The sequence below is a fragment of the Microbacterium sp. HM-570 genome (genome assembly GCF_054165885.1).
Genome location: NZ_CM135111.1, coordinates 2,965,069 through 3,022,170, shown reverse-complemented (window position 1 = coordinate 3,022,170; position 57,102 = coordinate 2,965,069). Strand labels below are relative to the sequence as shown.

Annotated in this window: 53 protein-coding genes (2 of these 53 cut by a window edge); 18 read left to right on the top strand and 35 right to left on the bottom strand. The window is 67.7% G+C overall.

Annotation, left to right across the window (positions count from 1 at the left end):
- Window positions 1–616 carry the 3' portion of an ABC transporter ATP-binding protein gene (locus tag ACT9TC_RS14440; protein WP_458041150.1) on the top strand. Its footprint begins 179 nt before the window's first position, so only the last 616 of its 795 coding nucleotides appear in the window; the start codon falls outside the window, past its left edge; its stop codon occupies window positions 614–616.
- Window positions 617–635: 19 nt separating this feature from the next.
- Here the strand turns inward: ACT9TC_RS14440 and ACT9TC_RS14435 are convergent, their stop codons facing one another.
- A complete protein-coding gene (locus ACT9TC_RS14435; RefSeq protein ID WP_458040813.1) occupies window positions 636–1,538 on the bottom strand; it encodes an IS982 family transposase in 903 nt (300 codons plus the stop codon).
- A gap of 94 nt (window positions 1,539–1,632) precedes the next feature.
- Entirely contained in the window at window positions 1,633–1,839 is a 207-nt protein-coding gene (locus ACT9TC_RS14430) for a response regulator transcription factor (RefSeq protein ID WP_458041149.1), read from the bottom strand.
- A 25-nt stretch (window positions 1,840–1,864) separates the two neighbouring features.
- Here ACT9TC_RS14430 and ACT9TC_RS14425 point away from each other — a divergent pair, with 25 nt between their 5' ends.
- Entirely contained in the window at window positions 1,865–2,731 is an 867-nt protein-coding gene (locus ACT9TC_RS14425; protein ID WP_458041148.1) for a potassium channel family protein, read from the top strand.
- 287 nt (window positions 2,732–3,018) lie between these two features.
- On the opposite strand, the gene ACT9TC_RS14420 is transcribed toward ACT9TC_RS14425, so the two are convergent.
- The 4 genes from ACT9TC_RS14420 to ACT9TC_RS14405 form a co-directional block, all read right to left on the bottom strand.
- A complete protein-coding gene (locus ACT9TC_RS14420; protein WP_458041147.1) occupies window positions 3,019–3,636 on the bottom strand; it encodes an N-acetyltransferase family protein in 618 nt (205 codons plus the stop codon).
- A gap of 9 nt (window positions 3,637–3,645) precedes the next feature.
- On the bottom strand, window positions 3,646–4,353 hold the full coding sequence (locus ACT9TC_RS14415; RefSeq protein WP_458041146.1) for a uracil-DNA glycosylase: 708 nt from the start codon (window positions 4,351–4,353) through the stop codon (window positions 3,646–3,648).
- Entirely contained in the window at window positions 4,343–4,837 is a 495-nt protein-coding gene (locus ACT9TC_RS14410; RefSeq protein WP_458041145.1) for a phosphoribosyltransferase, read from the bottom strand. The genes ACT9TC_RS14415 and ACT9TC_RS14410 overlap by 11 nt, the downstream gene beginning before the upstream one ends.
- Before the next feature lie 68 nt (window positions 4,838–4,905).
- On the bottom strand, window positions 4,906–5,691 hold the full coding sequence (locus ACT9TC_RS14405; RefSeq protein ID WP_458041144.1) for an SDR family oxidoreductase: 786 nt from the start codon (window positions 5,689–5,691) through the stop codon (window positions 4,906–4,908).
- Window positions 5,692–5,895: 204 nt separating this feature from the next.
- Here ACT9TC_RS14405 and ACT9TC_RS14400 point away from each other — a divergent pair, with 204 nt between their 5' ends.
- Entirely contained in the window at window positions 5,896–7,218 is a 1,323-nt protein-coding gene (locus ACT9TC_RS14400) for a bifunctional o-acetylhomoserine/o-acetylserine sulfhydrylase (protein ID WP_458041143.1), read from the top strand.
- Between the two features lie 185 nt (window positions 7,219–7,403).
- Here the strand turns inward: ACT9TC_RS14400 and ACT9TC_RS14395 are convergent, their stop codons facing one another.
- A complete protein-coding gene (locus ACT9TC_RS14395; RefSeq protein WP_458041142.1) occupies window positions 7,404–7,970 on the bottom strand; it encodes a TetR/AcrR family transcriptional regulator in 567 nt (188 codons plus the stop codon).
- Window positions 7,967–8,350 (bottom strand): hypothetical protein, encoded by a 384-nt coding sequence (locus tag ACT9TC_RS14390; RefSeq protein ID WP_458041141.1) that lies wholly within the window; start codon window positions 8,348–8,350, stop codon window positions 7,967–7,969. The genes ACT9TC_RS14395 and ACT9TC_RS14390 overlap by 4 nt, the downstream gene beginning before the upstream one ends.
- Window positions 8,351–8,576: 226 nt before the next feature.
- Here ACT9TC_RS14390 and metX point away from each other — a divergent pair, with 226 nt between their 5' ends.
- Window positions 8,577–9,782 carry a homoserine O-acetyltransferase MetX gene (gene metX / locus ACT9TC_RS14385; RefSeq protein ID WP_458041140.1) on the top strand — a complete coding sequence of 402 codons (1,206 nt, stop codon included), beginning with the start codon at window positions 8,577–8,579 and terminating at the stop codon, window positions 9,780–9,782.
- A 20-nt stretch (window positions 9,783–9,802) separates the two neighbouring features.
- Here the strand turns inward: metX and ACT9TC_RS14380 are convergent, their stop codons facing one another.
- From ACT9TC_RS14380 to ACT9TC_RS14355, 6 genes are all read right to left on the bottom strand, one after another.
- The gene (locus ACT9TC_RS14380; RefSeq protein ID WP_458041139.1) at window positions 9,803–10,501 is read right to left on the bottom strand and encodes a potassium channel family protein; all 699 of its coding nucleotides are present in this window, start codon (window positions 10,499–10,501) and stop codon (window positions 9,803–9,805) included.
- Complete coding sequence (locus tag ACT9TC_RS14375) at window positions 10,494–11,894, bottom strand: TrkH family potassium uptake protein (protein WP_458041138.1); 1,401 nt, start codon at window positions 11,892–11,894, stop codon at window positions 10,494–10,496. Before ACT9TC_RS14375 ends, ACT9TC_RS14380 begins: the two co-directional genes overlap by 8 nt.
- Window positions 11,891–13,072, bottom strand: coding sequence for an MFS transporter (locus ACT9TC_RS14370; protein WP_458042944.1), 1,182 nt, complete (start codon window positions 13,070–13,072; stop codon window positions 11,891–11,893). The genes ACT9TC_RS14375 and ACT9TC_RS14370 overlap by 4 nt, the downstream gene beginning before the upstream one ends.
- Window positions 13,073–13,255: 183 nt before the next feature.
- Window positions 13,256–13,594, bottom strand: a complete 339-nt coding sequence (locus ACT9TC_RS14365) for a thiamine-binding protein (RefSeq protein ID WP_458041137.1) — start codon at window positions 13,592–13,594, stop codon at window positions 13,256–13,258.
- A gap of 14 nt (window positions 13,595–13,608) precedes the next feature.
- On the bottom strand, window positions 13,609–14,877 hold the full coding sequence (locus ACT9TC_RS14360; protein ID WP_458041136.1) for a hypothetical protein: 1,269 nt from the start codon (window positions 14,875–14,877) through the stop codon (window positions 13,609–13,611).
- Between the two features lie 62 nt (window positions 14,878–14,939).
- Entirely contained in the window at window positions 14,940–15,866 is a 927-nt protein-coding gene (locus ACT9TC_RS14355; RefSeq protein ID WP_458041135.1) for an ADP-dependent NAD(P)H-hydrate dehydratase, read from the bottom strand.
- Between the two features lie 41 nt (window positions 15,867–15,907).
- Here ACT9TC_RS14355 and ACT9TC_RS14350 point away from each other — a divergent pair, with 41 nt between their 5' ends.
- On the top strand, window positions 15,908–16,996 hold the full coding sequence (locus ACT9TC_RS14350; RefSeq protein WP_458041134.1) for an NADH:flavin oxidoreductase/NADH oxidase: 1,089 nt from the start codon (window positions 15,908–15,910) through the stop codon (window positions 16,994–16,996).
- 36 nt (window positions 16,997–17,032) lie between these two features.
- Here ACT9TC_RS14350 and ACT9TC_RS14345 read toward each other — a convergent pair whose 3' ends face one another.
- The 3 genes from ACT9TC_RS14345 to ACT9TC_RS14335 form a co-directional block, all read right to left on the bottom strand.
- Window positions 17,033–18,124, bottom strand: coding sequence for an epoxide hydrolase family protein (locus ACT9TC_RS14345; protein WP_458041133.1), 1,092 nt, complete (start codon window positions 18,122–18,124; stop codon window positions 17,033–17,035).
- 69 nt (window positions 18,125–18,193) lie between these two features.
- On the bottom strand, window positions 18,194–19,240 hold the full coding sequence (locus ACT9TC_RS14340; RefSeq protein WP_458041132.1) for a hemolysin family protein: 1,047 nt from the start codon (window positions 19,238–19,240) through the stop codon (window positions 18,194–18,196).
- The gene (locus ACT9TC_RS14335; protein WP_458042943.1) at window positions 19,237–20,634 is read right to left on the bottom strand and encodes a hemolysin family protein; all 1,398 of its coding nucleotides are present in this window, start codon (window positions 20,632–20,634) and stop codon (window positions 19,237–19,239) included. The genes ACT9TC_RS14340 and ACT9TC_RS14335 overlap by 4 nt, the downstream gene beginning before the upstream one ends.
- Window positions 20,635–21,105: 471 nt before the next feature.
- Between ACT9TC_RS14335 and ACT9TC_RS14330 the strand changes: the two genes are divergently transcribed.
- Window positions 21,106–22,068, top strand: a complete 963-nt coding sequence (locus ACT9TC_RS14330) for a hypothetical protein (protein WP_458041131.1) — start codon at window positions 21,106–21,108, stop codon at window positions 22,066–22,068.
- A 159-nt stretch (window positions 22,069–22,227) separates the two neighbouring features.
- Here the strand turns inward: ACT9TC_RS14330 and guaB1 are convergent, their stop codons facing one another.
- Entirely contained in the window at window positions 22,228–23,682 is a 1,455-nt protein-coding gene (gene guaB1, locus ACT9TC_RS14325; RefSeq protein WP_458041130.1) for a GMP reductase, read from the bottom strand.
- Between the two features lie 156 nt (window positions 23,683–23,838).
- Here guaB1 and ACT9TC_RS14320 point away from each other — a divergent pair, with 156 nt between their 5' ends.
- A complete protein-coding gene (locus ACT9TC_RS14320; RefSeq protein WP_458041129.1) occupies window positions 23,839–27,615 on the top strand; it encodes a multifunctional oxoglutarate decarboxylase/oxoglutarate dehydrogenase thiamine pyrophosphate-binding subunit/dihydrolipoyllysine-residue succinyltransferase subunit in 3,777 nt (1,258 codons plus the stop codon).
- A gap of 69 nt (window positions 27,616–27,684) precedes the next feature.
- On the opposite strand, the gene ACT9TC_RS14315 is transcribed toward ACT9TC_RS14320, so the two are convergent.
- The 3 genes from ACT9TC_RS14315 to ACT9TC_RS14305 form a co-directional block, all read right to left on the bottom strand.
- Window positions 27,685–28,989, bottom strand: a complete 1,305-nt coding sequence (locus tag ACT9TC_RS14315; protein ID WP_458041128.1) for a GNAT family N-acetyltransferase — start codon at window positions 28,987–28,989, stop codon at window positions 27,685–27,687.
- A gap of 119 nt (window positions 28,990–29,108) precedes the next feature.
- Complete coding sequence (locus tag ACT9TC_RS14310; protein ID WP_396642957.1) at window positions 29,109–29,354, bottom strand: zf-HC2 domain-containing protein; 246 nt, start codon at window positions 29,352–29,354, stop codon at window positions 29,109–29,111.
- The gene (locus ACT9TC_RS14305) at window positions 29,351–30,031 is read right to left on the bottom strand and encodes a sigma-70 family RNA polymerase sigma factor (protein WP_458041127.1); all 681 of its coding nucleotides are present in this window, start codon (window positions 30,029–30,031) and stop codon (window positions 29,351–29,353) included. The genes ACT9TC_RS14310 and ACT9TC_RS14305 overlap by 4 nt, the downstream gene beginning before the upstream one ends.
- A 34-nt stretch (window positions 30,032–30,065) precedes the next feature.
- On the opposite strand from ACT9TC_RS14305, the gene aroA reads away from it, so the two are divergent.
- Genes aroA through bcp form a run of 3 tightly spaced genes read left to right on the top strand, consistent with a single transcriptional unit; the run spans window position 30,066 to window position 33,021 of the window.
- On the top strand, window positions 30,066–31,436 hold the full coding sequence (gene aroA, locus ACT9TC_RS14300) for a 3-phosphoshikimate 1-carboxyvinyltransferase (RefSeq protein ID WP_458041126.1): 1,371 nt from the start codon (window positions 30,066–30,068) through the stop codon (window positions 31,434–31,436).
- 14 nt (window positions 31,437–31,450) lie between these two features.
- Complete coding sequence (rsgA, locus tag ACT9TC_RS14295) at window positions 31,451–32,548, top strand: ribosome small subunit-dependent GTPase A (protein ID WP_458041125.1); 1,098 nt, start codon at window positions 31,451–31,453, stop codon at window positions 32,546–32,548.
- Window positions 32,545–33,021, top strand: a complete 477-nt coding sequence (gene bcp / locus ACT9TC_RS14290) for a thioredoxin-dependent thiol peroxidase (RefSeq protein ID WP_458041124.1) — start codon at window positions 32,545–32,547, stop codon at window positions 33,019–33,021. Before rsgA ends, bcp begins: the two co-directional genes overlap by 4 nt.
- 59 nt (window positions 33,022–33,080) lie before the next feature.
- Here bcp and ACT9TC_RS14285 read toward each other — a convergent pair whose 3' ends face one another.
- On the bottom strand, window positions 33,081–33,506 hold the full coding sequence (locus tag ACT9TC_RS14285; RefSeq protein ID WP_458041123.1) for a histidine kinase: 426 nt from the start codon (window positions 33,504–33,506) through the stop codon (window positions 33,081–33,083).
- 257 nt (window positions 33,507–33,763) lie between these two features.
- Between ACT9TC_RS14285 and ACT9TC_RS14280 the strand changes: the two genes are divergently transcribed.
- Window positions 33,764–34,012 carry a WhiB family transcriptional regulator gene (locus tag ACT9TC_RS14280; RefSeq protein WP_036295594.1) on the top strand — a complete coding sequence of 83 codons (249 nt, stop codon included), beginning with the start codon at window positions 33,764–33,766 and terminating at the stop codon, window positions 34,010–34,012.
- Between the two features lie 6 nt (window positions 34,013–34,018).
- On the opposite strand, the gene ACT9TC_RS14275 is transcribed toward ACT9TC_RS14280, so the two are convergent.
- The 3 genes from ACT9TC_RS14275 to ACT9TC_RS14265 are packed head-to-tail and all read right to left on the bottom strand — an operon-like array spanning window position 34,019 to window position 37,473.
- Window positions 34,019–35,512: a sensor histidine kinase gene (locus ACT9TC_RS14275; protein WP_458041122.1), complete on the bottom strand. Its 1,494-nt coding sequence runs from the start codon at window positions 35,510–35,512 to the stop codon at window positions 34,019–34,021.
- Window positions 35,513–35,521: 9 nt separating this feature from the next.
- A complete protein-coding gene (locus ACT9TC_RS14270) occupies window positions 35,522–36,850 on the bottom strand; it encodes an AAA family ATPase (RefSeq protein ID WP_458041121.1) in 1,329 nt (442 codons plus the stop codon).
- Window positions 36,847–37,473 (bottom strand): SAF domain-containing protein, encoded by a 627-nt coding sequence (locus ACT9TC_RS14265; protein ID WP_458041120.1) that lies wholly within the window; start codon window positions 37,471–37,473, stop codon window positions 36,847–36,849. Before ACT9TC_RS14265 ends, ACT9TC_RS14270 begins: the two co-directional genes overlap by 4 nt.
- Before the next feature lie 189 nt (window positions 37,474–37,662).
- Between ACT9TC_RS14265 and ACT9TC_RS14260 the strand changes: the two genes are divergently transcribed.
- Window positions 37,663–37,941: a helix-turn-helix domain-containing protein gene (locus ACT9TC_RS14260; protein WP_458041119.1), complete on the top strand. Its 279-nt coding sequence runs from the start codon at window positions 37,663–37,665 to the stop codon at window positions 37,939–37,941.
- An 83-nt stretch (window positions 37,942–38,024) separates the two neighbouring features.
- Here the strand turns inward: ACT9TC_RS14260 and ACT9TC_RS14255 are convergent, their stop codons facing one another.
- Window positions 38,025–38,639 (bottom strand): hypothetical protein, encoded by a 615-nt coding sequence (locus ACT9TC_RS14255; RefSeq protein WP_458041118.1) that lies wholly within the window; start codon window positions 38,637–38,639, stop codon window positions 38,025–38,027.
- A gap of 129 nt (window positions 38,640–38,768) precedes the next feature.
- Here ACT9TC_RS14255 and ACT9TC_RS14250 point away from each other — a divergent pair, with 129 nt between their 5' ends.
- Complete coding sequence (locus ACT9TC_RS14250; protein WP_458041117.1) at window positions 38,769–39,242, top strand: Rv3235 family protein; 474 nt, start codon at window positions 38,769–38,771, stop codon at window positions 39,240–39,242.
- Window positions 39,243–39,259: 17 nt separating this feature from the next.
- Here ACT9TC_RS14250 and ACT9TC_RS14245 read toward each other — a convergent pair whose 3' ends face one another.
- The 3 genes from ACT9TC_RS14245 to secA form a co-directional block, all read right to left on the bottom strand.
- The gene (locus ACT9TC_RS14245) at window positions 39,260–39,613 is read right to left on the bottom strand and encodes a hypothetical protein (protein WP_458041116.1); all 354 of its coding nucleotides are present in this window, start codon (window positions 39,611–39,613) and stop codon (window positions 39,260–39,262) included.
- Between the two features lie 68 nt (window positions 39,614–39,681).
- Entirely contained in the window at window positions 39,682–40,908 is a 1,227-nt protein-coding gene (locus ACT9TC_RS14240) for a pyridoxal phosphate-dependent aminotransferase (protein ID WP_458041115.1), read from the bottom strand.
- Window positions 40,909–41,075: 167 nt separating this feature from the next.
- Complete coding sequence (secA, locus tag ACT9TC_RS14235; RefSeq protein WP_458041114.1) at window positions 41,076–43,898, bottom strand: preprotein translocase subunit SecA; 2,823 nt, start codon at window positions 43,896–43,898, stop codon at window positions 41,076–41,078.
- Window positions 43,899–44,370: 472 nt separating this feature from the next.
- Between secA and ACT9TC_RS14230 the strand changes: the two genes are divergently transcribed.
- Entirely contained in the window at window positions 44,371–45,897 is a 1,527-nt protein-coding gene (locus tag ACT9TC_RS14230; RefSeq protein WP_458041113.1) for a stealth family protein, read from the top strand.
- On the opposite strand, the gene ACT9TC_RS14225 is transcribed toward ACT9TC_RS14230, so the two are convergent.
- Together ACT9TC_RS14225 and ACT9TC_RS14220 are read right to left on the bottom strand one after the other, a co-directional pair.
- Window positions 45,854–46,843 carry a phosphodiesterase gene (locus ACT9TC_RS14225; RefSeq protein ID WP_458041112.1) on the bottom strand — a complete coding sequence of 330 codons (990 nt, stop codon included), beginning with the start codon at window positions 46,841–46,843 and terminating at the stop codon, window positions 45,854–45,856. The two genes, ACT9TC_RS14230 and ACT9TC_RS14225, sit on opposite strands and share 44 nt — an antisense overlap.
- Before the next feature lie 103 nt (window positions 46,844–46,946).
- Window positions 46,947–47,645: a YqjF family protein gene (locus ACT9TC_RS14220; RefSeq protein WP_458041111.1), complete on the bottom strand. Its 699-nt coding sequence runs from the start codon at window positions 47,643–47,645 to the stop codon at window positions 46,947–46,949.
- A 181-nt stretch (window positions 47,646–47,826) separates the two neighbouring features.
- Between ACT9TC_RS14220 and ACT9TC_RS14215 the strand changes: the two genes are divergently transcribed.
- Genes ACT9TC_RS14215 through ACT9TC_RS14200 form a run of 4 tightly spaced genes read left to right on the top strand, consistent with a single transcriptional unit; the run spans window position 47,827 to window position 53,415 of the window.
- Window positions 47,827–48,468 carry a PadR family transcriptional regulator gene (locus tag ACT9TC_RS14215; RefSeq protein ID WP_458041110.1) on the top strand — a complete coding sequence of 214 codons (642 nt, stop codon included), beginning with the start codon at window positions 47,827–47,829 and terminating at the stop codon, window positions 48,466–48,468.
- A gap of 38 nt (window positions 48,469–48,506) precedes the next feature.
- Window positions 48,507–49,265: an ABC transporter ATP-binding protein gene (locus tag ACT9TC_RS14210; RefSeq protein WP_458042942.1), complete on the top strand. Its 759-nt coding sequence runs from the start codon at window positions 48,507–48,509 to the stop codon at window positions 49,263–49,265.
- Window positions 49,262–52,063 carry an FtsX-like permease family protein gene (locus ACT9TC_RS14205; RefSeq protein ID WP_458041109.1) on the top strand — a complete coding sequence of 934 codons (2,802 nt, stop codon included), beginning with the start codon at window positions 49,262–49,264 and terminating at the stop codon, window positions 52,061–52,063. The genes ACT9TC_RS14210 and ACT9TC_RS14205 overlap by 4 nt, the downstream gene beginning before the upstream one ends.
- Before the next feature lie 41 nt (window positions 52,064–52,104).
- Window positions 52,105–53,415 (top strand): hypothetical protein, encoded by a 1,311-nt coding sequence (locus ACT9TC_RS14200; protein ID WP_458041108.1) that lies wholly within the window; start codon window positions 52,105–52,107, stop codon window positions 53,413–53,415.
- A gap of 133 nt (window positions 53,416–53,548) precedes the next feature.
- Here the strand turns inward: ACT9TC_RS14200 and hpf are convergent, their stop codons facing one another.
- The 4 genes from hpf to mtrB all read right to left on the bottom strand — a co-directional run.
- Complete coding sequence (hpf, locus tag ACT9TC_RS14195; RefSeq protein ID WP_458041107.1) at window positions 53,549–54,214, bottom strand: ribosome hibernation-promoting factor, HPF/YfiA family; 666 nt, start codon at window positions 54,212–54,214, stop codon at window positions 53,549–53,551.
- Window positions 54,215–54,286: 72 nt separating this feature from the next.
- On the bottom strand, window positions 54,287–55,039 hold the full coding sequence (locus ACT9TC_RS14190; RefSeq protein ID WP_458041106.1) for a ComF family protein: 753 nt from the start codon (window positions 55,037–55,039) through the stop codon (window positions 54,287–54,289).
- An 87-nt stretch (window positions 55,040–55,126) separates the two neighbouring features.
- Window positions 55,127–56,794 carry an LpqB family beta-propeller domain-containing protein gene (locus ACT9TC_RS14185; RefSeq protein WP_458041105.1) on the bottom strand — a complete coding sequence of 556 codons (1,668 nt, stop codon included), beginning with the start codon at window positions 56,792–56,794 and terminating at the stop codon, window positions 55,127–55,129.
- Window positions 56,791–57,102, bottom strand: partial view of an MtrAB system histidine kinase MtrB gene (gene mtrB, locus ACT9TC_RS14180; protein ID WP_458042941.1) — the final stretch only. The gene runs 1,413 nt beyond the window's last position; only the last 312 of its 1,725 coding nucleotides appear in the window; its start codon lies off the right edge, out of view — the gene reads right to left on this strand; it ends in the stop codon at window positions 56,791–56,793. The genes ACT9TC_RS14185 and mtrB overlap by 4 nt, the downstream gene beginning before the upstream one ends.

Sequence of the window (57,102 nt, the reverse complement as noted above, 5' to 3'; positions counted from 1 at the left end):
GCGGCTGCTGCTCGCGCTCGATGCCCCGACATCCGGAACCGTGTCGTTCGAGGACAGGGACGTGGATGCCTCGGCCTCCGCCCGCGACCTGCACTGGCTGCGGCGGGGCACCGGCATCGTGTTCCAGGATCCGTACTCTTCGCTCGACCCGCGGATGAGCGTCGGCCGGATCGTCGGCGAGCCGCTCTGGGCGCTCGGTATCGAGGGCGACCGTCGCGCGCGAGTTCGCGAGGTGCTCGATCTCGTCGGACTCGATCCCGCGATGGCCGAGCGCTTCCCGCACGAGTTCTCGGGTGGCCAGCGGCAGCGCATCGCGCTCGCCCGCGCCATCGCGCACCGACCGCGCCTGCTCGTCGGCGACGAACCGCTCTCGGCCCTCGACGTCACGGTGCGCGCGCAGATCCTTGCTCTGCTGAAGAAGCTCCGCGTCGAGCAGGGTATGGCGCTCCTGTTGGTCTCGCACGACATCGGGGTCGTCCAGAACGTGTGCGACACGGTCATCGTCATGAAGGATGGCCGCATCGTGGAAGAGGGCCCGACCGAACGGGTTCTGCTCGAGCCGCAGGTCGCCTACACCCGGCGCCTGCTCGACTCCATCCCGACCATCACCCCCTAGATGAGTGAGTCCGTTTGGTTCAGTGGTCGTAGGCGATGAGGGAGCGTTTGGCGGGGGCGTTGGTGAGCCAGTTGTGCCAGATGCCGGCGGCGAGGGCGAGGAGTCTTGCGGCGACGCGGGAGTAGACGCCTGCGGGGGTTCTGCCGCCGTGGTCTTCGAGGGTGAGTTGGCCTTTGAGGGTGTCGAACACGGACTCGACCCATTGTCGGATGCTGCCGAGTTTCCCGAACCTGGGGGTCTCGTCTTTGCGGTCGGGGCGGATCAGGTGCGCGCCGAGTTCGTTGGTGACGAAGTCCTCGAACTGCTTCCCAGCGAAGCCTTTGTCGCCAACGATGACCTGTCCAGGCTGGATGAGGTGTCTGTCGTGGTCGAGCATCGCTTGGGTGGCTTCGCGTTCACCGATCTTCGGGCTCGCGAGTCCCCAGATCACGGGCATTCCGTCGGGAGTGCAGATCAGATAGAGCCGGAAGCCCCAGAAGTATCGGGAGTGGGATGCGCAGTATCCGTAGTCGGCGTGCCCGGCAAGGTCTGAGCGTTTCACGGTCTCCCGCGATTTCCCGCACGGTAACGGGGTCGAGTCCACCAGCCGGGTGATCTCACCCCAGGACGGGGTGTCACGGGCCAGCTCGGTGATCACCGCAGAGAGAAGCCCGGTGGATTGGCGGACGCGTTTGCCCCACCCGGACTGGCCGGGCAGGTTCGGGAACATGCCCTTCAGGTGAGCGTGCGCGTATCGGATCCATTTCCGATCCGACGCGATCCCGAGCAGGTGTTGCGCGACCAGCAGGCAGAGCAATTCCGCGTCGTTGAGGGCGGGTTTGCGGCCCGGGTGGTGATCGCGGGTGAAGCCGATCGCGGGCAGGATCCGGTCATCGAGGTGGACGTAGAGTGTGATCAGGAGGGTGTTGAGTTCAGTTTTCACACACCGGGGTTAACACCCTCCGCCTGCGATTAACAGCATCCACGCCGACCCAGCCAAACGGACTCACTCATCTAGCGCTCCGTTTGGCCAGGCCTCACGACGCGTTCAGATAGCGGATGACCGCCTGAACGCGCCGATGGCTGTCGCTCGCCGAGGGCAGCCCGAGCGCGACGTAGATATGCGAGACGTGCTGCACGACGGCCTTCTCCGTGAGAAAGAGCGTCGCCGCGAAGTTGGCATTGCTGCGCCCCTCGGCCACAAGTGCGAGCACCTCGCGCTGCCGAGGGGTGAGTTCTCCCACGGCACGCTCGGGGTAGCGTGGGCACGTGATCTGGAGCGTCGGCAGTACCGTGCTGGGTGCGGCCATCATCGCGTACGGGCTGACCGACATCTTCCTCACCTTGTTGCACCCGCACGCGCGCGGACGGATGACCCGCGGCATCGTCTCCGGGGTCTGGCATCTGACTTCGGGGCTCGGCCCACGGGCACGGGCGGCATCCGGACCGATCGCAACACTCGCCGTCGTGCTCGCGTGGGCGACCGCCCAAGCGGTCGGATGGGCACTCGTCTATCTGCCCCATGTGCCGGAGGGCTTCCTGTACAACGAGGGTATAGACCCCGATCGCTACGTCGACTTCTTCGAAGCCCTGTACGTCTCGCTGGTGTCGCTGTCGACCGTCGGGTTCGGCGAGGTCGTGCCGATCGAACCGATCATCCGAATCCTCGCCCCTGTCCAGGCAGTGATCGGATTCGCGCTCCTGACCGCATCGGCGACCTGGCTGCTGCAGCTCTTCCCCACGCTCGGGCGCCGTCGGTCGACCGCACTGTCGCTGACGATGCTCGGCAGAGCGGGATACGCGGACCGACTGCACGAGATGGATGCAGCGTCCGCCGCGACGGTCGTGCGCGGTGTCGCGCAACAGATCGCCGCGGTCCGCGTCGACCTCAGCCAGAGCCCGGAGTCGTACTACTTTCGCGAAGGCCAAGCCCCGACCTCCCTGGGCCGCGCGCTCCCCGTCGCCGTCGCACTTGCCGCCGCGGCACGCACCTCACCGAATACGGACCTCTCCATGGCAGGCACGGTGCTCGAGGACGCGCTCGAAGACCTCGGCGCGTGCCTGCGCGACAACTTCGGCGCTCGCGGGGAGTCCCGCGCGGACTTCATCGACTCCTTCGCGCGTGACCACGCGTGAGTCGGGCGGGCCACCGTCGACGCACCCGGCACAGCGCACGACGGCTACAGTTCGCGACATTCGCTACGTCGATCGATGGCGCGGATGACGAATGCTGTAGCCCTCGTGTGATCACGCACCAGCGTTTCGACTCGTCGCTACGCTCCTCGCTCAACGAACGCACCCGGGCCACCGGTTTGAGCAAGCAAAGCGAGTCGAAACGCGCATGCCGAGCGAGCAAGGCCCACCGGTCGTTGAGCGAGCGCAGCGAGACGAAACGCCCCTCGCTTAACGAGCGGGTCGAGGAGTCAGCGGCTGAACAGACCGCGCTTCTTCTTTTTCTTCGGCGACAGCGATTTCTGCAGGTAGACCGTGCCGAGCCAGCGGCCGAATTTGAAGCCCACGCGCCCCATCCGCCCGACCTCGGCGAAACCGAGCTTCTCGTGCAGGGCGATCGAGGCATCCGCTCCCTTGTCGCTGATCACGGCGACGATCTCGCGGATGCCCTTCTCTTCGCAGGCCTCGATCAGCGCCTCGAGGAGGGCCCGACCGAGGCCCTTGCCCGCAGCCGCGTGACCGAGATAGATCGAGTTCTCGACCGTGTAGCGGAAGGCGGACTTGCCCGCCCAGGGCTGCACGAGCGCGTAGCCGAGGATCTGGCCACTCGGAGATTCCGCGACGAGGAACGGAAGCTCCAGCTTGGCGAGATGCTCGAACTTCTCACGCCACTGTCGGAGCGTCCAGCGCTTCTCATCGAATGTCACAACGGAGTTGGTGACGTAGTAGTTGTAGATCTCACGGATGTCCGGGATGTCCGCCGGAGTGGCCGGGCGGATCTCGTACGAAAACGGCCGCTCGGGCTCGGGCAACTTGCGCAGGTGACGAGGAGGGCGCCGCTTCTGCTTGTCGTATTCCTCCTCCAGCATCAGTCCAGCCTACGCGGGCAGACCCCAGTCGACGGCGGTCGATCCGGCCTTTTCGAGCATCTCGTTGGCCCGTGAGAACGGCTTCGATCCGAAGAATCCACGCGAAGCGGACAAGGGTGACGGATGCGCGGATTCGATGATCGGCGTTGCGCCGAGCAGCGGTCGCAGGTTCGCGGCATCCCTCCCCCACAGGATCGCGACGAGCGGACGATCACGCGCGGCGAGCGTGCGGATCGCGAGTTCCGTGACCTTCTCCCATCCCCAGCCGCGATGTGACCCGGATACGCCGGGCGTGACTGTCAGCACACGGTTCAGCAGCATGATGCCCTGGTCGGCCCACGCGGACAGATCACCGTGTGGTGCCGGCGCGATGCCGAGATCGCTGCCCAGCTCTTTGTAGATGTTCGCGAGGCTCCGCGGAAGGGGGCGGACATCCCGCTCCACGGCGAAGGAGAGCCCGATCGGATGTCCCGGCGTCGGGTACGGGTCCTGCCCGACGATCAACACCTTGACCTCGTCGAGGGGACGCTGGAATGCGCGCAACACGCGATCACCCGCGGGCAAATAGCCCCGCCCTGCCGCGGCCTCCGCACGCAGGCGCTCGCCGAGCGCAGCGATGTCGGGAGCGACGGGCTCGAGAGCGCGGGCCCAGCCCGCATCGATCAGGCCGTCGTCGGCGAGTTGCGCGAGCGAGCGAGCCACGGGATCAGGAGGCATCCTCTTCGATGACCGAACCCTTCCACGACCAGGGGAAGTCGATCCACAATGCCGTCTCGCGCCAGGAGTAGTCCGGCATCGCGATCGAACCGGGCTTGGTGTAGATCGTGGCCGAGCGGACGTCCGCGCCGCGTTCGCTCAGCAGGCGCACGGCGAGCGCGAGAGTCCGACCGCTGTCGGCCACGTCATCCACGAGCAACACGCGACGCCCGTCGAGGTACTCCATGTCGAGTTCGGGGCGGAGGAGTTCGGGAGCATCCAGGACCGTGCCGATGCCGGTGTAGAACTCCACGTTCAGGGCACCGCAGTTCTTCGCGCCGAGGGCGTAAGCCATCGCGCCGCCGGGCAACAGACCCCCGCGCGCGATCGCAACGACGACCTCGGGAACGAAACCGTCGGCGACGATCGTCCGGGCAAGATCGCGACATGCCTCCCCGAAACCGTCCCAGGTCAGGTGCTCGCGCTCCCCCGTGTATTCACCCATGCGGGGCGACTCCTTCCCGGCTCACGCCGTCGTCGTGCATCTCAGTTGAGCCCTGCGCTGCCGCAGAATCACTCGTGCTCCGGGCGAACTCGCAGCGGTCCACGAGCCAGGAGGTGTTGCGCGGACTGCGCCACGGGGCGCATCGTCACGAGATCCAGGTTGACGTGAGCCGGAGCGTTCATCGCGTAGACGATGACGTCCGCGACATCCGACGCGACGAGGGGTGCTTCGACACCGTCATACACGCGATCCGCCGCCGCCGTATCTCCACCCAGCCGGTTGAGGGTGAACTCGGGCGTATAGACCATGCCCGGCGCGACCTCGACCACGCGGATCGGTTCGCCATTGAGCTCGAGGCGCAGGGCGTGCACGAGCATCGCCTCAGCCGCCTTGGCCGCGTTGTAGCCGGCGCCGCCGGGGTAGGCGACCTGCGCGGCCGTCGACGTCACGAAAACAGCATCGGCATGGCCGCCATCTGCCGCCGCCGCGCGCATGAGGGGCAGCAAAGCGACGACGAGACGCTGCGTGGAGAGCACATTGACCTCGTACATCCACGTCCAGTCGGACGGGTCGCCGTCCTCGACGCGCTGCGTACCGCGAGCGCCGCCCGCGATCTGCACGAACGCGTTCACGGGCCCCGTGCTCTCGAGCCAGTCGGCGAGGGCATCGACGTCTGCCTGGTTGGTCAGGTCGGCGGCGAACACCTCGGCGCCGGTCTCGTGTGCAAGCTCTGCGAGACGTTCGGCCCGGCGGGCCACACCGACCACATCCCAGCCTGCTTTGCGGAGGGCCACCACGGTCGCCCAACCGATTCCCGAACTCGCACCGGTCACAACCGCACGCCTATTTGCCACGGACCCACGCTAGTCCGCCCCGACGGGGTGAACGAACTCGGCGACCCCGCCCGGGCCTGCGAACGGAGACACCAACGGAGACACCAACGGAGCCACGACAAGTGTTACGTAACATTTCCGGACCATTGTCGGGACATCCGTCGATCCGTAGCCTCGCTACAGACGCGACAGCCGCCGCGCCCACAAACCACAGGAGTACCCACCATGTCCGCACCGGAAAACTGGCGCTTCGAAACCAAGCAGGTCCACTCGGGCGCTCAGCCCGACCCGACCACCAAGGCACGCGCGACGCCGATCTATCAGACGACGTCGTACGTCTTCGACAACACCGAGCACGCCGCGAACCTCTTCTCGCTGGCCGAGTTCGGCAACATTTACACGCGCATCATGAACCCGACGCAGGATGTCGTCGAGCAGCGCCTCGCCGCGCTCGAGGGCGGCACCGGTGCCCTCCTCGTCGCAAGCGGCCAGGCAGCCGAGACGTACGCGGTGCTCAACATCGCGCAGGCCGGCGACCACATCGTCTCGTCGTCATCGATTTACGGCGGAACCTACAACCTGTTCAAGTACACGCTCGCCAAGCTCGGTATCGAGACGACGTTCGTTGAAAACCAGGACGATGCGGACGAGTGGCGCGCTGCTGTCCGCCCGAACACGAAGCTGTTCTTCGGTGAGACGATCGGCAACCCGAAGATCAACATCCTCGACATCGCGAAGGTTGCGGGCGTCGCGCACGAGCTCGGTGTTCCGCTGATCGTCGACAACACGATCGCGACCCCGTACCTCATCCGTCCGCTCGAGCACGGCGCCGACATCGTCGTGCACTCGGCCACGAAGTTCCTCGGCGGTCACGGCACGGTCATCGGTGGAGTCATCGTCGACGGCGGCAAGTTCGCCTGGTCGCAGAACGTCGAGAAGTTCCCCGGCCTCACCGAGCCCGACCCGTCGTACCACGGCGCCAGCTACACCACGGCCGTCGGCGACGCGCTCGCCTATGTCATCAAGGCCCGCGTCACGCTCCTGCGTGACCTCGGTGCCTCGATCGCGCCGCAGAGCGCCTGGCTGCTCATCCAGGGCATCGAGACCCTGTCACTGCGCATCGAGCGTCACGTGCAGAACGCGCAGGAGATCGCCGAGTGGTTGGAAGACCACGAAGATGTCGCGTCGGTCAACTACTCGGGCCTGCCGTCGTCGCCCTGGTACGCCGCCGCGAACACGTATGCCCCGAAGGGCGTCGGTGCGGTGCTGTCGTTCGAGCTCAAGGGCGGTGTCGAAGCGGGTCGCGAGTTCGTGAACTCGCTCGAGCTGTTCAGCCACCTCGCCAACATCGGCGACGTCCGCTCGCTCGTCATCCACCCGGCGTCGACGACGCACTCGCAACTGACGCCCGAGCAGCAGCTCACGTCCGGCGTGACGCCGGGCCTCGTGCGCCTGTCGGTCGGTATCGAGAACATCGCGGACCTCAAGGCCGACCTCGAGCAGGCGCTCGCCGCCGCCCGCAAGGTCTCGGAGGCCGCGCGCGCGTAGTTTCGCGTCACCGGATGCCCCGCGCTCATCCCCCTCGAGGAGATGTGCGCGGGGCATCCGTGTTCTCCGCTGCGGCGCGTTCTCTCGCGGCGGCGGCGGACCATGCATCGAACGGTCGCGACTCGCCGTGCGCGCTCACACCTGCACGGCGAGTCGCGACCGTTCGATGACGCGCGAGGCCGCGGCTAGGCGGGCCCCTCGGCCAGGACAGCCGCGGCGAGAACCTCGGCGATGGGTGTGACGTTGAACCCGGGATCGAGCGATCGCTGCAGCACCGCGCCGTCCACAGAGGCAGTGATCGTCGCGGCGAGCGCCGATGCTGCGGCCGGAGCGACGCCCGCGGACTCGAGCGTCGACGCGATTCGCCCACGGTATACGTCGAGCAAGGTGGCGATCTCGACGCGCAGCGCCTCGTCCCGACCAGCCGCCGGAAGCGACTCGTGCAGCAGGCGCAACTCGCGGCTCGCGGACGCTCCGCCCGGCCCGGGACTGACGAGTTCTGTCACCCACGCGACCACACCGGCGGGCGTCGGGTCGAACGCAGCCATCGGCTGATCGAAAAATCGCCGGATCGCCCGTATGGTCGCTTCGCGTCGCAAGTTATCTATGCTGCCCGCGTGATAGTGCACCAGTCCCTGCGCGAGACCCGCACGATCCGCGACGCGGCGTGTCGTCGCGGCCGACCATCCCTCGTCGGCGATGACGGCTTCGGTCGCATCCAGCAGGCGCACCATCGGCGCATCCGGACTCACGACACGAGGCCCTTGATCGCGAGGGTCATGACGACGCCCGCGAGTGCGAGGCTTGCGACCTCGAGCACGAGCAGCTGCGACGGCAGAGCATCCTTCACGACCGGAAACACGCGCCCGAGGTCGAGCGCGAAAACCGCGGTGTACAGGAAGCCGATGACGAGTGCGACGACCAGGCTGCCGCCGACCTCGGCGATCGCAAATCCTGCGGTTGCGAGGCTCGCGACCCCGAGGCTGATCAAGAACACGTTGAACAGGTTGAATTGCCAGCGCGGCAGTTCCGAGAAATCGCGGGTGTCGACCTGCCCACCTGGCGCCATCGGCGTCAGTGTGAAGGCAAGCGCGACGAGCAAACACGCGATGGCGGTAAAGATGACGGACATCCGGGCTCCTTGATGAAATGTTGAGCAAACGCCTTGGGCGCTTGCTCAACTCCTACTCCTTCATCGCGATCCGCCACGGCTTGGGGCGTCGGGTTCGCGTTGGGGCGCGGGTGCCCGCGCCCCAACGGATTTCCGGCGCCCCAAGTCGACCGCGGGAGTGGGCGGGACGGGGCTTTCGGGCGTAACGTGACGGCCCACCCATAGCCGGGCACGCAAGAATGGCCTGATGGACTGGCAGAGCTCTGAGGACACCTATCCGGCGATGCCGGTGACGGAGGCCGACGCGCGGATGCTGCTAGGCCGACCGCCCGCCACCGGCGCTTGGCGCGACGGCGACCCCGTCGGCGACCGTCGTTTCGCCGCGTTCGGGCCCTTCCGCACCGAGGGCGGAGCAGAGCTGCCCAGCTTCCGCCTCGCCTTCGAGAGTTGGGGTGAGCTGAACGCAGCGCGCGACAATGCCGTGCTGATCCTGCACGCCCTGACCGGCGACAGCCACGTCCGAGGACCCGCGGGGCCCGGCCATCCGACCGACGGCTGGTGGTCCGACATCGTCGGCCCCGGTGCCGCGATCGACACCGACCGCTGGTTCGTCGTCGCACCCAACATGCTGGGCGGATGCCAGGGCTCGACCGGACCCGCGAGCATCGCACCCGACGGGTACGAGTGGGCGGAGCGATTCCCCTACGTCACGATCCGCGACCAGGTCGCCGCGCAGGCGCAGCTCGCCGACGAGCTCGGCATCGAAGCCTGGGCCGGCGTTGTCGGAGGCTCGATGGGCGGGATGCACGCGCTCGAATGGGCGGCGGGGCATCCGGATCGCGTCGCGCGCGCGGCGATCATCGCGGCTCCCCCGCTCACCACGGCCGATCAGATCGCGCTCAACTCGGTACAGCTCGACGCGATCGCGATCGACCCGCGATTCCAGCGCGGGGAATATTACGACGCGGGCGACGGGGACGGTCCTCACCGCGGACTCGCCCTCGCTCGACGCATGGCGCTGCTGAACTACCGCAGCCCCACCGAGCTCAACCAGCGCTTCCAGCGGTCGTGGCAGTCGGGCGTGAGCCCGCTCGGTCACGGCGGCCGCTTCGCCGTGGAGTCCTACCTCGACTTCCACGGCAACCGTTTCACGCGGCGCTTCGACGCGAACAGCTACATCCGCCTCGTCGAGGCGATGAACTCCCACGACGTGGGTCGCGATCGCGGTGGCGTCGAACAGGCGTTGGCACAGGTCACGGCGCGCACGCTCGTGCTGGGTATCGACAGCGACCGGCTGTTCCCCGTCGAGGGACAGGAGCGGATCGCCCGGGCCATCCCGAACACGCTCGACGGCAACTCCCCTACCGTCATCACGAGCGACTACGGGCACGACGGCTTCCTCATCGAAACCCACGTCGTCGGTACGCACCTCCGGCGCCTGCTCGAGGATTAGCGGCGCAGGCAGCGGCGCGCCTACCGAAGCTGAGCGAAACCTTCCGCGGAACGCGTCTTGCCCACCACGAGAATCGTGTCTCCCGCGCGCAGAACCGTCTGGTTGTCGGCGTTGTCCCACACATCGTCGTGTTGGTAGGCGGCAATTGTCACGCCGTGCGACTTGCGGAGGCCCGTCGAGCCGAGCGGAACATCCTGAATCGAGGCCGGCACGGGAGCCTTGACCATCGCGTAGCCCGGCGCGATCTCGATGAAATCGAGCGCCGCTCCGCGGACGAGGTGCGCCACGCGACGCCCCATGTCTTTCTCGGGATAGATCACCTTGTGCACCCCGAGCTGCTCCAGGATCAGCCCGTGCTCATCGTTGACGGCCTTGGCCCAGATCACCGGGATGTTCATGTTGAGCAGCACGGAACAGGTCAGGATGGATGCCGAAATGTTGCCGCCGATCGACACGACGACGCGGTCGAACTCGTCGATCGCGAGCTGATGTAGCACCTCACGCTTGGTCGAGTCGGCGCGGACGACCTGCGTGAGCTCGCCGTTGAGGGACTGGACGATGTCTTCGTCGAGGTCGATGCCGAGCACCTCGGTTCCGGATGCCATGAGCTCGAGCGCGAGCGATCGCCCGAACCTGCCGAGCCCGATCACGGCCACCGAGTCAGCCTCGGCGATGCGCCGCGATCGTTCGCTGGCGCCGAACTGCGGGAACTTAGCCAATGGCCGGCCTTTCTTTCGGAAGTTCGTACAGGATCCGTCGCTCGCGGAGCGCGAGGGCCGAACCGAGGGTGAGTGGGCCGATGCGTCCGAGGAACATCAGGATGACCAGGACTATCTGGGCGCTCTCGGGAAGCGCAGCGGTGATGCCCGTCGACATCCCGACGGTCGCGAAGGCCGAGATCGTCTCGAAGAGCGACTTGTCGAGATTCTCGCCGCTCAGGAACATGATGAGCGCGGTGCCCGCGATCACGGCGCCGACGGCCATGAGCACGACTGTGATCGCCTGGCGGTGGACCGCGCGCGACAGACGCTTGCCGAAGATGTTGACCGCGCCCTCACCACGCAGCTCTGTCACGAGGATGAAGAACAGCACGGCGAACGTCGTCACCTTGATGCCGCCCGCGGTTCCCGCGGGGCCGCCGCCGATGAACATCAAGACGTCGATGCCCAGCCAGGTCTCGTCGCGCATGGCGCCCACGTCGACCGAGTTGAAGCCCGCGGTCCTGGTCTGCACGGACTGGAAGAAGCCGGCGAGAACCCGCGACCACGGGTCGAGCCGGCCGAGGGTCGCCGGATTGCTCCACTCGATCGCGGTGATGTATACCGTTCCCGCCACGAGCAGGACGGCAGTCACCGCCAGTACGAGGTTGGTGTTCATCGACCAGTGCAGCGGGCGCCGGAACTCGCGGCGGAGCTGCATGATCACGGGGAACCCGAGCCCACCCAGGATGATCGCGGCACCGATCGGCAGGCAGATGAACGGATCGCTCACGAAGCCCATGAGGCTGTCGCTGTACAGCGCGAACCCGGCATTGTTGAACGCCGAGATCGCGTGGAACAGGGCGAACCAGGCGGCTTCGCCCACGGTATAGCCGTAGCCGAGCAGAAAGCGCAGAAACAGGAGGACGAACGCGCAGGCCTCGATGATCACCGAGATCAGCACGATGCGGCGAACGAGCCCGCGGACGTCGTCCAAACCGAGGGATTTCGCCTCGGCTGCGGTGTTCAGCCGCGACCGCACCGACATTTTGCGGGCCAGTACGACGCCGATCAGGGCCGCGAAGATCATGATGCCCAGCCCGCCGAGTTGGATCAGCGCCAGAATGACGACCTGCCCGAAGCCCGTCCAGAACACCGGGGTGTCGACGACGACCAGCCCGGTGACGCACACGGCGCTCGTCGCGGTGAAGAGCGCCTCGACGAAGCTCGCCCCGCCCGGCCCGACCTTGGCGATCGGGAGCATGAGCAGAGCTGTGCCTGCGGCGATTGCCGCGGCGAACCCGAGCACGACGGCCTGGGCGGGTTGCAGGTGATGGCGTGATATTCCCTTTTGCCGGTCCCGCCCCGCTGTCCGACCGCGCGCTGCCGCCGCGGCGGGCGTCCTCTTCCTCACCGCAGAACTGTACTCCTCGTTGCGGGTTCCGGAAGTGTTCGGCGGGCGCTCGGAGCGGATCGGGACTCGAGCGCGAACGCGACAACGGCGATACCGACACCGAGTGCCGCGAGTGCAGCACCCACCCATGACGGCATGACGAAGCCCCACCCGAGCGCGATCACAACACCACCGAGCGCCGCGCCGAGGCTGTTGCCGATGTTGAGGGCCGAGTGATTGAGTGCAGCGGCGATCGCCTGGTTGTCGCCCGCGACATCCATGAGTCGCGTTTGAATCGCCGGGCTGGTGACCGCGGATGCGACCCCGATGAGGAAGATGAAGACGATGAGCGGCACGATGTACGCGGCGGTCGCTGCCAGGAGCGCCTGAACCACCACGAGCACGGCAAGACCCCCGATGAGGGTTGCGCGGAGGTTCTTGTCGGCCAGCACCCCGCCGAGGAGGTTGCCGACAGTCATCCCGATCCCCATCACGACGAGCACGATCGGTACCACCCAGAGCGGACTGCCCGAGATCTCGGTGACCAAGGGCGAGATGTAGCTGTAGACCGCGAAGAAGCCGCCGAATCCGATGGCACCGATCGCCAGCGTCACCCATACCTGGCCGATTCGGAACACACCCAGCTCGGCGCGGAAAGTGCGTCCCGCATCCCCCGCGTGAGCGGGCACGAACACCCAGACCATGACGGTGGCTGCCGCGAAGATCGCAGCCACGACGAGGAAGGCCAGCCGCCAGCCGCTCGCCTGACCGAGGAACGTGCCGACCGGCACCCCGACGACGTTGGCGACCGTCAGGCCCATCAGGACGATCGCGACGCCCTTCGCACGCTTGCCGGGTCCCAGCACGTCGGCGGCGATGAGAGCACCCATGCCGAAGAACGCGCCGTGTGGCAGACCCGCGCCGAAGCGTGACAGAGCGACGAGCTCAAAGGTCGGGGCGATGACCGTGAGGACGGTGAACAGGGTGAGGGCGGCGGCCAGAGCCACGATCACGCGGTTGCGCGGAAAACGGGCGACAATTCCGGAGATCGTGGGTGCCCCGACGACAACACCCAGCGCATAGAGCGAGATCAGCCATCCGGCTTGGGCGATCGCGTCGTCGGGCGAACTCGCCCAGACCGTCGGGAGCAGATCATGTGCGATCTCGGGAAGCAGACCCATGATGACGAACTCGGTCATACCGATGCCGAAGCTGCCGACCGCGAGCGAGATGAGAGCCCAGGTCGCAACCCGTCGGGTCGGGACGCGTGAGCGACCGATATCGGAAGGCGCTGCGGATGTCACCGAGCGATACTACCCCGCCATTCGAAACGATTCGGACGAGCCCCCTGCGCAAAAGAACCCGCGAAACGGATGCCTCGGCTAGGCGCCGGCCGATTCGTCGAGCGCCCGCTCCAGCCGCTCGATCTTGCCGTCGATCTCGCCGGAGTAACCCGGGCGGATGTCGGCCTTGAGCACCAGCGACACCCGTGAGCCGAACGGCATCACAGCCTCGGTCGCCCGACGCACCACATCGAAGACCTCATCCCACTCCCCCTCGATCTCGGTGAACATCGAGCTCGTGCGATGGCGCAGACCGGACTCGCGCACCACGCGCACCGCCGCGGCGACCGCGTCGTGGACCGAACCATCCGCGGCGGCGCCGGAGTCCGTCGGGCCACTGGGGGCGCCGCTGGGGGCTACCGAGAAGGCGATGAGCATGATTCTCCCGAGGATCAGCGAGCGGACGTGAAACGGCGAGGGTCGCGCTTGCGCGCGCTGATCGTCGCCGCGGAGCGGGTCGGCACCCGAACGAGCGCCGCAACGATGATGACAAGCAGAACGATCGTGATGATGTTCCGGGCGGTGAGCAGAGCGACGGGCACGGGCTGCGTGTTCAGCACCCCGCCGTAGACGATCGGGTAGACGACCTGCGTCAACGCGGCGCTGACCAGCGACAACGCGGCCACCGTGGTCGCGCGCGTTCGATCCCAGACGATCCAGAATACGAGCGGTGCGATCAGCCAGGTCTGGAACTGGGGCGAGCCGACCTTGTTGAACACGATCAACACGAGAACCAAGGCGAGCGCAAGGGGCGGCAGCAGACGCACGTATGACGCGCCGCACCACACCTTGTATGCGCCCAGCCCGGCGATGCCCGCCACCGCAACCGCCAGCAGGGGTGTCATCACGGCGATCACGATATCGACGCTGGGACCCGTCACCTGGTAGGTCAGGACGTCGGTGTCATAGAAGGCGAACGAGCCCGCAACCCCCGCGACGGCCTGCCAGAGGTAGAAGGTGCTGACGGGCGCCTCGAGCTGCAAGCCACGCCCGGTCTGCTCGTCGATGAAGTCGAGGGCGTGGGCCCATCCGCCGAGCACGATGATCCCAACGAGCACGAGAGCGGTGACGAGCGCGGCGGAACCGATCACCGTCAGCCGGCGACGAAGGACGACGACCGCCGCGGCGATGAGCGCGGCCGGCCAGATCTTGATCCACGTCCCGACCGCCAGCAGCGCCGTCGCCACGGCCGGACGGGCCGCGAGCCACTGCAGACCCGCAACGGCCAACGGCACGGTGACGGCATCGATCCGATACATCCCGATCGGGCCGAGCAGCAGCGCATACGCCAGCCAGAACCAGGCGGCAGAGACGCGGGCGCGAGACCGGGCGCGTCCGATGAGCAGGGCGAAGGCGATCGCGTTCAGTGCCGTCACGAGGATCGACCACGCGATGATGTAGCCGCCGAGCCACGCCAGGGCACGCGCGAGGATCATGGGCACGAGTGCGAGCTGCGGATACACGAACGGAGTCGTGATACCAACGATCTCGCGTCCATCGACCGCGGCGTCGGCCCACGGTTCGTACACGAGGTAGACATCGCCCATGGGCTGGTTCGGGAGCACCCATCCGAGGACCGCGACACTCAGATGCACAACGGCGAAGGCGACCCACAAGACAGTGCGGTGCTTCATCCACTCCCGCCACAGCCCACCCGACACCCGCTCATCCTAAGCGCGCGTTCCGAGCTCTCCCGCCCCGCCCCTGGAGGATGCGCGAAGCGTTACGCCGTGAGTCGTGCCCATACCGTCGGGATCGCCTCTGCCACCTCCAGGGCGACGAGCGGATGTCCCCGCCCGGCCCTGCCATCGAGATCGGAGTCGAGATCGGAGTCGCGATCGGAGTCGCGCTCCGGGTCGCGGCCGCTGGGCCCCATCCCCGAGGCGATCCGGCCCGCAGCTCCATGCAGCCACGCCGCGGAGGCTGCGAGCGGCCCGAGGATCTCGGGGTCGGCGATCACCGCCGAGCTGCGCGCCGCGACGAGTGCGCCCACAACACCGGCCAGCACGTCGCCCGTACCCGCGGTCGACAGCCAGGGCGCCCCGGATTCGACCAACCCCAGCCATCCGCCCGGTGTCGCAACCCACGTGCGCGCACCCTTGAGCAGCACCGTTGCCCCTGTCTCGGCCGCGGTGTCGCGCGCGGCGGATGCGTCATCCGACCACTCGCGAGAGAGCCCGAGGTTCCGCCGCAGGCGGGCGAGTTCTCCCCGATGCGGGGTCAGCACGCGCGGCGCCGTCGCGCCCGCGAAGCCGAGCGCCCCCGCGTCGACGACGACCGGTTCCGCACCGTGCAGAATGTCAGCGAACCCCGCGCCCTCCTCCGTGTCGGCGTCATCGTCCGCGTCACCGTCGGCGTCGCCGACCGGCATTCCCGAACCGATCACCCACGCTTGAACACGTCCCGACCCACGCACGGTCTCGGGACGACGCGCCAGGACCATGGATGCCGCAGCGTCCGGTCCGATGTAGCGCACCATCCCGGCGCCCGCACGCCATGCGGCCTCGACCCCGAGCACCGCCGCGCCCGGGTACCGGGCCGAGCCCGTTCGCATTCCGACGACGCCGCGGGAATACTTGTCGTCGTTGTCCGTTGGCCTCTGCAGGTGCGCGGCCGTCTCGGCTGCAGTCCACGGCGACGGATACGACATCCCCACACGTTACCGCCGCGCCATCTCTCCGAGGAGCCCCTGTGAGCCTGCTGTTCCAGCCCATGACCATCCGCGCGACCGAGATCGCGAACCGGCTGTGGGTCGCCCCCATGTGCATGTACAGCGCGGAAGAGGGCGTGCCGAACGACTGGCACCACGTTCATCTCGCTCAGTTCGCGTCCGGCGGCGCAGGCCTGATCGTCGCGGAGGCGACCGCCGTCATGGCCGAGGGTCGCATCTCGCCGCGTGACACGGGCATCTGGACGGACGAGCAGCGGGATGCATGGGCCCCGATCGTCGCGTCGATCCACGGCCGCGGGGCGGTGGCGGGTATTCAGCTCGCCCACGCCGGCCGCAAGGCATCGACCTGGTGGCCGTTCGCCGGCCGAGGGCACGGCAGCGTGGGTCTCGACGAGGGCGGCTGGACGACTTTCGCTCCCTCGGCCATCGCTTACCGCGGATACGCCGAACCCCGCGAACTGGATGCGGCCGGCATCGAAGCCATCGTCGACGGGTTCGTTTCGGCGGCGCGTCGTTCGATCGAGGCCGGGTTCGACATCCTCGAGATTCACGCCGCTCACGGGTACCTCCTGCACGAGTTCCTCTCGCCGCTCAGCAACCAGCGCACGGACGAGTACGGCGGAAGCCTTGAGAATCGGTCCCGCCTGTTGCTCCGCATCGTCGCCGCCGTACGTGCTGAGGTCGGCGACGCGGTGCCCCTGTTCGTGAGGTTCTCGGGCACGGATGCGACCGAGGGTGGCTGGGGCGTCGAAGAAACAGCGACCGTATCGGTGTGGGCCGCCGAGGCGGGCGCCGACTTGTTCGACATCTCGAGCGGCGGACTGGTCGCGCACCAGCAGATCGTGACGGGGCCCGGGTACCAGGTTCCTCTCGCGGCGCACGTGCGTCGCGAAACCGGGTTGCTCGTGAGCGCAGTCGGCTCGATCACCGAGGGTTCGCAGGCGGAAGAGATCCTGCAGCAGGGCGACGCAGATGCGATCTTCGCGGCCCGGGAATGGCTTCGCGACCCGCACTTCGGACTGCGCGCCGCGGTCGAACTCGGCGAGAGCGTCGACCTCTGGCCTGCGCAGTACGCCCGGGCGGCGCTCATCCCGGCGCGATCGGCCTGACCCCAGGCCAGACCGGCGGGCCAGCCCGAACGGAGTTCACCCCAGGTCGTCGACGAACGCGCGCAGCTCGCGGGCGAACAGCTCGGGTTGCTCCCACGGTCCGAAATGGCCCCCGCGCGGCATCCTCGTCCACCGACGCACGTCGAAGAATCTCTCGGCATAAACACGCGGTGCCGGATTGATGTCTTTCGGGAAGATCGCGAATCCGGCAGGAACGGGCGCCGCACCGGTTGTACCCGTCGGGTGCAGCGCCGAGTCGCGATAGTAGCGTGCCGCCGAGGCGGCGGTAGCTGTCACCCAGTACAGAGTGATGTCATCCAACAGCTCGTCGGGGGTGAACACGCTGAAAACGTCACCGCCGTTGTCGCTCCAGGCACGGAACTTTTCGAGGTACCACGCCGCGAGAGCGATCGGTGAGTCGGTGAGGGCGTACGCGAGCGTCTGTGGTTTTGTGCGCTGCAAGAGCGCGTAGGCACCTTCTCTCTGGCTCCACTCGGCCATCGAGTCGGCCCACGCCGTCTCGTCGTCATCGAGAGATGCCGGATCGAGGGTGTATCGGTGCCAGAAAGGCACATCGCCGAGATGCACTCCAATCACATGATCCGCATGACGGTGCGCGATCGTCTCCGCGATCGTGCTGCCGACGTCACCGCCGTGCACGACGTAGCGGTCGAAGCCGAGCTCCGACATCGTGGCGGCCAGCAGGTCCGCGACGCGAGCGGCGCCCGAGCCCGGCTCCGTCGGTCGGTCCGAGAACCCGAAGCCGGGAATGCTCGGCACGACGATGTCGAACCTGTCGGCGAGCAGCGGCAGCGCCTTTTCGAACCGCACGAACGAGTCGGGCCACCCGTGCACGAGCAGAAGCGGGGTCATTCCCGGCGTTCCCGCACGGATCGCGTGCACCGCGGGGCTTCCGACCCGCACGTGTTCGAGAGCGTTCAACCGCGCCTCGGTTGCGCGCCAGTCGTAGCCGTTCGTCCACCGACCGACGAGCGTCCGCAACGCCGTCGGGTCCGTTCCCCACGACCAGTCATCATCGGCGACCGAATCCGGCCATCGGGTGCGCGCCAGACGATCGGCGAGGTCATCCAGGACGGTCTGCGGGATGTCAATACGGAACGGGGTCATGCGGCCCACGCTAGACCCCGCCACCGACTCGACTCGTACCACCGCGAACGGCGCACCCACGAGGGCCGCTCAACGCCGACGTGTCGCGTCCCGCACCTCTCCGACGAGCTCTTCGATGATGTCCTCGAGGAACAGCACACCGGTCGTTTCGCCCCTCTGGTCGCGCACCCGCGCGAGGTGGCGACCCGTGCGACGCATGGTCGCGAGTGCGTCCTCGAGGTCCGTCGTCTCTTGCACCGGAACCATGTGGTGGATCCGCTTGGCGGGCACGGGTTTATCGAGTCGCTCATCCGGGACATCCGCCGACCGCAGGACGTCTTTCAGATGCACGTAGCCCACCGGCTCGCCCGCGGCATCAACGATCACGTAGCGCGAGAACCCGTGCACCGCGACGGCACGCTCGATCTGCGCCGGCGTCGTCGTCTCGGGCAGGGTTACGAGCTGATCCAAGCGCACCGCGATGTCGCGCGCCTTCTTGTCGGTGAACTCCATCGCCGCGGCGAGCGCACCCGACGAGTCATCCAGAACACCCTCGCTGGTCGACTGACTCACGATCGTCGCGACCTCGTCGAGGGTGAAGGTCGATGCGGCCTCGTTCTTCGGCTCGACGCGGAACAGGCGCAGCACCGCGTTCGCGATCCAGTTGAGGGTTGCGATGACGGGGTGAAACACCTTGGAGACCCAGACGAGCGGCGTGGCGAGGATGAGCACGGCGCGGTCGGGGATCGAGAACGCGAGGTTCTTGGGGATCATCTCCCCGAAAACCACGTGCAAGTACGACACGATCAGCAGCGCGACGACGAATGCGACGACGTCGACGACGGCTTCCGACAGCCCGGTCAGCCCGAACGGCACCGCGAGCAGGTGGTGGATCGCCGGTTCCGAGACGTTCAGGATGAGCAGCGAACAAATCGTGATGCCGAGCTGCGAAGTGGCGAGCATGAGCGTCGCGTGCTCCATCGCGTACAGCGCGGTCTTCGCGGCGCGGGAACCCTTCTCGGCGAGCGGCTCGATCTGCGAGCGTCGAGCCGAGATGACGGCGAACTCGGCGCCGACGAAGAACGCGTTGAACGCCAGAAGGACGACCAACCAGACGATTCCTACCCAATCGCTCACGAGGCACCCCCGTTCCTCGTCGCGGCGCCGCGACGATTCGGTTCAGTCCCGCGGCCCCGCAAAATGCGCTCGGCTCCCGTGAGTTGCGACGGCTCGTTGTCGAGACCATCGGCCTCGTTGGGGCGAGGTGTGTAGCGGATGCGGTCGACGCGTCGCCCGTCCATCCGCTGAACGCTGAGCACACCGGCATCCGTCTCGACCGTGTCACCCGTCGAGGGAATGCGCTCGAGGCGGCTCATGATGAATCCCCCGATCGTGTCGTAGACCTCACCCTCGGGCACGCGGATGCCCGTGCGGTCCTGCAGCTCGTCCGGTCGCCAGTTGCCGGGGAACGTCACCGAATCTTTGCCGCGGACAAGTCCCGCGCGGCTGCGGTCGTGCTCATCCGACACCTCGCCGACGATCTCTTCGACGAGGTCCTCGAGGGTAACGACACCGGCTGTTCCGCCGTACTCGTCGACGACGATCGCGAGCTGGTAGCCGCGGGCACGAAGCTCGGCGATCAGAACGTCGAGGTGGACGGTTTCGGGGACGCGCAGGGGTTCCGTCGCGAGGGCAGCGGCCGGGACATCCGCTCGTTTCTCGCGCGGGACGCTGACGGCCGCCTTCAGATGCACGACGCCCAGGATGTCGTCCAGCGAGTCGCCGATGACGGGGAAGCGGCTGTGGCCCGTGCGACGCGCGAGCTGGATGACGTCGTCGGCGGAGTCGTCACGCGCAACGACGTGCATGCTCGGGCGAGGGGTCATGACGTCGTCGGCCGTGAGTCGCGCGAAGAGGAGGGTGCGGTTCAGGAGCGACGCGGTGTCCTGCTCGAGGAGGCCGGCGCTCGCCGAACGACGGACGAGCGAGGAGAGTTCCTCAGCGGTCCGGGCGCCGGATAACTCTTCTTTGGGTTCGATGCCGATGGCACGCAGAACGCCGTTGGCCGAGCCGTTCAGCAGCACGATCGCGGGACGGAACACCATGGTGAATGCCACCTGAAACGGCAACACGAGCTTCGCGGTCTGCCGCGGAAGGGCCAGAGCGAAGTTCTTGGGCACGAGCTCGCCGAGGATCATCGAGAAGATCGTCGCGACCGAGATGGCGACGATGACCGCGATCGGCGAGACCGCCGCTTCGGGCAGTCCCCATCCCGTGAGCACGGGGCGCAACAGACTCGAAAGCGCGGGCTCCATGGTGTAACCCGTGAGGAGCGTCGTGAGCGTGATGCCCAACTGCGCGCTCGATAGATGAGTCGACGTGATCTTCAGGGCGCCGATCGTCAACGACAGGCGGGTCTCACCGCGCTCGCGGCGCGCTTCGAGATCAGCGCGATCCAGATTGACGAGGGCGAACTCGCTGGCCACGAAAAGGCCGGTGCCCACGATGAGCAGAAGCCCCACCCCCAGCATGACCAACTCGTACGTCACGCGTCGACCCTCGCGGGTTCGATCGGGCGGTGGGGCGAGCGTCTACAACTGGGGGGGTCGTCCATCGTGGGGTCGAGTTTACCCGAGGACCGCGGACTCGCTCTCGCTGAGTCCACGGCCTTCCGACGGCTTCGGTCGCTTCGGGTGGCTTCGGCTCACTTCGGCTCCCTTCGAGTCACGGCGGCCCACAGCGGCTCACTTCGGCCCACGGCAGCGCCAGCCCGCGACATCCGAACCCCACGACGGCGCCAGTTCCCGACATCCGCGCCACCGATCGACTTAGCGGATGCCGCAAACTGGCGCCATCGTGTGGCTCCGGACGGATCCGGGTGAATCCGCGGCCGGGGCGCCAACACGGGCGACGGCTCCTCCCCCGATCGGGCCCCGCGGGAACACTCCCCGAAACGGGGCAAGAGTCGCCCGAGAGTACCTCGCAGCGGCACGATCAGCGTCGTGACAGATACCCAACCGCTCCCCTTGGACATCATCCGACGCGCAGACCGTGACGAGCCACTCGATGACCGCACGCTTCGAAAGCTCGTCGCCGCCGGGGCATGGACCCGAGTGGCACCGGGTGCTTTCGTGCGCACATCTGAGTGGCGCGCGCAGACCCCGCTCGTGCGGCACCGCGCGCGAGTGCACGAGGTCGCGCGGCGGATGCGTGGACCCGCCGTCCTCTCGCACTTCGCGGCCGCAGCGCTGCACGGCATCGATGTCCTCGGGTCGTGGCCGCATCTGATCGACGTGACCGTGCCGCGCACCACCGGCGGACGCTCGAGCGGGAACATCCGTCGGCGCACACGCGCTCCCGGCGAGACCGAACCCGAAACGGTCGCCTGGGGTCAGCATCGCATCACGTCCCCACGACAGACCGCGCTCGATCTCACGCGGATCCTTCCGTTCGTGGACGGCGTCGCGGTCGTTGACCAGGCGATCCGTCAGCACCGCCAGGGCGGCGCACTCACCACGCGCGCCGAGATCGAACTGCTGTGGGATGCGGGGCATCGGCACCGGGGAAACCCCCGCGCCTACCGCGCGATCTCGTTCGCCAGTCCTCTGGCCGCGAACGTCAGGGAATCGCAGAGCCGCGTCCTGCTCGCCCGGCTCGGGTTCCCCACACCGCGGCTGCAGGAGCGGCGGGTGTTGCGCTCGGGGCGTCTGGTGTTCGGTGATTTTTACTTTCCGAACCACGACCACTGGGCCGAGCTCGATGGGCGCGGCAAGTACCGCAGCCCGGACTTCGGCGCGGACCGCGACCCCGCTGAGATCGTGATCGACGAGAAGAATCGCGAGAACGAGATTCGCCGCGAGGTGCGCGGGTTCAGCCGCTGGGAGCCCTTCGACGCCGACCACCCGCGACGCCTGTACGACATCTTGACCACGGACGGACTGCCCAGTTCTCTGCCTCGTCCGTGAGGGGTATCCCCGGCCCGACGAGTTTCACACCACGACGGCTACAGTTCGCGACATCCGCTGCGTTGATCGGTGGCGCGGATGCCGCGAACAGGCGCCATCGCGTGACCGGATGCGTTGAACAGGCGCGACCCGTCACGACGAACGGGCGGAAGTCCGAGCTCACCAGCTGACGGGGAGTGCCTTGCCCTCTTCGTAGCCCGCGGCGGACTGCAGACCGACGAGGGCCCGGGCGTGGAACTCCGCGATCGTCGCAGCGCCGGCGTAGGTGAAGGACGACCGCACACCCGACGTGATCATGTCGAGCAGGTCTTCGAGTCCGGGACGGAGCGGGTCCAGGTAGATCTTCGACGACGAGATGCCTTCCGCGAAGAGCTCCTTACGCGCGAGCTCGTACGGGTCGAGGCGTCCGAACCGGTCGTGTACGGCCTTCGTCGACGCCATCCCCCACGACTCCTTGAAGACGCGCCCATCGGCATCCGTGAGCAACTCGCCCGGCGCCTCGATCGTGCCGGCGAACCACGAGCCGATCATGACGGATGCAGCCCCCGCCGCCAGTGCGAGCGCAACGTCCCGCGGGTAACGCACTCCCCCGTCCGCCCACACGTGCGCCCCCATGATGCGAGCGGCCTCGGCGGTCTCGAGCACAGCCGAGAACTGCGGACGCCCAACCGCCGTCATCATGCGCGTGGTGCACATTGCACCGGGCCCGACACCTACTTTCAGAATCGACGCGCCGGCTGTCACGAGGTCGTGCACACCCTCGGCCGTGACGACGTTGCCGGCCGCGATCGGGATGTCGAGGCCGAGCTCGGCCACCGTCCGGAGGGCCGCGAGCATTCCGTCCTGATGTCCGTGCGCCGTGTCCACGACGAGCACGTCGACTCCGGCGGCCGCGAGCGCCTTCGCCTTGGCCGCGACGTCGCCGTTGATGCCCACGGCCGCCGCGACAGCCAGACGGCCCGATGTGTCGACAGCCGGCCGATAGAGGGTCGAGCGCAGGGCGCTCCGGCGGCTCAGAGTGCCTACCAGGCGACCGTGCCGGAGAACGCAGACCACTTCGACACCCGCGGCGACAATTGTGTCGAAAGCCGCGCGGGCATCCTCGACGTCCTCCGCCTCGAGCGAGGGCGTGTCTCCCCGCGCGAGGTCTCCGAGCCGAGCGTCCGGTAGAGCGGTGGCCAGCCGCGACGCGGGAACGATTCCTCCGATATCCGCTACCGACACATTCTCGCCACCGTCAGCGACCACGATCCCGTGGCCGGGCGTTGCGGGCAGAATGCGCAGCGCCGACGCGACGGTCGCTTCCGGCGGCAGCACGAGCGCGGTGTCCCACAGCACCGGCTGACGCTTGACCCAGCGGATCGCGGCATCCAATTCCTGCAGCGGAATGTCCTGGGGCAGCACGCCCAGACCGCCTCGGCGCGCGAGCGTCGCGGCAAGGCGAGCGCCCGTCACCGAGTTCATGTTCGACGAGACGATCGGGATCGTCGCCGGGGTGCCATCGTGCGGCGCCAGCTCGACCTGCAGGCGACTGGTGACGGCCGAGTGCCGTGGCACCAGGAAGACATCCGAATAGGTCAGATCCACCATTGGCCGCTCACCCGAGAATTCCATAGCTCTACGCTAGCCACTCGCCCCCACTGAGTGGCTCGTGCGACGGCCTGTTCCGCGACGGGCTGAACGGATCTGGGATAGCCTAGATGTTCGTGCGCGTGGGCCACGAAGAGGCGCTGCGCGGCTACCTTCATTGACGGAAGAGGGCGATCCAGCGTGTCGAGCCAGGTCACAGGCGTCGGGACTTCGAACGAGGGAGAGTTCGGGGCCAACGAATGGCTCGTCGACGAGCTCTACGAACAGTTCAAGGTCGATAAGAACTCCGTCGACAAGGCGTGGTGGCCGACTCTGGAGGCGTACCACCCGGTCGATGTCGACGACGCGCCGGATGTCTCCACCGCTCCCGCGGCGCCGAGCACCGCCCCGTCAGCATCGAGCGCCGCTCCGCACAACCCGTCCGCGGAGTCGGCAAAACCCGCGGCATCCGAGCCGAAAAGCGAGCCGAGACCCATGACGGCACCGATACCTGTTATCGGCGCGCAGCCGGTTGCGCGCACGACGACGCGTCCGGCATCGCCGCAGCCGATCCCCGCGCAGGCGCCCGAGAAGCCCAAGGCGGCTCCGGCCCCCGAGCCTCTCGAGGAAGACACGATCACGCCGCTCCGCGGCATGCCGAAGACCCTCGCGGCGAACATGGACGAGTCCCTGACCGTCCCGACCGCCACGAGCGTCCGCACGATCCCGGCGAAGCTGATGATCGACAACCGCATCGTCATCAACAACCACATGTCCCGCACCCGCGGCGGCAAGGTCAGCTTCACGCACCTCATCGGCTGGGCGATCATCCAGGCGTTGAAGGACTTCCCGAGCCAGAACGTGTTCTACGCGGAGGTCGACGGCAAGCCGTCGGTCGTGGCACCCGCCCACATCAACCTGGGCATCGCGATCGACATCCCGAAGCCCGACGGCACCCGGGCGCTGCTCGTCCCGAGTATCAAGCGCGCCGAGTCGATGTCGTTCAACGAGTACCTTTCCGCCTATGAAGAGATCGTGTCGCGAGCACGCGGCAACAAGCTCACGGCCGCCGACTTCCAGGGCACGACCCTGTCGCTGACGAACCCCGGCGGCATCGGCACCGTGCACTCGGTTCCGCGGCTCATGCGCGGGCAGGGGTGCATCGTCGGTGCGGGCGCGCTCGAATACCCGGCCGAGTTCCAGGGTGCGAGCGAGAAGACACTCAACGAGCTCGCGATCGGCAAGACGATCACGCTGACGAGTACCTACGACCACCGCGTCATCCAGGGCGCCGGGTCGGGCGAGTTCCTGAAGAAGGTGCACGAGCGCCTCACCGGCCAACACCACTTCTACGACGACATCTTCGCGGCCCTCCGCATCCCGTACGCACCCATTCACTGGGCGGCGGACATCAATGTCGACATCGCCGAGCGGATCGACAAGCAGGCCCGCGTGCAGGAGCTGATCAACTCGTTCCGCGTACGCGGGCACCTGATGGCCGACATCGACCCGCTGCAGTACGAGCAGCGCACGCACCCCGACCTCGAGATCGAAGAGCACGGGCTGACGTTCTGGGACCTCGACCGCGAGTTCGTCACGGGCGGTTTCGGTGGCAAGCGGATGGCGAAGCTCCGAGACATCCTCGGTGTCCTGCGTGACTCGTACTGCCGCACGATCGGCCTGGAGTACATGCACATCCAGGACCCGGGCCAGCGGCGCTGGTTCCAGCAGAAGGTCGAGGTCAAGTACACCAAGCCGAACCACGACGAGCAGCTGCGCATCCTGTCGAAGCTCAACGAGGCCGAGGCTTTCGAGACCTTCCTGCAGACCAAGTACGTCGGCCAGAAGCGCTTCAGCCTGGAGGGCGGCGAGTCCCTCATCCCTTTGCTCGACGAGATCCTGCAGGGTGCCGCCGGCGCGGGACTCGACGGAGCGGCAATCGGGATGGCTCACCGCGGCCGCCTGAACGTGCTCACCAACATCGCGGGCAAGACCTACGGTCAGGTCTTCCGCGAGTTCGAAGGCAGCGTCGCGCTCGGTAACAAGCGCGGCTCGGGCGACGTGAAGTACCACCTCGGCACCGAGGGCACGTTCGTCGACGACCACGGGGTCGAACTCCCCATCTATCTCGCAGCGAACCCGTCACACCTCGAGACGGTCGACGGTGTGCTCGAGGGCATCGTCCGCGCCAAGCAGGACAGGAAGGCGATCGGCACGTACTCGTGGCTGTCGATCCTCGTGCACGGCGACGCGGCCTTCGCAGGCCAGGGCGTCGTCGTCGAGACGCTCCAGATGTCGCAGTTGCGGGGCTACCGCACGGGTGGAACGATCCACGTCGTCGTCAACAACCAGGTCGGCTTCACCACGCTCCCGCAGGACGGGCGCTCGTCGGTGTACGCCACGGATGTCGCGAAGACCATCCAGGCGCCGATCTTCCACGTCAACGGCGATGACCCGGAGGCCGTGACGCGCGTCGCGCAGCTGGCGTTCGAGTACCGCGAAGAGTTCCACCGCGACGTCGTGATCGACCTGGTCTGCTACCGGCGACGCGGTCACAACGAGGGCGATGACCCGTCGATGACGCAGCCGCTCATGACGAACCTGATCGAGGCCAAGCGTTCGGTCCGCCGCCTGTACACCGAGTCTCTCGTCGGTCGTGGTGACATCACCGAGGAAGAGTACGAAGAAGCCAAGCGCGACTTCCAGGATCGCCTCGAGATCGCCTTTGCCGAGACGCACGCCGCCGAGACCGGTTCGCACGGTGTCATCACGGATGCCGACGCCGAGGTCGAGGAACTGACCTGGGGCGACATCGAGACGACCGGGGTCGCGACCGACGTCGTGCACCTGATCGGCGATGCGTTCGTGAACAAGCCCGAGGGCTTCACGGTGCACTCGAAGCTGCAGCAGCTGCTCGACAAGCGCTACGACATGAGCCGCAACGGCACGATCGACTGGGGCTTCTCGGAGTTGCTCGCCTTCGGTTCGCTGCTACTCGAGGGCACGAACGTGCGCCTCGCCGGTCAGGACTCCCGCCGCGGCACCTTCGTGTCGCGGCACGCCGTGCTGCACGACCGCGCAAACGGTCAGGAATGGATCCCGCTGACGAACCTGAGCGACCGCCAGGGGCGCTTCTGGGTGTACGACTCGTTCCTCAGCGAGTACGCGACGATGGGCTTCGAATACGGCTATTCGGTCGAGCGGCCCGATGCGCTCGTGCTGTGGGAGGGACAGTTCGGCGACTTCGCCAACGGCGCCCAGTCCGTGATCGACGAGTTCATCACGTCGGCCGATCAGAAGTGGGGCCAGCAGTCGAGCGTCGTGCTGCTGCTGCCGCACGGGTACGAGGGTGCAGGCCCCGACCACTCGTCGGCCCGCATCGAGCGCTTCTTGCAGATGTGCGCGCAGGACAACATGACCGTCGCCCGGCCATCGACCCCCGCTTCGTACTTCCACCTGCTTCGCCGTCAGGCCTATGCGCGTCCCCGCCGCCCGCTCATCGTCTTCACCCCGAAGGCCATGTTGCGTCTGCGTGGCGCGACGAGCCCGGTAGAAGCCTTCACGAGCGGCCGTTTCGAACCGGTACTCGATGATGACCGCGGCATCGACAAGTCACAGGTCAAGAAGGTCCTGTTGCACGCCGGCAAGACGCACTGGGACCTGCGGGGCGAGCTCGATAAGAACCCCGATCCGTCAATAGCACTCGTGCGCCTGGAGCAGTTCTACCCGGCGCCGATCGACGAGCTGAACGCCGTCATCGCCGAGTACCCGGGTGCCGAGCTGGTGTGGGTGCAAGACGAGCCGGAGAACCAGGGCGCGTGGCCGTTCATCGCGCTCGAGGTCGTCAAGCACCTCACGGGCCGCACGATGAGCGTCGTTTCGCGCAGCGCCGCCGCCTCGCCCGCGACGGGTTCGCCGAAGGTCCACGCGATCGAGCACGCCGAGCTGATGAAGAAGGCCCTGGCGCCTCTCGCCTGACGCTTCGCCTCGCTCACCGACCGGGGGCTACCCGGTCGGTGAGCGAGGCGGGCGGGCTCGAATCGCCCCTCAGTACCAGATGCCGAGAGTCGGCGCCGTGTCGCCCGAGAAAGCCCGGTCCAACCCACGAACCGCGGCATCCTCGCCCGTGAGCTGACCGGCCGCGCGCAGCGTCACCGCGCGCACTCCCCCGAGGTAGAGCGCTGCAAGCGATGCGACGGGCATCGATACCTGTGGCGGAGCGGCTGTGGGCGTGACACGGGCCGCGCCGTCGGCCCCGACCTCGAGCATCCATGTCCCTTCGGCGAAGCCGAGCGGATCACTCACCGCAATGACATGGGTTCCCGCCGCGGTGTACCCGCGCGCCTCGAGGGCCGCGGGAACGTCGAGGATGCGCAACCATTCGTGATCATGGACGGATGCCGTGGCACCGCGCCGATCCGCGAGCAACCACGCGAGCGGCTCATCGACCGACCGCAGCGGTGCTCGAACGCGCGACACGAGATCGTGGCGGAGGACGAAACCCCAGAGTGCGCGGTACGCCTCGTCGCCATCGGCCAGGAGGTAGGTGATGTCGAGGGTGTGCCGCGCCATGTCGGCGGGGTCCTCGGTCAGGCGGTAGACAACGACACCGCGCACGACGCCCTCGGGATCGGCGTAGCGCACGACGCGGGTGCGGCCGGGTTCTTTGGAGCCCCCCGCGATCATCGCGAACTGTCGCCACCGGCCGGTCCAGCCATCCACATCACCCGGTCGCGTCACGCGAACGCGCTCGTGCAGGTCTTCCAGCAGCGCCACGGCCTCTTCCCGGCGGACGTAGTCGAACGATCCGGGCACATCGCCGCCCCGCCATCCGGCCCGGCGCGTGTCGATGTCCCACGTCGTCGCCTCGACCGCGGGGGCGAACCCGAAGCGGCCGTAGATCGTGGCCTCGGAGACGGTCAAACCCGCGACGGCCATCCCTGCGTCGCGGGCGGTACGCAGTTCGCCCTCGAGCATCGCGCGCGCGATGCCGCGGCGGCGTCGGGTCGGCGATACCGTCACGCCACTGATCGCCCAGAACGGCGTCACCCGATCACCGGGCACGGACAACTCCCCGACCCACGAGTTCACCGTCGCAACGGGAACGTCCCCATCGAGCCCGGCGTCGTCGTAGACACCGATGCGGCGACGGTACCCGATCGACTCCGCGAATTCGCGTGCTTCGTCATCCGTCGGCTCTTCGCCGAGAAATCCGCGCGCCTCCGCGGTGGAGTACGCGCGCAGCGCTTCGGGATCTTCCGGGTCGACCAGGCGGTACGACAGTGCGCGCTGCGCGAGTGCAGCCGCGGACGTTTCGTCAAGGGGAATGGTGCGGGCGTCTGTGCGTGCCATCCTTCGAGGCTACCCGCCGCCGCCAGCCCCCTCGAGTCGTCACAGAACGCGCGATAATTCGCTCAGATCGAGCAGTTCGTGACAGGTCGATCAATGAGCGACAGATCGACGCCGGATGCCTAGTGGTGCGCCGCTTGGACGGTCCGCAGCTTCGCGAGGACCTGATCACGGAGGTCCTCGGGCGCACTCTCGCGGCAGGCGCGCGCCAAGACATCTGTCAGGGTCTTCGCGACGAGTGCCTCATCGCGGCATCCGGGGCAGTTCTCCAAATGCTCGCGAATATCGGCGTGCTGCGTCTTGCACACTTCGTTTCGCAGGTACTCCTCGAGGTCTCGCCTCGCCTGGTCACAACCGCAATCGGTCATTTCTTCGCTCCCGGACCGGCGGAGACGATGCCCCGCTCTCGTGCGTATTCGGCCAGCATGTCGCGAAGCAATCGCCTTCCACGGTGAAGGCGGCTCATGACGGTGCCGATCGGTGTCTTCATGATGTCGGCGATCTCCTGGTAGGCGAAGCCCTCGACATCTGCGAGGTACACCGCCAACCGGAAGTCCTCCGGGATAGCCTGCAGGGCGTCTTTCACGACGGACGCGGGCATGTGATCGATCGCTTCCGCCTCGGCAGAACGGTTGGTCGACGCGGTCGTCGACTCCGCTCCCCCGAGCTGCCAGTCCTCCAGGTCATCGATCGTGCCCTGGTACGGCTCGCGCTGCTTCTTGCGATATGTATTGATGTAGGTGTTGGTGAGGATGCGGTAGAGCCACGCCTTCAGGTTGGTGCCCTGGTGGAACGTGGCCCATGAGGCGAAAGCCTTGACGAACGTCTCTTGCACCAGGTCCGCGGCATCCGCGGGATTGCGGGTCATCCGCATGGCCGCGCCGTACAGCTGGTCCATGAAGGGAAGCGCCTGATCCTCGAATTGGGCGCGTGCGATCTGCGCCGGCGCGACGTCGACCTCGTCCTCGGGCTGCTCGTCCATCGCCTCCCAGTCTAGGCGCGCGAGAACAACCGCCGAAGGCGTGCGTTCCATCGTCTGAATCATCCGGTCCTCTCGGGGCTCGATAGAGTAGAACCCGATGACACCGCACGGCTATTCCCCTCGCGCCGACGAGACATCTTCCGATGCCCCCCAGCCCTCTGCCTGGCGAGCGCCTGTGGCCGTATCACCCCTCGACGCCCGCCTGTCGATTCCTGGCTCGAAATCTCTCACGAGCCGCGAATTGGTCCTCGCCGCGCTGGCCGACGGACCGAGCCGCGTGCTCTCTCCCTTGCACTCACAGGACTCCGAGCGGATGGTCGGGGCGCTGCGGGCCCTCGGCGCACTGGTCGAACCGGCGCCCGGCGAAGGCCCGTTCGGCGACGACTGGATTATGACGCCTCCCGCCCCGTTCGTGGGAAGCAGCGAAATCGACTGCGGCCAGGCCGGCACGGTGATGCGCTTCGTCGCCCCCCTCGCCGGTTTCGCGCACGGAGACGTTCGGTTGACGGCGCACGAGACAGCCCTCCACCGCCCGATGGGCGAGCTGATCCGCGCCCTCCGGGACATCGGACTCGACATCGACGATGGCGGTCACTGGTCACTGCCCTTCATCGTCCGCGGTCACGGCCATGTGCGGGGCGGCGAGGTGCACATGGATGCGTCCCGCTCGAGCCAGTTCGTGTCGGGCCTGCTGCTCGCGGCCCCGCGGTTCGATGTCGGACTGCACCTCATCCACACCGGCGAGCGCTTGCCGAGTCTCCCCCATATCGAGATGACGATCGAGGCGCTCGCTCACCGCGGCGTCCACGTCGAGCGTCCCGCGCCCAATGAATGGATCGTTGCCCCGGGCGCCGTCCGGGCGAAAGACGTCACGATCGAGCCGGATCTCTCGAACGCAGCGCCCTTCCTTGCTGCCGCGATGATCGCGGGCGGGTCGGTCACGATCGCGGGTTGGCCGGCCCACTCCACCCAACCGGGCGCCCTGCTCGGCGATCTGCTGCACCGCGCGGGGGCTCGGGTCGCCCGCCGCGGCGGTGCGTTCACCGTGACCCGCACGGCTCCGCTTCGCGGTTTCGACGTCGACCTGTCCGCGGCGGGAGAGCTCGCCCCCACGATCGTCGGACTCGCGGCTCTCGCCGACGGCCCCTCGAACATCACCGGCATCGGCCACATCCGTCTGCACGAAACCGACCGGATCCGTGCTCTCGTCGACGGGCTGAATGAGCTCGGCGGTGAGGCGAGCGAGTTGCCCGACGGCATCCGCGTCGTGCCGCGTCCGCTCCACGGCGGCCTGTGGAGATCGCACCACGACCACCGGATGGCGACAACAGGTGCCCTGCTCGGCCTGAGCGTTCCCGGCGTTGAGGTCGACGACCTCAGCGTGACCGCCAAGACCTTGCCGCAGTTCGAACAGCTGTGGAACAGCATGCTGGCCGGCTCGTCCGCGACGCCCGACGCATCCGAGTAGACGATGCGCAGACGATGAGCGGCTCGGATCCGAACTGGTGGGATTACGACGACGCCGAGACGGATGGGGTGGACGAGCTCGACGAGTCCGACATCCGGATGCGTCCGAATCCCCAGGCGAATCGGCCGCGCAGCAAGCGCCGCCCCGCTCACGCCGACGCCGAGATCGGCCGCGTGATCGGCGTAGACCGCGGCCGCTACTCGGTTCTGATGCGCGAAGACGCCCCGGACGAACACGAGGTGTCCGCCGTTCGGGCCCGCGAGCTGCGCAAGCAGCCGATCGTCACGGGCGATCGGGCTCGGGTCGTCGGCGACACTTCCGGTGATGAAGGGACCCTCGGCCGCATCGTCGGCCTCGAGGAGCGGACGACCCTGCTGCGCCGGTCGGCGGATGACACCGACCAGGTCGAGCGCATCATCGTCGCGAACGCCGATCAGATGCTGATCGTGGTCGCGGCGGCGGATCCCGAACCCCGCACGCGCCTCGTCGATCGCTACCTGGTCGCGGCCTTCGACGCGGGCGTCCGTCCCATGCTCGTCGTCACGAAAACCGACCTCGCCGATCCCGCAGAATTCCTCAGCCACTTCGACGGTCTCGATGTACGAGTTTTCACGAGCGCCCAGGGTGAGGTGCCGATCGAGCGGATCGGTGCAGCACTCGTCGGACACTCCACGGTCTTCGTCGGCCACTCGGGCGTGGGCAAATCCACGCTCATCAACGCGCTGGTTCCGAGCGCCCAGCGCGCCACGGGGCATGTCAACGAGGTCACGGGTCGCGGGCGGCACACCTCATCGTCCACCGTGTCCCTGCGATACGTGGGCGACGAGGGGCGCGGATGGGTCATCGATACCCCCGGCGTCCGCTCGTTCGGCCTCGGCCACGTCGATCCTGCCAACATCCTGCGCTCGTTCACCGACCTCGACGAGATCGCGAAGAACTGCCCCCGCGGGTGCACGCATCTGCCGGATGCGCCGGACTGCGCTATCGCCGAGGCCGTCGCCGATGGGCGGCTCGGCCCGAACGGCGCCGCGCGCTTCGACTCGCTGCAACGCCTGCTGCTGACGTTCGGAAAGGTCGCGGGACGCGAGCGGCACCCTACGCTGGACGAATGAGCACAGTACGCCTCGAGCCCGGTTCCCCCGCCCCCGAATTCACCCTGCCCGATCAGGATGGCACCCCCGTCTCGCTCGCCTCGCTCCGCGGCAAGCGCGTCGTGCTGTTCTTCTATCCGCGTGCCATGACCCCCGGCTGCACGACCGAGGCCTGCGACTTCCGCGACAGCCTCGCCCCGCTACAGGCGGCGAACTACGTCATCCTCGGGATCTCTCGTGACGAGCCCGCGACCCTGCGCGAATTCCGGGAGCGCGACGGCCTCACGTACGACCTGCTGAGTGACCCAGATCACTCGGTCCACGACGCCTACGGCGCCTGGGGCGAGAAGCAGAACTACGGAAAGACGATCGAGGGCGTCATCCGCTCGACCTTCATCCTGGACGAGGACGCACAGGTCGACCAGGCCCTCTACAACGTCAAGGCGACGGGGCACGTCGCCCGCATCCGCAAGCTCGTCGGCATCGACGCCTGAGCGGAACGCCGGCGCATTGCGTCGGGTGTTGCACGACGGGACGTTCTGGAACGAGGGGTTTACGACGCGGCGGGTGGGTCGTCACGTCGACCCGCCGCCCGTGCGGCCGCGATAACCAGCACCAGTGCGATCACCGCGGGAACGGCGAGTGCCAACGCCACGAGCGGGCGCGCGTAGGCGCCGGTGGCGGCTCCGAGAGCGACCGCGAGGATCAGCAGCTGCGCGACGATCGCGCCGGAGCGCCCCCAGCCATGGCCACGCAGTATCGCGAGCGCGAAGGCGAAGAGGGCAACCGCGGCGATGACGGTCATGAGGATCAGCGCCCAGGCGGTGCCGAGGTCCGTCGTTTCTCCGGCGATCAATGACGGCATCATCCATCCTGTGAGGGCGGCGACAGCGACTCCTTCGAGCCCGACCAAGATCGCCGCGGTCCACGTTGTGGCATTCGCTTCGATCGGCCGCGGTGTGGTGGTTTCTGGTTGCATTTCCTCTACCTCACCTCGCCCTGTGCGCCCGCTCTGTTATGCAGAACCACCATGCCAGTGGCCGATGCTCAGCCTTCTGCGCAAAATTCACGCACTCGACCCTTGATCGGACCGATGCCGTGTGGGACGATGGTGAAAGCCATGTGCTCCCACAGCGCCGTGGGGCGAGCATTCTGCTCGCACCTACCAGGGTACCGGACCCGAAACCGATCTCTGAGCACTCGCTCACACCCCACCACGCAACAAGGAGCATCTGCATGGACTGGCGCGACAAGGCCGCATGCCTCACGGTCGATCCCGAACTGTTTTTCCCGGTTGGCAACACCGGGCCGGCGGTCGACCAGATCGAGAAGGCGAAGGCCGTTTGCGCCCGCTGTACCGTAACGGAAATCTGTCTGCAGTACGCCCTGGAGTCCGGTCAGGACTCCGGCGTCTGGGGCGGCCTCTCGGAAGACGAGCGCCGCGCCCTCAAGCGTCGCGCTGCGCGCGCCCGACGCGCCTCGTAACCCGGCTCAGGCCCGCGGCCTGTCGATCCACCGCAGCGGAATATCGATTGTGACTTCCGTTCCGCTGCCCATGATCGTGTGCCAGTCGATCGTTCCGCCCAGTTCACCCTGGATCAGGGTGCGAACGATCTGCGTGCCGAGCCCGCGCCCGACCTGACCCTCGGCCAGGCCGACGCCGGTGTCTCGCACGCCCACCTTGAGTCGCGACGACGACCGCTTCGCCTCGATCTCGACCTTGCCCTCGCGGCCGGCCAGACCGTGCTCGACGGCGTTCGTGACGAGCTCGGTCAGGGCGAGCGCGAGGGGCGTGGCATAGGCGCTCGGCAGCTTGCCGAACGTCCCGGTGGAGCGTGTCTGTGCCCGCGTTCCCGCTCCCGCGGCGACCTCGGCGACGAGTTTGAGCACCCGGTCGAACACCTCGTCGAAGTCGACGGTCTGCGTCAAGCCCTCGGAGAGCGTGTCGTGCACGACGGCAATCGCCGAGACGCGACGCATCGCCTGGGTGAGAGCCTCGCGCGCTTCTTCGGAGTGGGTGCGGCGGGACTGGATGCGCAAGAGGGAAGCGACGGTCTGCAGGTTGTTCTTCACCCGGTGATGGATCTCGCGGATCGTCGCGTCCTTGGTGATGAGTTCTTGCTCCTGGTGACGCAACTCCGTGACATCGCGGCAGAGGACGATGGCTCCCGAGCGCTCCCCGTTCTCGCGGAGAGGGATGGCGCGGAGCGAGACGGTCACCCCGCGCGCCTCGATGTCCGCGCGCCAGGGCGCACGACCGGTCACGACGAGCGGCAGGGATTCGTCGATCGTCTCTTTCGCGGGGAGGATGCGGGTGGTCACCTCGCTGAGCGACTCGCCCTCGAGCTCATCGTCGAAGCCGAGGCGCCCCCACGCAGAGAGGGCATTGGGGCTCGCGAACGTCGTGGTGCCGTCGACGTCCAGGCGAATGAGTCCGTCGGATGCGCGAGGCGCACCGCGCCGGGGTCCGGTCGGGGCCGAGAGGTCGGGGAAGTCCCCGCGCGCGATCATGCCGAACAGATCGTCGGCGCAGTCGTTGAAGGTGATCTGCTGCCGGCTGGGCGTGCGGGCTTCACCGAGGTTCGTATGGCGTGTAAGAACCCCGAGGACCACTGGCGGGTGGCCCTCGCGGAGCGGGCCGCGAACGATCGGCACCGCCCGAACCCGGGTCGGCGTCTCTTCGAACCAGTCGGGCGAGGCCGAATCGATGATGCGGGCACCCTGTGCCGCATCCTGTACCTGGGTTCGCCACTGCGGCCGCACCTGGTCGCCGACGATATCGCGGTAGAAGAGCGTCGCCGCCCCCGAAGGGCGGGTGTGAGCGACGGCGATAAAGGAGTCATCGCTCGTCGGCACCCAGAACACGATGTCGGCGAAGGCGAGGTCCGCGAGCAGCTGTCCATCACCCGCGAGGCGATGCAGCCACTCGATGTCATCCGCGCTCGAACGGCCCTGGGCGGAGACGAGTTCACTGAGGGTCGGCACCGATCCAGCCTATGCCGTGAGCCTGTTATCCCGTCCCTCGTCGCCACGAGGGGAGACGCGCCGGAACACAGACGACCGTCGTGGCGCGCGTCCGGAGATCCCGCCGCCGGCGGCCGCACTGTGCGCCGCGCCGTCGCGATGATCGCGCCCCAGCACCGGCAGCAATGTGTCGCCTGTGAACCGGCGCATTGCGCCCACCAGCGCGGATCGGGGTGCGACGGCCACGATCGGCTGTGCCTGTAGCACGGCGGCGTCCGCCGCGCGCTGATCCTCCGGCAGAAACGCCACGTCGCGGATGCCCGCGAACCGATCGAGCGTCCGCCGGATCTGACCACGGGCATCGAGCCCTAGCCCGCCTGGTCGCAGGCGGTTGGCGACGACGAGCACCGGGGTCGCCCCAGCGATCGCGCGCACCTCGGCGTAGCCTCGCACAAAGCGGGCGATCCCGACGGGGTCGGCCGTGCAGACCGCCACGATCACGTCGGCGGAGCGCAGTGCCGAGATCGTCGCGGCGTTGCGGCGCGGACCCTCGAGATCGTGCATGAGCTCTTCGTCCTGTTCTACCGGCGACGCGACATCGACGATCGTGTACGACGCCCAACGTCGCGAGGCCTCGAGCGCGATCGTGACGCGGTCTGCCGCCAGTTCCGGCCAACGGCCCCGGCGGTTGATCCCGCACAGCACGTCGACGCCGACTCCCGCCACCCGCACCGGTGTGCTGATGCGAGCGAGCTCTCGCTCATCGAGCGTGCCCAAGCCCGCCTGACGACAGGCCGACGGAAACCCGGGGCCCTCGTCGGCGAGGCCCAGGGCCAACGCGAGCGACGGTGCGTGCGAGTCTGCATCGATCAGCGCGGCGCGCGCGCCGCCACGGGCCAGCTCGAAGGCGAGCATACTCGCGACCGTCGACCGGCCCGGCGCCCCCTCGGGGCCCCAAACGACCACGACGCTCCCCGCCGTTGTATCCGGGACGAGGTCATCCCCGAGAGCCGCACCCCGAACCGCTGCCGCGATCTCTTCCGCCCGCGGCGCAACGAGGGAGGCGGCCAAACCGAACGCCGCAGCAACCCGCTCACCGTCCGCGTCGCCCGCGAGCGTCACGATCCGAATCCCCCGCCGATCGCACACCGACACCAGATGCGACCCGAGCGTCCGACGATCGGCCGCCAGCACGAGAACATCGACCTCCTCGAACACCTCGAGCGCGCTCGCGAGATTCGCGTCCTCGAGCACCACGGGATCGATCACCGTTGTGATGCGAACACCCGCTCGCTCGAGTTCGGCCGCCAGTCGCTCGCCGCGCTGACCCGCGACGGCCAGCAACACGCGCGTACTCACGCGCCACCCGCGCCCGGCACGATCGACAGCGCGGACGAAGCCGCGACCGCCTGCAGCACCGCAGCAACATCGGATCGCGGCACGACGAGTTCAAGCGTCGAGCCACGGGCGCCCAACAGGCTGTCGGCCTCATCGACCGCGCCAACCGTCGCATCCGCGACGAGGATGGCGGGGGTGCCGAACACACCCTGTTCCAGAACCGGCGACGCCCAGAGTTCAACGACACTTCCGGCGACCACGTCCGACGGCACCGCCGTCGTCGTCTGGACCACGACCGTCGTCACCCGCGCCCGCACGCCGTCCTCGAGCGCATTGACGGGCACCAGCTCACCTTCGGTGACCGTACGTGTTGCGATGGATCCGGGGTTCAGGGCATCGGGACTCAGATAGACACCCTCGGCAGCCCCGAGTGAGGCTTCGACGAGCCTCAGGTCGTCGGCCGTCACCTCGTCGCCCGGCACGATCGTGCGCGCCGCCGCGAAAACGGGAACCGTCTGTCGAGCGGCGGTCACGGTGGCCCACACACCGGCGACCGAGGCGACGATGAGCCCCAGGCCGACGAAGAATCGCACGTCGTTCCAGAATGCGCGCGGCCGCCGCGCCGGGCTGTCGAGAGCGGTCATATCGATCCCCCATGGTCTGGATGCGTGTGAATGCGTGTGACTGCGCACCGCCGCGGTCTGTGGCTACGCGTCGATTACTGGACGCCGATCGGCGGTCCACACCATAGTCGCGGATCCTGCTCGCAGGCCCCCTTCGTTATCCACAGGACACCGCGCCCGACGCCCCGTCGAGGGGTCCATAATGGGGTCATGTCCGAGAGCTCCCCCAGCCCTCGCTACCTGGCTCCGTCGCAGGTGGCGGAGCTGTTGAGCATCTCCGTCGACGAAGTCATGGATCTCGTGCACGAGGGTCGCCTTCGCGGAGCCCGTCTCGGCTCCCCCGCGAAGTGGCGTATCGAGGAACAGAGCCTGCGCGGCTACATCGACGATCAGGTGGAAGAAGCCCGCCAGATGCATCTGTGGCAGCAGTCGCAGGCGGCGAGCTTCCCCGAAGTATGGGGTTCGGGGAACGCGAGCCGACCCGAGTAGACCACTTCCCGGCCCGCTCACGACAATGCCGGTGTCTTCTCACAACAATGCCGGTGTCTTCTCACAACAATGCCGGTGTCTTCTCACAACAATGCCGGCGTCTCGCCTCGTTCGAGCAAGAGCCACGCGATGGCGTCGAACGGTACGAGCCGGAACGCGTGCACCTCGCCCGTTCGACGGACGGCACCCGCGTCGTGCACGGCGAGGTCGAAATGATCCAGACCCACTCGATCGATCGTGCCGAACTCCGCTCCGCCCCGCAGCCCGTGCGCCCGAACCGGCACACGACGTCGCGCGAGGTCGCGCAACACGAACCCGAGCGTCAGTCGCTCAGCGAGACCCGCATTCACCCCCTGCGCGTCCGGACGGGCGGCGCGCATGAGCGCGACCTCAGACGTTGTGAGCGACGCAACCGCGGCCGTGCGCACCAGTGCGAGCCCGCCCGCGGGCGTCTCCAGGCGGAGCGCCGCGAAGTCCGCACCGACCGCGTCGATCGTGCCGCGCAGAACGGAGCTGTCGGCGAGCGCAAGGGAGACCATTTCCTTTACACCCGCGCCAGCGAAAGCGACCAAGCGGTCATGCAGACGGACGCGCGAGAGCCGGAGGCGTTCGCCCTCGCTGTCGAGTGCGGCGCGCTCGCTTTCCCACTCAGCGGCGAGCTGCCCCTCGAGGTCTTCGAATAGCCGCTCCCAGCGCACACCAGGACAATAGGCGAATAGTTTCGGATTGATCACGAGTTATCCACAGACGGCAAACCCCCAGCTTGGGCTGGGCTTTGCTGTGGTCTACTGCAATCTCAGCCCGGTCAGCGAGAGATGGGGGTCTCCATGAGCACACCAGCCGGCAATGCCCGAGAAGGCGTGGCCCGAAAAGGCGATGCCCGAGAAGGCGTGGCTTCGCGTCGTGTGCGGTCGGTGGATGCGGATGAGTTCTTCTCACCGCAGCGCACCTCCTCCTCCGCACTGCCCGATCCCGAGCCGCTGATCACCAACCTCGCTCGCGGTGTCATGGAAGTTTTCGCCGGCGTCCGAGAGGTCGACCAACTCACGCGCTGGTTCGCCGAAGACGCGTATCGGCGACTCCTCACGCGCAGCAATCTCGCGGCCCGTGCGCGCAACGCACGCGGCGTGCGTGCGAGTCGGCCGGTCTTCGAGATCCTGAGCGTCCGACACATGTCCCCCGCGGATGGCGTTGTCGAATCCGTCGTCATCCTCGCGGGGCCGCACCGCACGCGCGCCATCGCCCTGCGGCTCGAGGGAACGGACGGGCGCTGGCGCGCGACATCCCTGGCGCTGCTGTAGTCGACGACGGGGACTCGCTAGTCCTCCGAAGAGTCGATCAGGTCGAGCAGTTTCTTCAGCTCGTTCTCGATTTCGGTGTGGTCGTACTGGCCGGCGCGTGACTCGCCCGAGATGACGCCCGATCGATGCACGCGGCGGAAGTCTCCGTAGGGAAAGCTGTACGCCTGCTTCGTTTCGGGGTTCGCGCTCTTGTCGATGCCGAGGTGCCAATGCGAGAACGCCGTCCATCCCTCACGCTCGATGAACGCATTCTCGTCTTCCGCGTTCGGCGCCGCCTCCGACCAATCGTCGCGTTCGTCCCAAACGACCTTGCCCTCGCGGACGAGCGAACGCGCCTGTCGAAGCGCCGGTTGGTTCAATTCGATAGCCATGCCGTGCACGCTAGGACGGGCCTCGTGCGACGCACAGGACCTTGACGAATCCGTTCTGCGTGCTAGTCCTACTGCCGATACGAGGACAGGAAGTTGCCCAGGCGCTCGATGGCGTCCGCGAGGATGCGCGATTCGGGCAGGGTCACGACGCGCAGGTGGTCGGGCGTCGGCCAGTTGAAGCCCGTGCCCTGCACGAGCAGGACACGCTCTGCCACCAGGAAGTCGTAAACGAACTTCGCGTCGTCGCGGATCTCGTGGACCTCGGGGTCGAGTCGCGGGAAGGCATAGAGCGCACCCCGAGGCCGCACGCACGACACTCCGGGGATGGACTCGAGTCCCTCCCACGCGACATCCCGCTGCTCGTGCAGCCTGCCGGAGGGAGCGATGAGCGCGTCGATGGACTGCACACCCGACAACGCCGCCTGCACCGCATGCTGCGCGGGCACGTTCGGGCACAGACGGGTCGAGGCGAGCAGGTTGATCCCCTCGAGGAATCCCGCGGCGTGCGCCTTCGGCCCGGTGATGACCATCCAACCCGAGCGGTAGCCCGCGACCCGGTATGTCTTGGACAAGCCGTTGAAGGTCAGGCAGAGCAGGTCGGGCGCGATCGACGCCATCGGGATGTGCTTCGCATCATCGAAGAGGATGCGGTCGTAGATCTCATCCGCCAGCAACAGCAGCGAGCGCTCGCGGGCGATCTCGGCGATGCCCTCCAGAACCTCGCGGCTGTACACAGCGCCCGTGGGGTTGTTCGGGTTGATCACGACGATCGCTTTGGTCTGGGGTGTGATCTTCGAGCGGATGTCTTCGAGGTCCGGCTGCCATTCGGCGTTCTCATCGCAGAGGTAGTGAACGGGCGTGCCTCCCGACAGGCTCGTCATCGCCGTCCAGAGCGGGTAGTCGGGCGCCGGGATCAGCACCTCGTCGCCCTCATCGAGTAGCGCCTGCATCGTCATGGTGATGAGTTCGGAGACCCCGTTGCCGAGGAACACGTCATCGGGGTCGATGCGCGGAAACCCCGGCTCCTCTTCGTAGCGATACACGACCGCCTGACGGGCGGACAGGATGCCTCGGCTCTCGCTGTATCCGTGTGCCGTCGGCATTGCCGCGATCATGTCGCGGACGATCTGGTACGGCGCCTCGAAACCGAACGTGGCCGGGTTGCCGGTGTTCAACTTGAGCACGGTCTGGCCCTCGGCCTCGAGCCGGGCGGCCTCGACGAGGGCGTTGCCGCGGATCTCGTAGAGGACGTTCTTCAGCTTCGAGGACTGATCAAGGGGGCGGAGGGTGCTCATCGGCTCAGGATATCCCCGCGCCGAGCGTGCCACCGGCCATCCCGTGGCCCTATCGCCGGCGCGAGACCCGCGCACGAACGGACCCAACACGCCGTGCCGCTCGAGAACGTGCGGCGTGTTGCGTTCGTTCGCGGTCTCAGACCGTGTCGCGCCCGTGTGGGGTGAACCTACTTGCGCTTGGAGGCTGCGCGGCGGTCGGCGCGGTTGACCGGAGCCTGCGTGGGGCCCGCGGCCGGAGCATCCGCCCGCTGTCCGAACGCCCCGCGCGCGGCGGCTGCCGCCTCCGGCTCCGGGCGGGCACTCTGAGCGACCCGCTGCGCCGTCTCGCGCTGCAGCTTCGCTGTTGCGGCCTGCTGGACCTGGCCGCGGTCGTTGCGGACCTCGACCTCGCCCGCGTCGTTCGGGGCCGAGTATTCGAGCTTCTGCTCGGGCGGTGCATCGAGACCCTTGGCCGCGACCTCCGCGTGAGCCTCGGGGCCCTCGCCCGCGCTACGGACCTCGACCTCGAGGTTGTAGAGGTACCCGACGGTCTCTTCCTTGATCTGCCCCATCATCGCCTGGAACATCTGGAAGCCCTCGCGCTGGTATTCGATCAGCGGGTCACGCTGGGCCATCGCACGTAGGCCGATGCCGTCCTTGAGGTAGTCCATCTCGTACAGGTGGTCGCGCCAGCGGCGGTCGAGCACCTGCAGCACGACGCGACGCTCGAGTTCGCGCATCGCCTCCGAACCGAGTTTGTCTTCCCGGTTCTGGTACGCGATGAGTGCATCTGAGAGCATCTCGCGCTTGAGAACCTCGGGCGTGATCCGCCCCTTCGTGCCGGCCTCGGCGACGACCTCGTCGATCGTCACGCCAACGGGGTACAGGGTCTTCAGCTCGGTCCAGAGGGCGTCGAAGTCCCAGCCCTCGCTGTGTCCGCTGCCCGTGTGCTCGTCGATGACCGCGGCGATGGCGTCCTCGATGAAGTGCCGGACACGGCCGGCGATGTCATCGCCCTCGAGGATGTGTCGCCGGTCGGCGTAGATCGCCTCGCGCTGACGGTTGAGGACATCGTCGTACTTCAGGACGTTCTTGCGAGTCTCGGCGTTGCGGGACTCGACCTGCGACTGCGCGCTCTTGATCGCGCGGCTCACCATCGACGACTCGATCGCGACGTCGTCCGGGAAGTTGGCGCGGCTGAGGATCGCCTCGGCGGCGCCCGACTGGAACAGACGCATCAGATCATCCGTCAGCGAGAGGTAGAAACGGCTCTCGCCGGGGTCGCCCTGGCGGCCGGAGCGTCCGCGCAGCTGGTTGTCGATGCGGCGAGACTCGTGGCGCTCCGTGCCGAGCACGTACAACCCACCGACGCTGACGACCTTTTCGGCCTCGTCGTTGACGCGAGCGCGGACGGCGTCGTACACACCCTCCCACTCGGCCTCGTACTCCTCGGGAGTCTCGACCGGGTCGAGCCCCTTGGCCTTCATCTCTTGCACGGCGAGGAACTCGGCGTTTCCGCCCAGCATGATGTCCGTGCCGCGGCCGGCCATGTTCGTAGCGACCGTGACGGCTCCCGGGAGCCCCGCTCGAGCGACGATCTCGGCCTCGCGCGCGTGGTTCTTGGCGTTGAGGACCTCGTGCTTGATGCCCTTCTTGGCCAGCAGGCGCGAAAGGTATTCGCTCTTCTCGACGCTGACGGTTCCGACGAGAACGGGCTGCCCCGTTTCGTTCCGCCGCGCGATGTCTTCGACGACCTGCGCGAACTTGGCCTGCTCGTTCTTGTACACGAGATCGGACTGGTCTTTGCGGACCATCGGCTTGTTCGTCGGGATCGGGACGACGCCGAGCTTGTAGGTCGACATGAACTCGGCCGCCTCGGTCTCGGCGGTACCGGTCATGCCGGCGAGCTTGTCGTACAGGCGGAAGTAGTTCTGCAGCGTGACCGTCGCGAGCGTCTGGTTCTCGGCTTTGACCGGCACGCCCTCTTTCGCCTCGATCGCCTGGTGGATGCCCTCGTTGTACCGACGTCCGGCCAGGATGCGTCCGGTGTGCTCGTCGACGATCATGACCTCGTCGTTGATGACGACGTAGTCGGTGTCACGCTTGAACAGCGCCATCGCCTTGATCGAGTTGTTCAGGAACGAGATCAGCGGCGTGTTGGCCGACTCGTACAGGTTGTCGATGCCGAGGTAGTCCTCGACCTTTTCGATACCGGGCTCGAGCACACCGATCGTGCGCTTCTTCTCGTCGACCTCGTAGTCGACGTCGAGCTCGAGGGTGCGGGCGATCTTCGCGAACTCGGTGAACCAACGGTTCGCCTCGCCGGACGACGGACCCGAGATGATCAGCGGCGTACGGGCCTCGTCGATGAGGATCGAGTCGACCTCGTCGACCACGGCGAAGAAGTGTCCGCGCTGCACGAGATCCTCTTGACGCCAGGCCATGTTGTCGCGCAGGTAGTCGAACCCGAACTCGTTGTTCGTGCCGTAGGTGATGTCGCACAGGTACTGCTCGCGGCGCTGCGCGGGCGTCTGACCCGAGACGATGACGCCGGTGGTCATGCCGAGGGCGCGGAAGACGCGACCCATGAGCTCGGACTGGTAGGTCGCGAGGAAGTCGTTGACGGTGACGACGTGGACGCCCTCGCCCGCGATCGCGTTGAGATAGGCCGGAAGCGTCGCGACGAGCGTCTTGCCCTCACCGGTGCGCATCTCGGCGATGTTCCCGAAATGGAGGGCGGCGCCGCCCATCAGCTGAACGTCGTACGGACGCTGGCCGAGCGTGCGCTTGGCAGCCTCGCGGACCGCCGCGAAGGCCTCGGGGAGCAATTGGTCGAGCGTCTCGCCCGCGGCGTAACGCGTGCGGAGTTCGGCCGTCTCACCGCGAAGCTCGTCATCGCTGAGCTGCGAGTAGTCCTCTTCCAAAGCGTTGACGGCCTTGACGACCTGCTGCAGACGCTTGAGGATACGGCCCTCGCCAGCGCGGAGCAGTTTCTCGAGGGGGTTTGCCACGGCAGGATCTCCATCCGATCGGATGCCGCGCGGTCGGATGCCACGCGACAGGCATACAGACTCATGTTACCGGTCCGTGACCTGGAATCCCCCGGGCGGCCGTTCACCTGATCCAGCCACCACGAATCCAGGAACTGTCAAGGGGTACACCCCGCAACACGCCGGACACAATTGCTGACTTACACTGCGGAGAGGGGCTCGCATCGCCGGATTCGGCGATCGCCCCGACGACGATAAGGGCAGCGATCGACCGCGGCGAGGACGCCCGCGGGGCGCATGACGGAGAAACAGGTGATCGATGACGCGACGTGTCGTTCCAGAACGCGGGACCCCTCCCACACGACGTGGCGCCTCGGGGCGAAGCGCCCTCGCCGGCCAGGCCCACACGAGGGAGTCCTCTCCGGAACGCCGCACCGCTGACGAGCCCACCACGGGCTGGGCTCCGGTTCTGGAACGAGACGACGTGGTGCTCATGGGCGGTTTTCCTCACCTGGTGGCGGAGGTCACGCCGCAACAGGCTGAGACCGACGATCTGCTCCGGCTCGCCGCGCTCCTCGAGGCCGCAGATGCTGAACCGATCCTCCTGCGCCGTGCCAGCGGACGGCCAGCCCTGGCCGTCGACGCCCGAGCACGTAAGCGGGCGATCGCGGCACTCCGGGCCGACGCCGCATCCGAGCCCTGGATCGTCGGCCGGGCGGGTCGCGCTCGCGTCTTCGGTGCGGGTTCGAACAACCCGTTCGGTCGGGACGAGAGCGCGACCGTCTACCGCCCCCGGGTGAGCCCGAGCGGCACCCTGCGCCTCGGCGCCAGCCACGGCATCCGTCTGGAGTTCTGGCGTTGGGAGGCAGACGTCGTCACGGCACCTCACGCGAACGCCCTGACGCGCCGCGTGATCGCCGCGGACGACCTGACATTCACGAGCATGAACCTGCATGGACGGCAGTGGCGGACGCTCGACGGCATGTTCTCCCCCGGTCCCTCCGAGTTCACCCACGACGTCGACATCGTCTTTTCATGGGTCGACGGATCCTCGAGCGACTTCCAGCGCGAGCGCGCACGACGGATGAGTCGCTATGTCGTCGGGGATGGCGATGAGCACTCGGCTCGCTTCCGTCATGTCGACGAGATTCGCTACGCGCTGCGTTCCGTGAACCAGTACGCCCCGTGGATCCGGCGCATCTTCATCGCGACCGATAGCCCGGCGCCGTGGTGGCTCACCGAGCATCCGAAGGTGACGATCGTCCGCAGTGAGGAGTTCTTCGCCGACCCGGCTTCGCTCCCCACCCACAACTCGCACGCGGTCGAAGCGCAGCTGCACCGCATCGAGGGTCTCGCCGAGCACTTCGTCTACGCCAACGACGATATGTTCTTCGGCCGTGCCGTGCGCCCCGAGCTGTTCTTCACCGCCGCCGGGATCTCACGCTTCGTCGAATCCCAGGTGCGCATCGGGATCGGCTCGACCGATCCCGAACGCAGCGGCCACGATAATGCCGCCCGCATCAACCGCGCCCTGCTCGAAGAGCGTTTCGGTCGAGTCATCGCGCGGGACCTCGAGCACTGCGCGGCGCCTCTCCGCCGCAGCGTCATGTACGAACTGGAAGAAGCCTTTCCCGACGACTTCGCGCGGACCGCCGCCGCGACGTTCCGATCGGCGAGCGACATCTCGGTCACGAACTCGCTGTACCACTACTACGCGCTCATGACCGGCCGAGCGGTGACGACCCGGGAACCCCGTACGCGCTACATCCAGACGACGCTCCAGCCCGGCATCCGTCAAATGGAACGGCTGCTCGCGCGGCGCGATGTCGACATGTTCTGTCTGAACGATGGAAGCCGACCCGAGGTGCCCGAGGCTCTGCGGGAGCGTGTCTTGCGGGACACTCTCGAGGGATACTTCCCGGTCCGAGCTCCGTGGGAGGTCACCGTGTCTGAGAACAGCGCGGTGGGAGAAACTCTCAGCGAACGATCCACAGAGGCGCCGTCGGCGGTTGGTTCGTAACGACTCGACCGGAGTCGTCCCGACGTTCGGCGCGGAGTGCACGCGTCGCGGAGTCCGGGATGACGATGCCTGCCGCGGCGATCCGTCGGGCGCTCTCAGCGGGATCGACGTAGCCGAGGGCGACGGTGTCTCCGACCGAGACGACCGAGTGCACGACGGTTTCGTCGAAGACATGCACCAAGTTGTAGGCCTGAGCGGCATCCTGAGGGCGCGTGCCGCCGACCATCACCCCGAGATCCTGTGTGTAGCAGGTCGCTGACGCGACCGAGACGGGGATGCCGGCGAACGTGGCGGCCGTGGAGTAGTGCAGGTGCCCGGCGAGGATCGTGCGAACGTCACTCCCGCGCAGGACGGACGCGAGTCGTGACTGGTCGCGCAGCTCGACCGTGACGGCCAGGTCGAGCACGCTCGGTACGGGCGGGTGATGCATGGCGAGGATCGTGCCGTGTGCGGCCGGGATCGCGAGTTCTACCTCGAGCCACTCGAGCTGGGCGTCGGTGATCTCGCCGTGGTGGTGCCCGGGCACCGACGTGTCCAGACTGATGACGCGAAGCCCATCGATGTCGTAGGCGGAGTCGACCGGGGCCGAGGCATCCGGAGCGTTGTCGGCGAGCAGGCCCACTCGGAACGACGCGCGGTCGTCATGGTTGCCCATCACCCAGATCACCGGCGCACCCAGGCGCTGGGCCCAGGGATCGACCAGTGCGCGCAACGTCTCGTACGCCTCGGGCTCACCGTGGTCGGCGAGATCCCCCGTGAAGATGATCGCGTCCGGTCTCGTACCGGATTCGGCGATCTGCGCGAGCGCCCGACCCAGGCGGGCGGAGGCGTCGATGGAACCGTACAGGGGGTCATCCCCGGCCCTCAGATGCGTATCACTGAGGTGCAGCAGTTGATGACTCGGACGGGAGTATTCGGCGATGCGCACGCCGTTTGCGGTGATCACCCTCGAAATGTTACCGGGATGTTTCAAATAGCTGGGTGCGAAACGGTGAACGATGGCTGTTTGTGACGTGGATTCCGGATGAACCGGATGCCGCCACGGCTGTTTAGAAACGGGGAACGATCCCACCGCGTGCGAAGCTCGCCGTCACTCCGGGGCTGAACAGCACCGACTCCGGCGGACGATTGCTCACACCGGGCAGGCCCGCCGCCGTGCACAGTTCGTCGTACAGCCCGGTGACGCGCGCGGGATGCAGAATCCAGGCCTCGTGCGTGTTCGGCAACCACCGGGTTCGACCGAATCGGCTTTGGTAGAGCCCCCATCGGGCGGTCAGAAATCGTGAAAGCTCGTCATCGACGGTGCTGGCACTGTCCACCTCGACCGCAAGCCTGAACCGGGCGCCCGAGGCGGACGGAACGGCGACACGGCGTGACGCATACTCCCAGCCGTCTACGCGTGGCCGGTGGGCCGTGCGCGCCCACACGTACGGCAGAGAGAACAACGCCCGCGCCGCGAGCACCGCGGGCAGGCTCGACGCTTCGAGCGAGCGGAAGACCACCCCGCGGCGGCCATCGCGGTCGACGCCGTACAGGCGAACATTGACCTCGGTGAAAGAGCCCCAACGGTGCAAGGGCGGAAAAGGACCGATACGCGCGTCGCCGAGCTCGAACGCGATCAATCCGACCCAGGACGAACCACCCTCGACATCCGGAGCGATTCCGGGCGGCAGGAGCGGGGCGACGACCGCGGGATCGACCCGCCAGTGGACGAAGGCGACGTTCCGCCATTGCTGCGCGGCGACCATCGCGCCGGGAAGCGGCGGCGCGGTGTGCGAGAACTCGATGGCGACCCCCTTCTGCTGTCACGACGTCTGCCGAGAGTATCCCGCCGGGCCGAATGACGGCCTGGATTGCGTCATAAAGAGATTCTCGATATACATATACTCAGCGCATACATACTGAGAATGTTTTTTATCCGGAGGTCTTATGTCGGTCCGTCAGAGCTTGCTTGCGATCCTCGATCAGGGACCGTGCTACGGATACCAGCTGCGCTCGGAGTTCGACCGCCGCACGGGATCGAGCTGGCCGGTCAACGTCGGGCAGATCTACACGACTCTCGACCGGCTCGAGCGTGACGGGCTCGTAGCCAAGGGCGACACCGACGAACAAGGGCACGTCTATTACGAGATCACGGATGCCGGACGCGCCGAGGCGCGAGACTGGCTCGCCTCCCCCGTGGCCCGGGCAAGCGGAACCCGCGACGAACTGCCGCTCAAGCTCGCCCTCGCGGCGACGCTGCCGGGCGTGGATATCGCCGCGATCGTGCAGACACAGCGACGCGCATCCCTCGCGGCACTCCAGGACCTGCGGCACGCACAGCGCCAGAGCGAACGATCCGAGGCGCCCGATGGCGAAGAGCTGGCATGGCAACTCGTCGCCGATGCGCTGCTCTTCCAGGCAGAAGCTGAAGTTCGCTGGCTCGACCACGTCGAGGGGCGCCTCGCGCGTCACCGTCCGATGGAGATCGCGCTCGCGCTGAGTGCCGAGCGACCCCGGCGCGGACGCCCGCCGCGGGCGAACGCTGCCACGGGTGGATCCGCCGCCTCGACCACGAAGACCGCACCGTGAAGCGCAGCGACTACCGACGCTCTGCTCCGAGCGTCGCGATGCCCGGTGACGCGGCGCGGAGCGGGGTGTCCGACGGAGACGGAGACGTCGTGCGACTGGTCGGCATCTCTCAGCACTACGGCCACGGCGAAGCCGCGGTAAGCGCTCTCTCGGGCATCGACTTGACCGTGCGCTCCGGCGAACTCGTCGCCGTGATGGGACCCTCCGGATCCGGTAAATCCACCCTGCTGACCATCGCCGGCGGACTTGCGACCCCCACCTCCGGCGAGGTCGTGATCGAGGGTACCTACCTGTCCACGCTCGGCGAGAAGGGCATCGCGGCGCTCCGGCGACGCGCGTTGGGCTTCGTCTTCCAGGACTTCAATCTGGTGCCGACGTTGACGGCGCTGGAGAACGTCATCCTGCCTCTGGAACTCGACGGCATCCCTCGCCGCCCCGCACACCGCGCCGGGCACACCGCGCTCGAAAGCGTCGGGCTGGGCGATCGCATCGGCGCGTACCCCGACGATCTCTCGGGTGGCCAACAGCAGCGTGTGGCGATCGCCCGCGCGATCGTGGGGGCCCGCCGCCTGATCCTCGCCGACGAACCGACGGGCGCGCTCGACTCCGAGACGGGCGAGATGGTGATGCGGGTCATCCGAGAGCGCGTGGATGCCGGGGCCGCGGCGATTCTCGTGACCCACGAGCCGCGCCACGCGTCGTGGGCCGACCGCATCGTGTTCCTGCGCGACGGCCGCGTGGTCGATGAGGCCGCGCGCGCGCGTCCCGAAGACCTGCTGTTCGGGGCGCGCCCATGACGCTGCGAGCGGCGCGAGCACGGTGGCGAGTCGGGGCCCGGCTGGCACGCCGTCAGACACGACGATCGTTGGGCTCGAGCATCCTGATCGCGTCCCTCATCGCGCTCCCGGTCGCGGGACTCGTCGGCGCCGCGGCGGTGTTCACGAGCACCATTCCGACAGGTGAGCAGCTCCTGGATTCTCGCTTGGGGCAGAACGAGGCACGGCTCACGATCGCGTACGGGCCCGATCCTTCCCTCCGCCAATCGCCGACCCAGCCGGATTGGTGGGAGATAGACCAGGACGAGATGGGCGGGGAACCAACATATCCCGCCAAGGATCCGATCACCGACCCGGCATCCTTCCTTCCCTCCGGAACGACCGTGATACGCATCGACCAAGCAACCGTCGCCGCGCGGACGTCCGCCGGTGTCGCGCCCATATCTGCGATCGTCGGACCGGTCGGCGATGCCGCCTTTGCCGGACGCTATGACGTCGTCGCCGGCCGCGCCGCAACGGGCCCGACCGAAGCGATGGCGACCGCAGGCGCGCTCGACCGACTCGGGATCGAACTCGGCGATGAGCTTCACCTCGTCGAGCCCACCCGGACGCTACGCGTCACGGGCTTGCTCGACGTCGTCGACCAAGCCGACCGCGTCACGACCCTCGCACTCCCCGCCGAGGCGGTCGAACCCGACGAGATGCAGGGCACCACAGCCTGGTATCTGCCCGATCTCGCCCTGACATGGCCGCAGATCCAGCGGCTGAACCCCGAGGGGATCGTCGCGCTGTCTCGAACGGTCGCGCTCGACCCACCCATCACCGGCACTAACCTCGACCAACCCCTCGTGAACATCTGGAGCACGCTCGGCGCGATGCTCATCATCGGCGGCATCGCAGCCGCGTTCCTGGGGTACCAAGTCGTCCTGCTCGCGGGCGCCGCATTCGCGGTCGGGGCGCGCAGACAGCAGCGCGCGCTCGCGACCATCGCGAGCGTCGGAGCGACCCCGCGCGACCTGCGGCGGATCGTCGTGCTGCAGGGACTCGTACTCGGAACCATCGGTGCCCTGGTGGGAAGGGGACTGGGGATCGCGGGAGCAGCGATCACGCTACGTGTGCTCGACGATGGTAATCGGACGACCTTCTGGTCGTTCGTCGTCAACCCGTGGATCACCGCGGCGATCGTCGTGTTCGCGATCGTCATGGGCATCGGGTCGGCCCTCTTGCCCGCGCGCGCCGCCGGCAAGACCGACGTGTTGCGGGCTCTGCGCGGGGCGCGGCGCCCGCAGGTGCCCCGCGCATCCCGTCCGATCTGGGGAAGCATTCTGCTGCTGGCGGGAATCGGCATCACCGTCGCGTGTGTACCGGCGATCCTCGCCGTCCAGGCGACACCCACCCTGCCGTACGACAGCGCGTTGCGCTGGCTACCGCAGATCGGGCTCGTCGTCGGACCTGTCTTCGCCCAGATCGGCATCATCACGGCGGGTCATTGGATCCTCGCGTGGCTCTCACGGCCGTTGTCGAAGCTCGGACTCGCCGCGCGAATCGCATCTCGCGACGCGGCGGCAAACGCCTCACGGTCGGTGCCCGCGTTGGCGTCCATTGCCGCGGCAGTGTTGCTGGCCGTTTTCGCCGTTGCCATGGTCGGCACCAACGTCGGCGCACAGGCACGCCAGTACGTCTACTTGGCGCCGGAAGGAAGCCTCGCCGTCCAGGTCTTCGGAGAAGACACGGATGAGGCGACCAGAACCGTCGAGCGGAGCGTGAATGATGCTGTCGGCGCGACCGATCCGACGGCCACGGGCACCGTGTGGGCGAGCTCCGAATACTGGACACTGGCCGAGTCAGGGCGCGGGGACTCCACCGTCCCCGTCGCTGTTCGCCGCACCTCGGAGTTGTGTCCCTTCGACGCAGATTCTCCGGATCGCATCGTCGTCGACTCGGTAAGTTGCAGTCCCGCAAACGGAAACCCTTCGCTCACACTGTTCGCCACCGATGTGGAAGACCTGCCGGCGCTGCTCGGCTTCACACCGTCAGCCAGCGCGCTCAAGGTATTCGCGTCGGGCGGCGCGATCGTGACAGACAGCGCCTACGACCACGGAGGCGAGGTGCGGATCGGCACGTGGACCGCGCAGGAACTGTCCGACGGCAAGAATCCTCCGTTCCTGGAAGGCGACAAGCTCACGGCCGGTGCCGTCACGAGCGTCCACGCTGTTGTCCAGGAGACCACACAGCGGTACCTATACCCGGTTCTCGTGTCTCATGAGACAGCCGCGGAACTTCGCATGACCGAACGACTGTCGATGCTCGTCGCCAACTACGACTCTGCGGCGAGTGTCGCGGAAGCGGAGGCCATCAACGCGCGTGCGATCGGACTCGACAACACAGGCTTTTCGGCCAGCCCGGTTAACGGTCCCGCGTCACCGTGGCTCGCGATCTGGTTGATCCTCGCCGCGACGGGCGTGCTGATGCTCGGCGCGAGTGCTGTGGCCCTCGGACTTGCACGCATCGACGGGCGCGCCGATGACGCGACACTCGCCGCTGTGGGTGCACCGCGTGGCCTGAGGCGACGAATATCGTTCTGGCAAGGTCTCGTCATCGCGGGAGTGGGGGCAGCGAGCGGAACACTCGCCGGGCTGCTTCCCGCCGGAGCAATCACGGCGCTGTCGGGCTCGGCCCTCTATTCGCTACGCCCCGAGGACATCCCCTGGTGGCCGATCGCCGGGATTGCACTCGGTCTCCCCCTGATCGTGGCGCTGGTCAACGGTGCGACGTCGCGGCGCGCCCCTGTTCTCGCACGGCGCACTCCGATCGCCTGAACCACGGAAGACGCACACCGAACCCGGCCTAGGATCGAAACATGGCCGGATTCTGGGGCAAGCGCAAGCGTGAAGAGCAGTCCGCGATCGATGCGCAGGATGCCGAGCTGGCACGTCGCGCCGGGCGCGCACTCGTCGAGGCCGATGAGCGCATCCGGGTCACGGCAGATGAGCTGGACTTCGCCAGCGCCGAACTCGGCGAAGGCTCGACGAAAGACCTGCGCGCCGCGCTCGAAGCCGTGCGCACGCACCTTGCGGAGGCGTTTCACCTCAACCAGCTGAACCACGACGAGATCCCGGACACCCCGCAGGAACTCCGCGAGCGAAACGCCCGCATCGCCCAGCTGTGCGAGTGGGCGGAAAATCTGCTCGACGAGAAGACGCAGACGCTGGCAGAGAAAATCGCCAAAGTTCGCCGAGCGCCGCAGATCCTCGCTCAAGTCCGCTCCGACGCGGAGCGCCTGCGCGAGCGACTACCCCAAGCGCGGACGACGGTCGCGCGACTCGCGGACCGGTACGCGCCCTCCGCACTTCAGCAGATCGACCGCGCTCCCGACGAAGCCGAGCAGCTACTCTCGTTCGCTCTGCACAGCGCGGACATCTCGGAGCGACGGCGCGAAGCATCCCGCCGCGAGGAGTCCATGCTCGCGCTCGAGACGGCGACCGAGGCCGTCCGTCGCGCCGGCACGCTCCTCGACGGCATCGACGACTTCGAGATCGAGGCGCTGCGCGCCGAATCGACACTCGCTGACGTCATCGCCGATTCGCGAGGTGATGTGATCGCGGCGCGCGATGCTCCCGCGACACCCCAGGTGACAGCGGCACTCACCGCCCTGCAGTCCGCCCTCTCGGCGCTTCCCGCGGCCAGCGAGAAAGCCGATCCGTTTACGCAGCTCTCGCACCTGCGCGAGGCGAACACGGCGCTGGATGTCGCGGTTGACAAGGCACGCGAGCGCGCGGCGAAACCCCTGCCGACCCCGGCGCAGATCCGGCATGCCACGGATGACGCCGACCGTCAGATCGCCGTCGCGCGCAACGTGATCGCCGGACACCGCGGATGGATCGGCGCCGATGCGCGGACCCGGCTGGCCGAAGCCGAGCGCTCACGGGCCGACATGGCCGCGCTTCCCGGCGACGACGACTCGCTCGAGGAAGCCTTCCAGCTCGCGCGGCGCGCGGCCCAGCTCGCGAGCGAGGCCCTCCAGCTCGCCCAGCGCGACATCGACTCGTCGCGCCCCCCGCAGGACGGCGGCTGGGGCGGCGGCGGGCATCGGGGCGGTGGCGACAGCGGCATGGGCGGCATGCTCGGCGGCCTCGTCATCGGCAGCCTGCTCGGCGGTATGTTCGACTGAGGCCGGCCCCAGGACCCAGACGCCTCGCCTCGCGGGGCACCTCGCTGTCGCCAACGAACGGACGCGACACGCCACGTGCCCCGAAGGATGACAGCGTGTCGCGTCCGTTCGATGAGTGACGCGGGCCCGGATGCTACGAGGCGAGCGCCTCCGCCGGCGGCGCCGACTGCGTGCCGAGCGAGATCACGCCGTAATCCCAGCCCTTGCGGCGATAGACGACGCTCGGCTTGTCGGTGCGGGCATCGATGAACAGGAAGAAGTCGTGCCCGACGAGCTCCATGCGATCGACGGCCTCTTCCACCGCCATCCATTCGGCGTCGAAGCTCTTCACACGAATGACGACGGGTGTGTAGTCGGGCTCATCCTCGTTTCCCGTGATGAGCGGGATCTCGCCGGTCGCGACGGCGTGGATCATGTCGGCGGACGCCGGCTGCACATCGATACCGGTGATCTCACCGCTGCCCTTCTCGAAGTGCGCACCGTGCGGGTGCTTCCGCGCGTCGACGCGCTTGCCCTTCGCTCGACGCAGCTGCTCGCACATCTTGTCGACCGCGAGGTCGAGGGCGGCGAACTTGTCCGCATCCGTGGCCTCGGCACGGACAATCGGCCCCTTGCCGATCAGGGTCAGCTCGACCGTGTCGTCTTCCATGCGTCCACTCTTGTAGGAGCGGTGCGTGACCTTCACCTCGAGCCGCTGCGCTCGAGGGACGAGGTGTTCGATGCGGGTCGCTTTCTCCTCGACCACTGATCGGAAGCGATCCGTGACGCTGACTCCCACGCCGACGATGCCTGTTTCCATCTCTGACCTCCTTGCTCGGGACGATCCGCCCGTACAAGAGCGGATCGTGCGCTCGCCTTGGTCCCTCCCACGCTAGCCCTGTGAGCCGGGGGTGTCACCTGCGAGTTTCGGATGCATCAACCCTGTCTCGCGGAGGCCTTGTCCTCGGAGCGGCGTCGCCGCGATCGTGGCGGCGCCCACGACGACGGCGCCCGCTGCGCGGAGGGCCCGGGACGCCTCGATGAGGGTCGCGCCCGTCGTCACGACGTCATCGACGATCACGACGCCGAGCCCGTCCGCTTGTAATCCGCCGGTACCGTGTGCGTACATCCCTCCGCGCAGGTTCTCGAGACGCTCGATCCGGCCGAGCCCGCGCTGGTCAGCCGCCGTACGCTGCAGGCTGAGCAGCCGATGCGGTCTGACTCCGGCGCGACGAGTCACAAGATCGACGACACGGAATCCGCGGGCGCGCAGACTCTTCGCGCTGGACGGGATCGGCACCGCGACGAGCGAGGCGGGCGCCGCACCCGTCGAGCGTGCAAGTTCCCGCAGCGCCGACGCCAGCGCAGGTGCGAGGTGCCGCGCGAGACGCGGTCGGGCATCGCGTTTCACCGCCCGCAGGACGGATGCTGCCGGGCCCGCGAACGGCAGGCCTGCCCAGACCTCGAGAGCGTCACCGGGAATCGCAATGCGCACAGGGTTCGGTGCCAACGCCCGCAGGCACGCGGCGCAGAGGAGAGCGCCCGGCTCGAGGCATCCGGCGCAGAGTTCCGGAAGCACGATCGCTGCGGCGTCGGCGGTCGCGCGCCGGGCCAGCCGCCACGCCTCCGCAACGGTTGACCCCATTGGTCCAGCCTCGGTGCGGCAGCGGTGGACCCACGGCGGGACGGCGGGATCCACGCAGAAGCTGGATCGCAGAGAAGCTGGGGAGGATCAGTTCGCGCCGAGTTGCGATGCCAGCACCAGCACGTCTTCCGCCGCGCGCTGCCATGTGGTGCCACGACGCACGTACAGGGCGCCCTCCGCGGTGAGTAGTCGTGCGGACGAGGCGGTCGGGCCTGCCGCGAGCGACACGGCCGAACCCGTCGGACCGTCACCCGAGGTGCTCACCCCACCGACCACCTGCTCTGTCACGATCATGCCGTCGGTTCCCTCCCAGATGATCCCGAGGGTCCGGTCGTCGAGCCAGGCGATGTCGACTCCGACCCCGTCCGGATGCAGGAGGCGTTCGGGCGTGCCCAGCGCGACCGGCACCCCATCCCCATTCCGCTCGACGCCCGCCACTGACACCCAGTCGCGGCCACCTTCGGTCACGATGGCGGCGATCCGCGTCCCGTCGCGCGAAACCTGCATCGCGGCGATCTCGGTCGCGCCCGGCCACGCGTTCGCGATCGGGGCGGGCTCACTCTCGGCGTTCGATACGGTCAGGGCGGCGGGCTGCGACTCGGGAACGGTCCAGATCCTGTCGTCCGGATCGATCGCCGGATCGATCAGGCCCCGTCGGTCATCAGCAATCGTGGGCTCGTTCGCTTCCACCCGCACGACGCCTCCCGCGGCGAGCAGGACCGCCGCCACCCGGCCACCGCGCCCCACCGCGATCGAGTCGGCGTCGATTTCCGAGATACGCCGGCTCAGACCGGGCAGGGTCGTCAGCGCGTCCTCGCCGAGGAATCCGAAGTCCTCGGCCGTCTGGACGAGCGGACGCGCGTCCACTGCCGTACTGAGCGTCTGCGCCGGCTGGACCGCGAGCTCGGTGCCGTCCACGAGCAGTTCGACACCCGCCACCCCGGTGCCCTGCAGGCTCGCCTGCAACTGGCGCAGCAAACGGCCGAGCGTGACCGGGTCTGCTTCGAGCGCCGCGGCCCCCAGCTCGACCTGGGCGATACCCTGCACGATAGGCACAGAATCGCGCAGATCGACACCCTCTACGACGGCCGAAACGACGGCCCTCGAGAGCCACGGACTCGGCGTGCCACCGATGATCGCCTGCGTGATGCGTGTCGCGACGTTCTGCCGCGTCGGGAACCAGCGCATGTCCGGCACCAGGAACTGCCACCGGGGATCGAAGAACATCACGCCGTACGCGTCGAACACCACTCGGAAGTCCTGCTCGTTGAGGACGACCCCGTCGGGTGCCGCGCTGATGCGCCACTCACCGTCCTGCTGCTGCTCGAGCTCGTAGTCGAGGGTCGACGTACCCGCCTCGGAGGCGTGGAACGCCCCGGTCTCGTCCACGTCACCCGTCTGGCTGACGGTCATCTGCACCGTGTCGGCGTCGACCACCGTGATGGTGCGGGAACCGGGGCGGTCGATCGTGACACCCGTCTCGGGCCGCCACTCGGCACTGAAGTCGGGGGCGAGGAAGAGTTGCGCGATCTCCCAGTTGCCCGCGGGACTCGTCGCCGCCGCCACAAAGCCTTCGACGATCTGCTCGGGGGTCGCCCCAGGCTGCGGTCGGTTGGGGAGGAACGAGAAATCGGGGACATCCGGAGCTTCGCCGAGCGCGAGTCCGGGATTGACGGACCCCGCCGTCGGCAGACCCGCGCACCCCGCCAGAACCAGCATCAATGCCGCCAATACGGCGACGATCCGCGTCCTCATGACGCTCCCCCTGACCGCGCCGAGTCAGCCGATACGTCGGCCGCGATCTCCGCGGACAACGCGGCCGCGTCACCGAGCACTCCGATCGGCTGCGTCAGACCCAGGGCATCGAGCGCATCCGTCTCGGCGTCGGGCTCGGTGCGCAGGGGCGGTGCCTCGATCGTCCCGCCGGGCTGCCGCGGCAAGGTCAGCACGAAATTCGAGCCACCACCGGGCTCGCTCCAGACCGCGAGCGTGCCGCCGTGCAGGCGCGCGTCCCCGAGGGCGATCGAGAGCCCGAGGCCCGTGCCGCCGATCGAGCGCTTGCG

Coding starts and splice junctions, on each gene's coding strand:
- ACT9TC_RS14420 (WP_458041147.1), bottom strand. CDS start 3,636: ATGCTGGAGGAGGAATACGACAAGCAGAAGCGGCGCCCTCCTCGTCAC.
- ACT9TC_RS14415 (WP_458041146.1), bottom strand. CDS start 4,353: ATGCCTCCTGATCCCGTGGCTCGCTCGCTCGCGCAACTCGCCGACGAC.
- ACT9TC_RS14410 (WP_458041145.1), bottom strand. CDS start 4,837: ATGGGTGAATACACGGGGGAGCGCGAGCACCTGACCTGGGACGGTTTC.
- ACT9TC_RS14400 (WP_458041143.1), top strand. CDS start 5,896: ATGTCCGCACCGGAAAACTGGCGCTTCGAAACCAAGCAGGTCCACTCG.
- ACT9TC_RS14390 (WP_458041141.1), bottom strand. CDS start 8,350: ATGTCCGTCATCTTTACCGCCATCGCGTGTTTGCTCGTCGCGCTTGCC.
- metX (WP_458041140.1), top strand. CDS start 8,577: ATGGACTGGCAGAGCTCTGAGGACACCTATCCGGCGATGCCGGTGACG.
- ACT9TC_RS14370 (WP_458042944.1), bottom strand. CDS start 13,072: ATGACCGAGTTCGTCATCATGGGTCTGCTTCCCGAGATCGCACATGAT.
- ACT9TC_RS14365 (WP_458041137.1), bottom strand. CDS start 13,594: ATGCTCATCGCCTTCTCGGTAGCCCCCAGCGGCGCCCCCAGTGGCCCG.
- ACT9TC_RS14355 (WP_458041135.1), bottom strand. CDS start 15,866: ATGTCGTATCCGTCGCCGTGGACTGCAGCCGAGACGGCCGCGCACCTG.
- ACT9TC_RS14345 (WP_458041133.1), bottom strand. CDS start 18,124: ATGACCCCGTTCCGTATTGACATCCCGCAGACCGTCCTGGATGACCTC.
- ACT9TC_RS14335 (WP_458042943.1), bottom strand. CDS start 20,634: ATGCTGGGGGTGGGGCTTCTGCTCATCGTGGGCACCGGCCTTTTCGTG.
- guaB1 (WP_458041130.1), bottom strand. CDS start 23,682: ATGGAATTCTCGGGTGAGCGGCCAATGGTGGATCTGACCTATTCGGAT.
- ACT9TC_RS14315 (WP_458041128.1), bottom strand. CDS start 28,989: ATGGCACGCACAGACGCCCGCACCATTCCCCTTGACGAAACGTCCGCG.
- ACT9TC_RS14310 (WP_396642957.1), bottom strand. CDS start 29,354: ATGACCGATTGCGGTTGTGACCAGGCGAGGCGAGACCTCGAGGAGTAC.
- ACT9TC_RS14305 (WP_458041127.1), bottom strand. CDS start 30,031: ATGATTCAGACGATGGAACGCACGCCTTCGGCGGTTGTTCTCGCGCGC.
- aroA (WP_458041126.1), top strand. CDS start 30,066: ATGACACCGCACGGCTATTCCCCTCGCGCCGACGAGACATCTTCCGAT.
- rsgA (WP_458041125.1), top strand. CDS start 31,451: ATGAGCGGCTCGGATCCGAACTGGTGGGATTACGACGACGCCGAGACG.
- bcp (WP_458041124.1), top strand. CDS start 32,545: ATGAGCACAGTACGCCTCGAGCCCGGTTCCCCCGCCCCCGAATTCACC.
- ACT9TC_RS14285 (WP_458041123.1), bottom strand. CDS start 33,506: ATGCAACCAGAAACCACCACACCGCGGCCGATCGAAGCGAATGCCACA.
- ACT9TC_RS14280 (WP_036295594.1), top strand. CDS start 33,764: ATGGACTGGCGCGACAAGGCCGCATGCCTCACGGTCGATCCCGAACTG.
- ACT9TC_RS14265 (WP_458041120.1), bottom strand. CDS start 37,473: ATGACCGCTCTCGACAGCCCGGCGCGGCGGCCGCGCGCATTCTGGAAC.
- ACT9TC_RS14260 (WP_458041119.1), top strand. CDS start 37,663: ATGTCCGAGAGCTCCCCCAGCCCTCGCTACCTGGCTCCGTCGCAGGTG.
- ACT9TC_RS14250 (WP_458041117.1), top strand. CDS start 38,769: ATGAGCACACCAGCCGGCAATGCCCGAGAAGGCGTGGCCCGAAAAGGC.
- ACT9TC_RS14245 (WP_458041116.1), bottom strand. CDS start 39,613: ATGGCTATCGAATTGAACCAACCGGCGCTTCGACAGGCGCGTTCGCTC.
- ACT9TC_RS14240 (WP_458041115.1), bottom strand. CDS start 40,908: ATGAGCACCCTCCGCCCCCTTGATCAGTCCTCGAAGCTGAAGAACGTC.
- ACT9TC_RS14230 (WP_458041113.1), top strand. CDS start 44,371: ATGGGCGGTTTTCCTCACCTGGTGGCGGAGGTCACGCCGCAACAGGCT.
- ACT9TC_RS14220 (WP_458041111.1), bottom strand. CDS start 47,645: ATGGTCGCCGCGCAGCAATGGCGGAACGTCGCCTTCGTCCACTGGCGG.
- ACT9TC_RS14215 (WP_458041110.1), top strand. CDS start 47,827: ATGTCGGTCCGTCAGAGCTTGCTTGCGATCCTCGATCAGGGACCGTGC.
- ACT9TC_RS14210 (WP_458042942.1), top strand. CDS start 48,507: ATGCCCGGTGACGCGGCGCGGAGCGGGGTGTCCGACGGAGACGGAGAC.
- ACT9TC_RS14205 (WP_458041109.1), top strand. CDS start 49,262: ATGACGCTGCGAGCGGCGCGAGCACGGTGGCGAGTCGGGGCCCGGCTG.
- ACT9TC_RS14200 (WP_458041108.1), top strand. CDS start 52,105: ATGGCCGGATTCTGGGGCAAGCGCAAGCGTGAAGAGCAGTCCGCGATC.
- hpf (WP_458041107.1), bottom strand. CDS start 54,214: ATGGAAACAGGCATCGTCGGCGTGGGAGTCAGCGTCACGGATCGCTTC.
- ACT9TC_RS14190 (WP_458041106.1), bottom strand. CDS start 55,039: ATGGGGTCAACCGTTGCGGAGGCGTGGCGGCTGGCCCGGCGCGCGACC.
- ACT9TC_RS14185 (WP_458041105.1), bottom strand. CDS start 56,794: ATGAGGACGCGGATCGTCGCCGTATTGGCGGCATTGATGCTGGTTCTG.